Below are 46,229 nucleotides of genomic sequence, written 5' to 3' on the forward strand. Positions count from 1 at the left end.
CCCAGTAATCATATTCGCGTTGCGCGAACAGATAGCGCGCGTTCGGGAAGGTCGGCACCCAGCGGTCATTGTCGCGCCGCGTGTTCCAGCCGACGTGATCGGTGTGCAGATGCGTGCACATCACGATGTCGATGTCGTCGACCGACATGCCGGCGGCGTCGAGCGCCCGCACGGCCATCACCCGGACGCTGCACGGCTCCGACTGGGTGGCGAGCCGCAGCGGCTCGCCGTCGCGATGCACGAAGTCCGGCGCGCCCATCCAGCCGAACGCGTCGGTGAGCAGCACCTCGCCGCCGCGCCGGCCGTCGTCGTGCTGCAGCACCACGGCGGCGTCGAGCGCGCCGCGGTCGAGCTCGATCAGCGCGTCGGCCGAGGAGGCGATCCGCAGCTCCAGCACGACGTTCGGCGCCGCCGTGCCCATGCGGCGGAGCAGGGCGGGCAGCCCGGGGCCGATGACGTGATGGCTGACGCCGACGACGAGCCGCCGGCGCGCCGGCGCGAACGCCTCGACGGCACTCGCATGGGCGGCGACCAGGCTGCGGGCCGGCTCCAGGAAGGCCTGGCCGTCGGCCGACAGCCGCACCAGCCGCGGCGTGCGCTCCAGGAGACGACGGCCGAGTCGCTCCTCCAGCCGGCGGATCTTCAGGCTGACGGCGGACTGGGTGGTGTCCAGCGCCTCGGCCGCGCGGGTGAAGCTCTTCAGCTCCGCCGCCAGCACGAAGGCCCGGACCGCGTCGACATCGAGGGTCATGGCATCGTCTCGGAAAGGCGTCATTTCAAATCGAAATCATAGATACAACGTACCATGGCATTCTGAAATGGAAAGCGCGGCGCTAGGTTCGGGCGTGTTCGGCACCAACCCGAGGGAGATCACCGATGCCACTGACCCGCGTGTCCCTGCGCCGGGGCAAGACCGCCGCCTATCGACGCGCCATCCTGGAAGGGCTCTACGAGGCGATGCGCGAGACCTTCGACGTGCCCGAGGATGACCGCTTCATGGTGATCAGCGAGCACGACGACGACGACTTCGTCTATGGCGCCCACTACCTGGGCGTCCCCCGCAGCGACGATCTGGTGCTGATCCAGCTCACCGTCAGCAACACGCGCACGCTTGCCCAGAAGCGCGCCCTGTTCCGCCGGATCGTCGAGCGCCTCGGCGACAAGCCCGGGCTGCGGCCCGAGGACGTGTTCATCAACCTCGTGGAGGTCCTGCCGGAGAACTGGTCGATGGGGCACGGTCGCGCCCAGTACGCCGACCTCCGGGAGGCGGCACCCGACCGGGTCGGCGTCTAGGTCTGGACGGTCTCGCTCAGCGGCACGGGGCGCTTCTGCGGGTCCGCCTCGAGCGCGGCCGAGAGGTTCGCCTTGATGGCGGCGAGACCGTCGCTCAGCCGGTGCTGCTGGTCGGCCGTGAGCCCGTCGAGCATCTCGGTCCGGGTCGCCAGGATCACCTCGGTCACCTGCGCGATCAGCGGCCGCGCCCGCTCGGTCAGGTGCACGCGCCAGAGTCGCCGGTCGCTCGCCATCGGTCGGCGCTCGACGAGGCCGCTCGCCTCGACGTGGTCGATCAGCCGGCCGACCGTCGACTTCTCGATCTCCAGCGCGTCGGCGAGCTCCGACTGCGACAGGCCGTCCCGCCGGACCAGCATCGCCAGCACGGCCCATTGGGCGCGCGTCAGGCCGAACGGCTGCAGGCGGCGATCGATCACCTTACGGAGCAACCGTGCGGCGTCGCCGAGCAGGAACCCCAGGCCTTTGTCGTCTTCTTGAATGATCATCGGACCGCTCCTGAGTACAGCCGGGCGGCGCCGACCGGCAAGCCCCGACCGGTCAGTCGCCGCAGCGTCGCCGGAGGGCGGGGCAAGCATAAAGTAAGCAAGCCAACCGTTGCGACGCCGACCAATTCATGCCCGCCGAGCCGGCTAGTCTGCGGCGGCGCGGCAAATGTACTGTTTCGATCTTGGATAAGGGCAGCGTATACTGAATGTAACGGATCGGAACGAGCAGTCTATCTCGGCCGGATCCGATGTATAGTAATAATCGAAATCGTTCTGTCCTAGACAAAAGTCAATGATACGGGCGCCCTGTGCCGGCACAATGCCGTCGGTTGCTCGACCGGCGGGACGATCTGCCGGGAGCCCGCAGGGAGATTTCGATGGATGCCGTCGTGACCGGCTCGACAGTCAATGCCAAGCTGCGTACCTGGGTCGACGAGATGGCGGCCTTGTGCAAGCCCGATCAGGTGGTCTGGGTCGACGGCTCGCAGGAGGAGTACGACCGCCTGTGCGACATGATGGTCGCGGCCGGCACCTTCATCCGCCTCGATCCCGCCAAGCGTCCGAACTCGTTCCTGGCCCGCTCCCACCCGTCCGACGTCGGCCGGGTCGAGGACCGCACCTTCATCTGCTCGATCAATCGCGACGACGCCGGTCCGACCAACAACTGGAAGCCGCCGGCGGAGATGCGGGCGACCCTGCGCGGCCTGTTCGACGGCTGCATGGCCGGCCGGACCATGTACGTCATCCCGTTCAGCATGGGCCCGATCGGCTCGCCGATCGCCAAGATCGGCGTGCAGATCACCGACAGCCCCTATGTCGTGGTCAACATGCGGATCATGACCCGCATGGGCACGGCCGTGCTCGACGCACTCGGCCCCGACGGCTCCTTCATCCCGTGCATGCACTCGGTCGGCGCGCCGCTGTCGCCCGGCCAACAGGACGTGCCGTGGCCCTGCGACGGCGACATCAATCGCAAGTACATCGTGCACTTCCCGGAGACCTACGAGATCTGGTCCTACGGCTCGGGTTACGGCGGCAACGCGCTGCTCGGGAAGAAGTGCCTGGCGCTGCGCATCGCCTCGGTGATGGCGCGCGACGAGGGCTGGCTCGCCGAGCACATGCTGATCATGGGCATCCAGGCGCCGAGCGGCGAGAAGACCTATTTGGGCGCCGCGTTCCCGAGCGCCTGCGGCAAGACCAACCTCGCCATGCTGGTGCCGCCGGCGGCCTTCGACGGCTGGAAGGTGCTCACCGTGGGCGACGACATCGCCTGGATCAAGAAGGGCCCGGACGGCACGCTGCGGGCCATCAATCCGGAATCGGGATTCTTCGGCGTCGCGCCGGGCACCAACACCAAGTCGAACCCGAACGCGATGAAGACGATCGAGAAGAACACGATCTTCACCAACTGCGCGCTGACCGACGACGGCGACGTCTGGTGGGAGGGCATGACCGACCAGCCGCCGGCCCATCTGATCGACTGGAAGGGTGAGGACTGGACGCCGGGCTGCGGCCGCCCCGCCGCGCATCCGAACGCGCGCTTCACGGCGCCGGCCGGCCAGTGCCCGTCGATCGATCCGGCCTGGGAGGATCCGGCCGGCGTGCCGATCAGCGGCTTCGTCTTCGGTGGCCGGATGAGCAAGGAGATGCCGCTGGTGTTCCAGGCGTTCAACTGGAGCCACGGCGTTTATCTCGCTGCCACCATGGGCTCGGAGGGCACCGCGGCGGCGATCGGCCAGGCGGCGATGCGGCGCGATCCGATGGCGATGCTGCCGTTCTGCGGATACAACATGGCCGACTATTTCGGCCACTGGCTCAATGTCGGGCGCAAGGTGCCGAACCCGCCGCGCATCTTCCGGGTCAACTGGTTCCGCAAGGACGAGAACGGCAAGTTCCTGTGGCCCGGCTTCGGCGAGAACATGCGGGTGCTGAAGTGGATCGTCGACCGCCTGCACGGCCGCGGCTACGCGGTCGAGAGCCCGATCGGCTGGATGCCGCGCCACGAGGACCTCGAGTGGACGGGCCTCGACTATCCGGCCGACACCTTCTACGCGCTGATGGCGGTCGGCCGCGAGGAGGGCGCCAAGGAGGCGCATGCCCACGAGGAGCAGTTCGACAAGTTCTTCGACCGGCTGCCCAAGGAGTTCATCTTCGAGCGTGAGCTTCTGCGCTCGCGCCTGTGGCGCTCGCCCGATCGCTGGGAGCTGGCGCACGAGGACGTGGTGCGGCCGGCCGTCTGAGGATCGGACGGGCGGCCGGAGCGAAGCGTGACAGACCGAAGGGTCGCGGGCGGGCAGGCGTCAGGGTCGGGCGTCGCTCGCCCGCCCGGCGTCGGCCTGAACCGACGCCGCGGTCAGGCCCGGCTCACCACCACTTCAGCGCCTTGAGGGCGTAGCTCAGATAGTTGAGCTCCTGGCCGGCGGTCGGGGTGGTGCGGCTGACGAAGTCGAACACGCGGCCGTCCTTGATGCCGTAGTTGGCGAGGCGCTCGACCTTGCGGTTCTTGTCGAAATAGACGGCGACGACGCGGCGGTCGACCTCGTTCTGCGGCAGGAAGGAGGTCTGCTCGGCGCGCTGCGAGATGTAGTAGAAGACCTCGCCCGAGACGGTGGCGACGGTCGATGGGGTGCCGAGCACGATCAGCACCTGTTCTTGGGAGGCGCCGAGCGGGATCTGCTCGAGCGCGCCCTCGGGAACGATGTAGCCGCGCTGGTAGGTCTGGGTGATGCAGCCGCCGAGCAGCAGCCCGAGCGCGAGCACGGCGGCGGCCGCGCCGCGGGCGGTCCGGCGCCCCTGGCGTCGCCCAGGATTCGCCGCTGCGGTCGTCGGACCTTCGCTCGTCGCTTGACGCACGTCTTACCCCCAATCGGCGGCGGCCGTCCGGCCCGGCCACGACCCGTCTGGTCGCGACCCGTCCGCCGGCACCGGCCGGGACCGCCCCGAGGTCCCTGGCCACCCTGTCCCCAGTGTTCGGCCGCACCATTGTCGCCCTCTATGGCGCGATCGTGGCACATCGGGCGTTTGCCGCCCATATCTGGCCCGATGCGGCCGCGGGGGCGGGGCGGCGCGGCGTGACGGAGCGGCCCGGGCGGCGTAAGAGGAGCGCCGCCGGGCGGGCGAGCCGGTCCGGAAGCCGGCCGAAAGGGCCTGCCCGCAACATCGTTCGGATCGGTCGAACCGATTCTCGTCGCGTGAAGGAGTGTCGCCATGCCGAATCCCGATCGTCCCTGGAGCGTGCCGGTGCGCCTCGACGACGTGCCGGAGGACGGTCTCGTCGTGTCGCTGTCGGCCGACTCGCCGGTGCGCGAGGCGATCGCCCGGCGCGGCGGGCTCACCGGCCTGCCGCGGCTCGACGCACGGTTCGAGGTGACCCGGCGCGGCTCCGGCCTGCATGTCGGCGGCACCGTCTCGGCGACCGCCGGACAGACTTGCGTCGTCACGCTCGAGCCGATGGAGAGCGCGATCGAGGAGGAGGTCGACCTCCTCTTCACCCCCGACGCGCCCGAGGAGGAGCCGGGGCCGCCGCGCGACCCGGAGGCCGAGGATCCGCCCGAGCGCCTCGTCGGCGGCACCGTCGATCTCGGAGCGATCGCCACCGAGTTCGTCCTGCTCGGCATCGATCCGTATCCGCGCAAGCCCGGCGCGACCTTCGGGACCGTCGAGACCGGGCCGCGCGATCCCGGGCCGTTCGCGGCGCTCGCCGCCCTCAAGGAGAAGGGTGGCGCGGGCGGCGGCAGCGATGGCGGTGGATGAGCCGAGGGGCAACTCCGTATCGGTGATTTCAGCCATTGTCAGGCGAAGCGAACGCGGTATTGTCGCCGCCTCTTCAACCCAGCGACTGGTCCGCGTCGGCCGGTCACCGGTGCGGTTGCGCACCGCCGGCAACGTCGGTTCATGTCTGAGAAGGTTCGCATCGCGCTGGACGCCATGGGAGGGGACCACGGGGCCGCGGTGCCGATCGCCGGCGCCGACATCGCCCTGACCCGGCATCCGGACACCAGGTTCATCCTCTACGGCGACGAGGCCGTGGTCGGTCCGCTGCTCGATGCGCGGCCGGCCTTGAAGGCGGCGTCGCGGCTGATCCACACCGACGTCGCGATCAAGATGGACGAGAAGCCGAGCCAGGCGCTGCGCCATGGCCGCTGGCGCTCGTCCATGTGGCTCGCCATCGACGCCGTGAAGAAGGGCGACGCCGACGTCGTGGTGTCGGCCGGCAACACCGGCGCCCTGATGGCGATGTCGAAGTTCCACCTGCGCATGATGCCGGGCGTGTCGCGGCCGGCGCTGGCCTGCCTGTGGCCGACACTGCGCGGCGAATCGGTCGTGCTCGACGTCGGCGCCTCGATCGGGGCGGACGCGCCGCATCTCGCCCAGCTCGCCGTGATGGGCAGCGCGATGGCGAGCGTGGTGTTCGATCTCGACCGGCCGAGCGTCGGCCTCCTCAATGTCGGCGTCGAAGAGGTCAAGGGGCTGGAGGCGATCCGCGAGGCCGCCCAGCTGCTGCGCAACGGCGCCTACGGCCAGATCGACTTCAAGGGCTTCGTCGAGGGCGACGACATCGGCGCCGGCACGGTCGACGTGGTGGTGACCGAGGGCTTCACCGGCAACATCGCCTTGAAGACCGCCGAAGGGACGGCTAAACAGCTCGCCTCGTATCTGCGAAGCGCGATGAGCCGCACGCTGGCCGCCAAGATCGGCTACCTGTTCGCGCGGCAGGCCTTCAAGACCCTCAAGGACAAGATGGACCCGCGCAAGGTCAACGGCGGTGTCTTCCTCGGACTCAACGGCGTGGTGATCAAGAGCCACGGCGGCACCGACGCGGAAGGGTTCGCGGCGGCCGTCGATCTCGGCTACGACATGGCCCGCTACGAGCTCCTCGCGAAGATCGGCCGGACCCTCGGGCAGTCGGCGCCCGCCGCGGTCGCCGGAGAGGTAGCGTCGTGACAGTCATCCGTTCGGTCGTCCGCGGCTGCGGCAGTTATCTTCCGGCCCGGATGCTCACCAACCACGATCTCGCCGCCATGGTCGACACCAGCGACGACTGGATCGTCCAGCGCACCGGCATCCGCCAGCGCCACATCGCCGCCGCCGGCGAGCACACGTCCGACCTCGCCGTGAAGGCGGCCGAGCGGGCGCTCGCGGCCGCCGGCATGGCGCCGCAGGACATCGACCTGATCGTTCTGGCCACCGCGACGCCCGACAACACCTTCCCGGCCAGCGCCGTCGCCGTGCAGGCGCGGCTCGGCATCACGGGCGGCGCCGCCTTCGACATGCAGGCGGTCTGCTCGGGATTCGTGTTCGCCGTCGCCACGGCCGATTCGATGCTGCGCGCCGGCGACTTCAAGCGCGCCCTGGTGATCGGCTCGGAGACCTTCTCGCGCATCCTCGACTGGAAGGACCGCACCACCTGCGTGATCTTCGGCGACGGCGCCGGCGCCATCGTGCTGGAGGCGCAGGAGCAGGCCGGCACCACGGCCGATCGCGGCGTGCTGGGCGCCAAGCTGCGCTCCGACGGCCGCCACAAGGAGAAGCTCTACGTCGACGGCGGCCCCTCCACGACCGGCACGGCAGGCTTCCTGCGGATGGAAGGCAAGGAGGTGTTCCGGCATGCCGTCGGCATGATGACCGGGGCCATCACCGACGTGCTCGCCGCCACCGGGACGACCGCCCAGGAGGTCGACTGGTTCGTGCCGCACCAGGCCAACCAGCGCATCATCGACGGCTGTGCCCACAAGCTCGGCGTCCCGAGCGAGAAGGTGATCTCGACCGTCGCGCAGCACGGCAACACCTCGGCCGCGTCGATCCCGCTGGCGCTGGACACTGCGATCCACGACGGCCGCATCAAGCCGGGCGACCTGGTGATGATCGAGGCGATGGGCGGCGGCTTCACCTGGGGCGCCGTGCTGATCCGCTGGTAGCGCGACGCCTCCGGCCGCGTCCGGGCGTGGGCCGTCTCCGGCCCCGGCCACGCCCGAAAGAAATCCCATTCAAATCTTCTGCCGCGTCGCACGGGCGGTGTTGACCCCGGCGGGCGAAGCTCATATCGTTGTAAATTCAGTAACATATAAAAGTCTATGGGTAGGCGCTGGGGCCACGATGAGCGCGAAGACTGTAACTCGGGCGGACCTCTGCGAGGCCGTTTATCAAAGGTTGGGACTTTCTCGCACCGAATCGGCCGCTCTGGTCGAGCTGGTCCTCAAAGAGATCACCGACTGCCTGGAGCGGGGAGAGACCGTGAAGCTCTCCTCCTTCGGCTCCTTCGTGGTACGCAAGAAGGGGCAGCGGATCGGGCGCAATCCGAAGACCGGCAAGGAAGTGCCGATCTCGCCGCGACGCGTGATGGTGTTCAAGCCGTCCGCGATCCTCAAGCAGCGCATCAATACCGACGGCGCGGCGGAGCCGTGACCGCGGACAGGGTGGGGGGACTGGCGTGAACAAGGCGCCGGAAGCATTCCGCACCATCAGCGAGGTCGCCGAGGAGCTCGCGCTGCCGCAGCACGTGCTGCGGTTCTGGGAGAGCCGTTTCCCGCAGGTCCGCCCGATGAAGCGGGGCGGCGGGCGACGCTATTATCGTCCCGACGACGTCGATCTTCTGCGCGGCATTCGCCATCTGCTCTACGGCGAGGGCTACACGATCCGCGGCGTCCAGCGCATCCTGCGCGAGCAGGGCGGGCGCTTCGTCCAGACCGTCTGGCAGGAGGGCGCGCCGCAGCCCGAGCGCGTGCCGGAGCTGGACGGGACCGAGATCGAAGGCGCCGACCACGACGGCGAGGACGCCGAGGTCGCGGCGCTCGATCCGGGCGAGCGGGCCGAATCGGCGGCGTCGCCCGACGACACGGAGGCGCCGGAGCCGGATCTCGACACCGACCCCTACGGCCGCCGCGAGCCGTCCTTCGGTCCGCCGGCCGCCCCGGCGAGCCGGCTGCTGCAGCGAACGAATCACGTGCCGCTGGCGCGCGGCGAGGCGCCGCCTGCGCCGCTGCCATCGGCGCCCCCGCCCGCCACGCCTTTCGCGCCACCGTTCTCCCAGCCCGCCGTCCCGCCGGTCGTTGCGCCGCCTGTCGCGGCGGCGAGCCTGCGCGAGACGCTCCGCCCGGTCACGCAGGAGCCGCCGAACGACGAGCCGGACGACGCGCCGGACGCGCCGGCCGTGGTCGTGCGCGCCGCGGCCGTGCCGTTGCCGCCGGCCGGGCTCTCGGCCGCCGAGCGTGAAAAGCTCGGCGTCGTGCTGGGCGAGCTCGAGGCGTGCCGACGGCTGCTCGCCGAAACGTTGGCGGAGTCGGGGCGGGCGCCTTAGAAGAGACGGCGTCCCATTACCCGAGCCGCATGACCGACCTGACCTACGCGTACCGCGCGCATCCCCTCACGTCCGAGAAGACGTTTCGCCTGGAGCCCGATGCGCTGGCCTGGGACGATCGCGGCCGGCCGGGCCGGCTCGCCTTCGCCGACGTGGCCGCAGCCAAGATCTATCAGGAGCGCATTCCCGGCTCGGCCAAGTCCTACTGGGCCTGCGTGCTCTACCGGCGCGGCGGCACCGTGAAGCTCTCGGCCGCGCACCGCACCGGCCTCCTGTCCGTCGAGGACCGCTCGGCCGACTATCTGCCCTTCGTCGCCGCGCTCACCGAGCGGCTCGCCGCGGCCCGGCCCGGCCTGCCGATGCGCGAGCACCGGAGCCTGCTCGCCCGGGTCGATACCGGCGTCGGCCGGCTCGGGGTCGGGCTCCTGCGCCTCCTCGGCCGCTTCGATCTTCGCCGCACGGCGGCCGCGGCCGGCTGGCTGATGCGCAAGATCGGCCCGCGCCTGAAGGGGCACCGGGTCGCCGGCGAGCAGCTCGCCATGGTGTTTCCGCAGATGAGCGACGCCGAGCGTGAAAGCACGCTCGCCGGCATGTGGGACAATTTCGGCCGGCTGTTCGTCGAGTACGCGCATCTTCATCGGATGTGGGACTACGACTGGCGCGAGCCCCGGCGCATCGGCCGGATCGAGGTCGACGCCGCCTCGCACGCCGCGCTGATGCGGCTGCGCGAGACCGACGGGCCGGTGCTGTTCTTCACCGGGCACCTCGCCAACTGGGAGATCGTCCCGCTCGGTGCGCGGATGATCGACCGGGCGATCTCGGTGGTGTTCCGGGCACCGCGCATCGGCCCGTTCGTCAGCGAGATGATCCGGGCCCGCGAGGCCGGCGGCATGACCGTGATCGCGGCCGGCCCCGACACGCCGCTGCGTATCCGCGAGTCGCTGCGCCAGGGGCGCTTCACCGGCATGCTGGTCGACCAGCACTATGCGCGCGGCATCGACGTGACGTTCTTCGACCGCACCTGCAAGGTGAACCCGATGCTGGCGCGCTTCGCCCGGCTGTTCGACTGCCCGGTCTACGGCGCGCGCGCCGTGCGGCTGCCGGACGAGCGCTTCCGCTTCGAGCTCGTCGGCCCGCTCGACCTGCCGCGCGACGGCGAGGGCAGGATCGAGGTGCAGGGCGCGATGCAGCAGGTCACCGGCCTGATCGAGGCCTGGGTGCGCGAGCATCCCGAGCAGTGGCTGTGGCTGCACCGCCGCTGGCGCTGACGCGGCCCGAGGCTCCACAGTGAGCCGTCATTCCGGGGCGCTCGGGAGCGCGAAACCGGAATCCAGCCCGCAATGCCGAGGTCGCCGTTGGTTTCCGGGTTCGCGGCGGAGCCTGCGCCCGGACGGCGCGAAGCGCCGATCCGGGTGCCGCGCCCCGGAATGACAGTGAGCCGGCCGCGCTCAGTGTGCGGTCAGCACCGGGATCTCGGCATAGGTGAGGATGTGCCGGGTGGTGCCGCCGAAGATCATCTGGCGCAGGCGGCTCTGGGTGTAGGCGCCCTTGACGATCAGGTCGCAGCCGGCCCGCTGGGCGTGGTCCAGGATGATCGGACCGGCGGTGCGGTTGTCGCCGCCCTTGATCGAGGCGAGCGACGTCTTGATGCCGTGCAGGGCGAGATTGGCGGCGAGCTGCTCGGCCGACGGCCCCGGCACCACGGCGCCCTCGACGGTGAGGATCGTCACCTGGTCGGCGCGGCCGAGGAACGGCATCGCGAAGGCGGTGGCGCGGGCCTGCTCGGTCGAGCAGTTCCAGGCGATCAGCACGTGGCGCCCGACCGTCGCCGACGGCTTCGGCGGGGCGAGCAGGATCGGCCGGCCGCTCTCGAACAGCCCCGCCTCGAACGTGCTCATGTGCGGGCCCTGCGGGTCGGTGCTCGGCCGGCCCATCACGATCAGGTCGAAGATGCGGCCGTAATGGCCGACGAAATTGTCGCCTTCCGGCGCGTCGTCGAGCCAGGCCCAGCTCGGTGCGGTCTGCGGCCCGCGCGGCTGGCCGGCCGGCGGCGCCGCCGGCACCGCATGGTCGGCCATGAACTTGGCGAACAGGTCGCGCGACTGGCGGGCAGCCTCGGCGTTCTCCTCCTCGAAGAAGGCGAGCGAGGCGGAGGGAGCGACGTCCATGGCGACGACGGTCGGCACCGAGACCCGCACCGCGAAGCCTTCGAGCCGGCTGCCGAAGGTCTTGGCGGCCGTGAGCGCGGTCGACAGGGTCGACCACATGGCATCGTTGGGCTCGGTGGGGACGAGAATCGATTTCATGGCGGCTCGGACCCTCTGTGGCCGGTTGCGCCTGCGGGCAGGCCGGATCGCATTTCGTGATGAACGAGGCGCGTCCGCGGCGTGATCGATGCACGACACGAATAGGATGGAACCCGCCCTCCTGTCGAGCACGGCGGCGACTGTCGGACGATCGTGTCGCAGCACGGCGCGCGTCAGGGACGCGCCAAACTGGCGGTCTTTCCGCGGTCACAAACCAGCGCGCGCGGCGGCGTTCGGCGGGCGCCAATCCCGGGCGCAGCGCGCCGCGAACCAGGCCCCCGGGGACGATCGGACGTGGTCGCGTCCTCGCCGCCCGTCATGCGGACACCCGTGATGCGGCCCCTGGGTCCCCGCTCTCGCACTTAAGCGCTTGGTTGGGAGCTAAAGCAGTTTCCGCTGTAGTCGACCCACACTCCGCTCATCCCCCCGCAGGCGGGGATCCGGAGTCACACGTCGTGGCGCCCCTGGGTCCCCGCCTTTGCGCTACGGGATGAACACATCGCGTTCCACGCATGAGAGCGTCGTGCGCGGGCCCGACCCGCGCATCCATCACCTTCACCAAGATTCATTTGGTCACAGAGAGATGGATCGCCGGGTCAAGCCCGGCGACGACGTCGGAGTGAGCGGCCGGCGTGTTTGCCTCTCACTGAAACTTCGGAGCTTCAGAGTTGTGTGCATCCCGTAGCGCCTTCACGGGGACGAGCCGAAGTCGGTTCCGATTCATCACCGCCGAAAGCTGCTCCCAGGCAAAGCCTCTCGGAGGTCGTCGTCCGCGCATGCGAGCATCAGGAGCGCGTTCGGTGGCCTGATCACGGTGCCCGTCGATCTGATCACGTCGGACCATCGAGGTGAGCGGAGAAGAGGCGTCCAGGACGACGCCCGAAGGTCGCGAGCGATCTGACAACAACAAAAAACGCTCGCTGCGGGGCAGGAGCGTTCGGTCGGTGTCCGGAAATTCTGAAGAGGAAGGCGATGATCGGAAGCGGTCTATGTGGGCTTTGCCTCACTGATGCAGCCCGAGGGGACCGCTTCCGACCTGATCCGTTGTGGGGGTAGCCGCTTCACCGAGATCCCAACGAAGACCATCAGTGTTTAACGCGGCTTTGCGAGCCCGGTGGCATTTCACCTCCCGCTCTCTGCGCCGGTGCTCACGAGCTGGGTAACAGCGCGTCAGCCGCCTGGCTCATCATCGGCTTCGACCAGTTCTTCGGATCAGTGGATCGACCGGAACCATCTCGAAGCTGACGATGAGATCGTCGCGCCGATGCCGGGTTTTGTCAAGACGATCGCGACTCGATGGGTGAATTTCTTGTTGCGATCGTCGGATGCCCGACCACTGCGCCGCAGCATCGCGACCCGACGCCCGCGGCGAGCAGAGGGCCGACGCAGCGAGCGCGGCCGGAGGTGCAGACACCACGCCACCGACCATCTCCGCCGCGCTCGTCGCGGCGCGGCCGCGCCGCGAGCACGCCGACGGCGTCGTGATATCTCACGTCATCTGATCACGTGATCAGCGTCCGATCAGGCGAGCATCGTCGCGACCGCGGTGACGATCCGCGTGTCGGTCGGCTCGACCGGCGTGCCGAACGCCGCGGCGATGCGGCCGTCGCGATCGATCAGGTACTTGTGGAAGTTCCAGCGCGGCGTGTCGAGCGGCCGCTCGAGCGCGGCCCAGCGGTAGAACGGATGCGCGTCGGCGCCGCGCACGCGCGTCTTCGCCGCGATCGGGAAGGTCACGCCGTAACGATGCGTCGTGTGATCGATGCTCGCCGGATCACCGGGCTCCTGGCCGCCGAAGTCGTCCGAGGGGACGCCGACGACGAGCAGGCCGGCGGCGCCGAAGCGCTTCCACAGCGCCTCGAGCCCGGCATATTGCGGCGTGTATCCGCACAGCGACGCCGTATTGACGACGAGGATCGGCTTGCCGGCCTGTGCCGCGAGCCGGATCGGCTCGCCCTCGGGCCGGGCGAAGCTGTGGGTCCACGCATTGGCGCGGCTGCGGTCGGTCGCGCGGGCGGCCGGCATTGCGCCGGCCGTGGCGGCGGCCGCCACGACGGATCCGAGAAGGGCTCGACGGTCGATGGTCACGACACGCCCCTTGTTGAACGAGAATCGCGCGATCTGATCACGTCGGCTCGTGATCACAAAGCGGCGTGATCACCAAGCCGCCGCGATCGACCGTCAGTCGGTCGCGCTGAGCTGACCCATGGCGTCGCGGTGCAGTTCGCCGATCTTGCTCGCGACGGCGTCGCGCGAGATCGGCACGCCGGCGCGGTTGAGATCGTACCAGAGCTTCTGCACGATCGCCTCGCTGCCGTTCATCGTGCCGGAGGCGTGCACCTCGGCCGCATAGATCGCCAGCGTGTCGTCGCGCATCCGCATCAGGCGCCCGGCCCACAGGCCGGCCAGCGCGTTGCGGCGCGCCGGGATGCTGTCGCGGGTGTCGGCCTCGGGGCACCAGTCGCGCGTCGTGGCGCGGCGGGCGATCGTCTCGACTTCCATGGTCATGCGGGGTCTCCTCCGGTCCCTCGATACGACGGCTCCTGGTCGATACGCCGGAGCACCGGCCTTGGAGCAGTCTGCGATCGGCCCGGTTCGATGCGGCCCATGCGACACGGCGTGTCGGGCCCCGGCCTCGTCCGGTCCTGATCGGGAGGAGTACTTATAGACGAACGTCGCATCTGTCCAGCGACGGGAGGCCGCGCCTGGCCGCACGGGACGGGAGTAGCCGCATCGGTTTAGCCGGGCGGCCGGCACACGCGCCCTCGAACCCGGATGCGCATCGCGGGCACCAATCGCGATCGGACCGCCGGCCCCCCGGCGGTCGCACCCTCGCGACGGGAGGAGGCCGATGGGACCAAGGCCGATGGCACGACGACTGCGCGTTCTGACGGTGGGGCTGCTGCTGGGCGGGCTCGGCGCCGCGACGGCGAACGCCCAGGGCGAGTATCGCGGCACGCCGGCCCAGCAGCGGGCCTGCCGGCCGGACGTGTTCCGGCTGTGTGCCGGCGAGATCCCGAACGTCAAGGCGATCACGGCCTGCCTGGCCGCCCGGGTCAGCCGGCTGAGCCCGGATTGCCGGGCCGTGTTCGAGGCGGCCGGGTACCGATAGTCGAGGGCGACACCGTCGCGGCCGGAGGTCGACCTTCGGCCCGCTTGTTTGTGGGCGCCGCGTTCCGCACAATCCCGTCCGGGCGAGGGCGGGCATGGACGCGGGACGGATCGCGGCACGCGACGAGCAGATGATGCGCCGGGCGATCGCGCTCGGCCGCGACGGCGGCCGGCGCGAGCTGCCGTTCGCCTGCGTGGTCTGCCGCGACGACGAGGTGATCGCCGAAGCGACCAACGCTGTGCGGCAGGACCGGGACGTCACCCGCCACGCCGAGATCGTCGCGATGGCGCAGGCGCGTCGCGTGCTCGGCCGCCGCAGCCTCGCCGGCTGCACGCTCTACACGACGGTCGAGCCGTGCGCGATGTGCTCTTTCGCGCTCCGCGAATCGCGCGTCGGCCGGGTCGTCTTCGGGCTGCGCTCGCCGCTGATGGGCGGCCATTCCAAGTGGAGCATCCTGTCCGACCCCGAGCTGTCGCGCGCCATGCCGGAGGTGTTCGGGCCGCCCCCCGAGGTGCGCTCCGACCTGCTCGCCGGCGAGGTGGAGCGGAGCTGGTTCGGCTGGAACCCGCTGATCTGGACCATCATCCGGATGCGCGGCTGCTTCACGGTGCATCACGGCGGGGCGTCGCCGGCCGTGGCGCGGCCGCGCCGGCGCATGCTGCGGGCGCTGTTTCCCGGATTCTGATCCCGCGTCACCGTTGCGCCGTGGCATCCGCCGGCGTGCCGGCCGGGTCGGCGCCGCCATGGGCGCCGCGCATCGGCAGCATCAGGCCGAGCATCAGGCAGGCGAGGAACACCAGCGCCAGGGCGATCGCCAAGGTCCGGCCGGGGCCGGCCGGCAGCGGGGGGAGCGAACGGACGGTCATGCGAGCCTCCTCGAAGCAGACGACCGCGACGCAGAACACTTCGAACAGGGACGGCCTCGAACGGAGATGTCCTCGAACGCGCCGGTCGGGCGGCTCATCGGCCCGGCACCAAAAGCCTGCGCCGGTGCCGCGGCGGCGCCATGCGCCACGTCAACAATCGGCGTTCGTCGCGGGTTCGGAACGGCGCCGTCACGCTTCGGGCCGACCCGCCGACCGGCAAGACGGCGGTAACCACCGCAGGCGTCGCGGGCGATCGCGATGCCGAGGGCTCGAACGCGACGACGGCCCGGCGCGACAACACCACACCTCCGCAACGGACCGCGCCGATGTCGCCGCTCGAACGCCTCGCCTACGCCGCCGCCGGCCTCGCCCTGGTGCTCGGCGGGCTCGTCTCGACCGAGCTCGGCGCGTCCCGTCGGCTCGCTGCGGCAACGCCGGTCGTCGCGGCCGGTGCGCCGTGCATGATCGTTCCGGACTGCCTGCGCCCGTCGCGTCCGGCGGGGGGCTGAGGCGGCCCATGCCCGAGCCTCGTTCGGTCGCGCGCGTGGCCGCGTGCTCAGCCCCGGCGCAGGCGTGCGACGAGGCCCTGGTGGCCCTGGCGCATCACCACGTCGTGGTTCCAGGTGAAGGCTCTTCGCGCGAGCGGGGCGACGAGACGCAGGCCCGGCGCCGCGACCGTGACGGTCCAGTCGTAGGTGACGCGGGTGCCGCCGCGCGTCGCGGCGAGCCGCCAGCGGCCGGTGCCGTCGAGCGTGCCGGAGGCACGCCCCTCGATCAGCGCCAGCGGCTCGACCCGGGTGGTGAGGATGTCGAAGGCCATGCGGAAGGGCAGGGCCGTCTTCCACTCGAAGCGGAGGCGCGAGCCGACGCCGGAGGCTTCGCCCGGATCGATCACGTCGGCCCGGATGACGGCGGGCCACCACGCCGGCCAGTCCTGCGGCCGCATCAGCTCGGCCCAGACCCGCTCCGGCGCCGCCGGAACGTCCCAGGTCGTCAGCAGATGAAAATCGGCGCGCGACATGCGCGATCCTGCGCCGGCGAATGCGGCCCGGCGAGGGCGCCGCCGGTCGTGCCGCTCGATTGCTCCGTCGTGCTTCACCCGCCGCAAACGCTTTCCGCGTAGGCTGTTCCTCCTTCCGATACCGCTGCCCTGTTGCAGACGCAGAGAGGCCGACATGGAAGTGCTCGCGCTCTTGGCCGCCGTCGCGGCGATCATCCTGGCCTGGAGCGAGACGCGCCGCGTCGCCGAGCTGAAGGCGCGGCTCGCCGGGCTCGAGCAGCAGATGATCGCCTTGCGCGAGGAGGTGCGGAGCGAGCCGCCGGTCAGGCCGGTGCGCCGCGAGGACTGGCGGCCGGACGCGGGCGCGCCTGCCGCGGAGCCCGTGGCCGAGCCGTCGCCACCGTCGCCGCCCGAAGCGACCGGGACGAAGGCCCCCGACGAGACCGCGGCCGCCGCCGCGCCGCCCCAAACGCCCGTGCCGCCGGTGCCCCCGCGTCCTGTTCCGCCGTCCTCCGTGCCGCCCGTGCGGACCGCCGCCGCGACCGGCGCCGTCGCGCCGCCTCCGGCATCGGCGCCCGCTCCGGTGTCCGCGCCGGAGCCCGAGCGCGGCTTCGAGGAACGCTTCGGCACCCAGTGGGTCGTGTGGATCGGCGGCGTCGCGCTGGCGCTCGGCGGCATCTTCATGGTCCGCTACTCGATCGAGCAGGGCCTGCTCGGTCCCGGCGTGCGGGTGACGCTCGGCGCGCTGCTCGCCGCCGCGCTGGTCGCCGCCGGCGAGTGGACGCGACGCAACGAGGTGCGCCTCGGCGCCGTCGCGGTGCCCAGCGCGCATGTGCCGAGCATCCTGACGGCGGCCGGCACCACTGTCGCCTATGCGACCGTCTACGCCGCCTATGCGCTCTACGGCTTCCTGGCGCCGCCCATCGCCTTCCTGCTGCTCGGCGTCGTCGCGCTGGCGACGCTCGCGGCGGCGCTGCTGCACGGCCCGGCGCTCGCCGGGCTCGGGCTGGTCGGCGCCTATGTGACGCCGCTCCTCGTCTCCACCGAGGAGCCGAGCTTCTGGGCCCTGTACCTCTATCTGATCGTCGTCACGGCGGCCGCCTATGCGCTGGCGCGGGCGCGCCTGTGGCGCTGGCTGGCGCTGACCGCGGTCTGCTTCGCGAGCGCCTGGACGCTGCCCGGCATCGCCGAGGCGGCGGTCGCGACGGCCGTGCCGCACGCCGTCTACATGGTCGTCGGTTTCGCGCTCGCCGCCACCCTGATCGTCGCCGGCCTGCTGTTCGGGCCGACCGCCGAGCCCGACACGGTCGACGAGATCTCCTCGCTTTCGCTCGCCGCCTGGCTGGTGCCGGCCGGGCTTTTGACGATGGTCAGCGGCCACGACTCCGTCGCGCTAACCGGCTTCGTGCTGCTCGTCGTCGCCACGGTCGGGATCGCCTGGCGGAGCACGGCGGCGCTCGGCGCCGTGCCGGTCGCGGCCGTGCTCGCCGTGCTGGTGATGGTCGAATGGGCGACCGAGGCACGGCTCGACAGCCTGATCGCGCCGGCCGGACCCGTGGCGGGCGCCGTGCCGGAGCCGGTGCGCGCCTCATTCACGCTGCATCTCCTCGCCGGCTTCGGCTTCGCGGCGCTGTTCGGCGTCTCCGGCTTCTTCGCTCAAGGCCGCAGCGAGCGGCCCGTGATCCCGCAGATATGGGCCTGGTGCGCGATCGCGACGCCGCTGACGATCCTGATCGCGCTCTACTGGCGGATCGCCGGCTTCGACCAGTCGATCCCGTTCGCCGGGCTCGCGCTGCTGCTCGCCGCGCTCTTCGCGGTGGCGACCGAGACGCTGGTGCGGCGTCCGGACCGGCCCGGCCTCGCGGCGGGGCAGGCGATCTTCGCGGTCGGCACCATCGCGGCGCTGGCGCTGGCGCTGACCATGGCGCTGGAGAAGGGCTTCCTCACCATCGCGCTCGCCCTGACGGTGCCGGGCATCGCGCTCGTCGAGCGCCACCGGCCGCTGCCGGCGCTGCGCTGGCTCGCTGCCGCGATGTCGCTCGTGGTGCTCGCCCGCATCGGCTGGGAGCCGCGCATCGTCGGCGATGCGGTCGGCGACACGCCGATCCTCAACTGGCTCCTGTGGGGCTACGGCGTGCCGGCGCTCGCCTTCTGGACCGCCGGGCATCTCCTGCGCCGGCGCGCCGACGACGCCGCGGCCCGCACCGTCGACGTGCTGGCGATCCTGTTCACGGTGCTGCTGGTCACGCTGGAGATCCGCCATTTCGTCCAGGGCGGCGACGTCTACGCCGTGCCGCGGCGCCCGCTCGCCGAGGTCGGCCTCCAGGTGGCGGCGTGGCTGGCGCTGGCCATCGGGCTCGAACGGCTGCGGCTGCGCACCCGATCGATCGTGCACGATCTCGGCGCGCTGGTGATGGCCGTGCTGGCGCTCGTTGGCATCGTCGGTGGGCTGGTCGTCGTCGCGAACCCGCTGATCACCGGCGACGCGGTCGGCGGGCCGGTCGTCAACCTGATCCTGCTCGGCTACGGCGTGCCGGCCGTGCTGGCCGCGACGCTGGCGCTCGTCGCCCGCCATACCCGGCCGATGGCCTACCGGGCGGTCGCCGCGACGGCCGCGGTCGGCCTCGCGCTGATGTGGCTCAGCCTGGAAATCCGCCGCGTCTATCACGGCGCGGTTCTGACCAGCGGGCCGACAGGCGATCTCGAGCAGTACACCTATTCGGCCGCCTGGCTCGGCTTCGGCGTCGTGCTCTTGCTCGCCGGCATCCTGCTGCGCTCGCAGCCGGCCCGGCTCGCCTCCGCGGCCGTGGTGACCCTGACGGTCGGAAAAGTGTTCCTCTACGACATGGCGGGACTGACCGGCATGTTCCGCGCCTTGTCCTTCATCGGCCTCGGCCTAGTCCTGGTCGGCATCGGCCTCCTGTATCAGCGCCTGCTGTTCCCGCGACGGCCCGCACCGTCGCCGTCGCCGGCGACGACAGACACGCCGCCGGAGGGCGGGGGAGGGATCCCGTAGCAGTCGCCGAGACACGACCGGTCGGTGGTCGTCGTTCGCGGAGGCGAGGGATTTGACTCGGTCATTCCGGGGCAGCGCACCGCGCCGAACCCGGAATCCAGCCGAAAAGGTGGAGCTTCTCGCTGGATTCCGGGTTCGCGGCTTCGCCGCGCCCCGGAATGACGCGACGTCACGATGCGATCAAACGAAAAAGGCGGAGCCGCGGCTCCGCCTTCGTGCTTCTGCGTCGGCTTTCTTCGCCATGATGGCGAGGGCCTCAGCTGCGTCCGCCGCGGTCCAGTCCGGCCAGCACCGCGCCGGCGCTCGCCTTGACGCGGCCGATCTGTGCCTCGACGGCGTCGATGCGGGACGCGACGGCGGCGAGCTCGCCGCGGCACGCCGCGACGCTGCCCCGCCAAGCGCCGAGCAGCGCCTCGACCTCGGCTAGATGCGAGCGGCGGATGCGCAACGCCGCCGCGGTTTTCGCGGCCGCATCGTCCGGGCCGCTGGGCGGAGCCGACGCGCGCATCGTCGTGCCCGCGTCCATCGTCGCGCTCAAGCCGCCCGCACCGTCGCCATGAAGCGATCGACCTCGGCGCGCAGCCGGTTGCTCTCCATCGAGAGGGCCTGGGCCGAGGACAGCACCTGGGCCGAGGCGGAGCCGGCCTCGCCGGCGCCGCGGTTGACCTCGTCGATGTTGCTGCTCACCTGGGCGGCGCCCTGCGCGGCCTGCTGGATGTTGCGCGCGATCTCGTGGGTCGCCGCGCCCTGCTCCTCGACGGCCGCCGCGATGGTCGCCGAGATCTCGGCGATGCGGCCGATGGTGCCGCCGATCTCCTTGATGGCGGCGACCGACTCCTGAGTCGCCGTCTGCATGCCGGCGATCTGGGCGGCGATGTCGCCCGTGGCCTTGCCGGTCTGCGCCGCGAGCGCCTTCACCTCCTGGGCGACGACCGCGAAGCCCTTGCCGGCCTCGCCGGCCCGCGCTGCCTCGATGGTGGCGTTCAACGCCAGCAGATTGGTCTGCTCGGCGATCGCCGTGATCAGCTTGACGACGTCGCCGATGCGGCCGGCGGCCTGCGACAGCTCGCCGATGCGGCCGTCGGTCTTCTCGGCCTGCTTGACGGCCTCGCCGGCGATCCGGGTCGCCTCCTGCACCTGGCGGCCGATCTCCGCGACCGACGACGACATCTGGTTGGTGGCGGAGGCGACCGACTGGACGTTGGCGGTCGCCTGGCCGGAGGCGGCTGCGGCCGAGGTGGAGAGCTGCTGGGTCGTCTCGGCCGTGCGGGTCAGGCTGCCGGCGGCGGCTTCGAGCTCGGTCGAGGCGGACGACACGGTCTTCACGATGTCGCCCACCGCGCTCTCGAACCGGTCCGCGAGGCCGGCCATCTCGGTGCGCCGCTGCGCGGCGGCGCGCGCGTCCTTCTCGAGCTTCTCCGCCGCCTCTACGCGTGCCTTCTCGGTCAACTTGACCTTGAACTCTTCCACGGCGTCGGCGATCTGGCCGACCTCGTCCTTGCGGCCGACGCCGGCCAGCACGACGTCGAAGTTGCCGGCCGCGAGCTGGCGCATCCCGTTCGCGAGCTGGACGATCGGCGCGGCGATGCCGAACCGGGCGATCAGGAAGGCGAGCACCACGCCGATGGTGCAGCCCACCCCGGTGATCATGTAGAGCGACGAGATCGCCGCGTTGCTGGTGGCGGTCAGGGCTTCGGAGCCCGACTTGATCTCGCCGTTGAGCTGCTCTCCGATCTCGCCGTTGAGCTTCAGCAGCTCGCGGATCTTCGGATCGACGGTGGTCCGCATGAGCGCGGTCGCCTGGGCGTTGTCGTTCTTCAAGGCCAGCGCGATTGCCGGCTTGGCGACCGTGTCGGTCTCGCGGAACAGACGCTCGATGGCCTCGTAGGCGCGCGTGTGTCGGGGCGTCTTCTGCTTGGCGATAGCGATCAACGCGAGGCCCTGGTTCAGGCTCTTCTCCACCTCGGGCAGGACGGTGCGCATGTGCGCCTCGTCGGTCTCGGCGATCAGCCGATAGAGGCGCATCTCGTAGCTGTAGATGGCGCGATGCGCCCGCGCGATCGAGACCCAGGCCAGGGCGTCGTCGTCGAGGAACCGCGAATAGGCGTCGTCGACCTGGTGGATCTTGGCGGCGCCGTACCACGACGTGACACCGGCGACGAGGGCGACCAGTGCGATCACGCTCAGGATCTTGGGCAGGATGCGGATGCTGGACAGCATGGCGAGAATCACTTGGGAGTTGAAACGCCGCCGCACGTCCGTTGGACACGTCTGGAGCGCGAGCAGGCCGAGGCGGGTGACACCGAGCGGCGTCCGTCCAGCGGCGAATGGGTCGCGTGATGGTGCCGATCGCGCCCGCGACCATGCGAGGGTAGTATTAATATACGGTGTAATTTGAATCAGCTAGTCGTGCCTCGGACGAGGACTGCCGCTGGTAACGCCTTGAGATCTAAGCCTGTAATTGCGGGTTAGTCGTTTCGTGCGATGGGATTACGGCATCCCGCGTAGGTGGGAGGAGATGCCGTCGCGCAACCTGTCTCACTGCTTGGTCAGCAGGCCGATGCGCACGTAGGGCCCGTTGCGGTCGTCCGAGTCGGTCACCCAGCCGAAGCCGAGGCTCCAGTCCCACGGGCCGCGGCGGAGCCCCGTCATGTGGGCGCCGATCCGGATCTGGCGATAGTTGGTGTCGCCGTAGAGCTGCAGCTCGGGCCCCGCGTAGAACCCTGCATACCAAGTCTCCAGCACGCGCCAGCCGAGCGCCGCGCCGAACCCGAAGCCGTGACCGATCGACGACCACGTCGCGTTGGCGCGCACCATGGTGTCGGGGAGCGGCTCCCACCATGTGTCGAGCCCCAGCCGCATGCCCACATGCGTCCCGCGCAGCGGATTGCCGGGATCGGACGGCGTCGTCCAGTGATGCTGGACGTCGACGCCGCCGAACACCGTCGCGATGAATCGGTCGCGGCGCACGATCCAGCCGGGCATCACGGTCCCGAGCGCCTGCACGGCGAGCACCTGGTTCGCCCCCGACCGGTACTGATAGGTGCCGGTTCCGGCGAACGCCTTGAACGCGGGGCCATCGCGCGCCAATCCCTCGGGCGCCCACACGGCGCCACCGTGCAGGAAGCCACCGGCGCGCCACAGGTCGGTTCCGCCGAACAGCAGCAGGCGCTCGGCCTCGAGCGCCGCGAGTGTTTCGGGCGAGACGGCGACGTTTCCGGCCGGCTGCGCGACCGCTGCGACCGGTGGCGCGGCGGCCAGCGACGCGACAACCAGCAACGCGACGAGCGCGAGACGCGTGGCACCGAGCAACGCGGTCGCTCGCACGACCGCGCCGGCATCCGATCGGCACATGGCACGATCCCATGGAAACCGGACTGCTCAGGTTCGCCGCACCTGTGATGCAAGCCTAGCGAGCAGCCGGACCCAGATCCACGCGAACAAATCCTGAAACCCGTTCGGCGCGTGCGCGCCGACAACGGAGCGTTGCCCGAGTGCCACAAGTTCGGTGCGCCTTGCGACACCTCGTCTAGCCCGTGTTAGGATGGCGCGTCGTCTCCAGGAAAAAACCTCCATGCCCCCGACCGACCGGTCCGACGGCGTCCCCCCGTCGGCGCAGCAGACGCGGCGCTCGATCGCGTTCCTCAACGCCGCGCACGGCATCGACCATTACGTCCTCGGCATCTATCCGACCGTGGTGATCGGCCTGGAGGCCGTCTATCAGCGGCCTTATTCGGAGCTGATCGTCCTCTCCACCGCGATGTTCGTCGCCTTCGGCCTGTTCTCGCTGCCGGCCGGCTGGCTGGCCGACCGCATCAGCCGGCGCGCCATGATGGCGGCGTTCTTCATCGGCTGCGGCGTGTCGTTGATCGGCTGCGCCGTCGCGCCGACGCTGACCATGCTCGCGGTCGCGCTGTTCCTGCTCGGCATGTTCGCGGCGATCTATCACCCGGTCGGCATGGCGATGCTGATCCAGGTTTCGAACGCGCGCGGTCGCACGCTCGCCTTCAACGGCGTCTGCGGCAATCTCGGCGTGTCGCTCGCCTCCGGTGTCACGGCCGTGCTGGCCGCCTCGGCGTTCGGCTGGCGCGCCGCCTTCGTGGTGCCGGCGCTGGTCTGCCTGGCGGTCGGCATCGCCTATCTGGCGTTGGTCGACGACGACCGCCACGAGACGGCGAAGCGTGCCCGCGTCGCCGACATCGTGCTGCCCCGCAACGCCGCGATCGTGTTCTTCGGCCTCTACACGATCATCTCGTTCTGCGGCGGGCTCACCTTCAACACCATCGTGGTGGCGCTGCCCAAGATCGTCGACGAGCGCCTCGTCGGCGACGCGCTCGGCGGCGCCGGGCTCGCCGCGGTCGGCGGCCTGTCGAGCCTCGTGTTCCTGGGCGGCGCGCTCGCCCAGCTCGCGGTCGGGCGGATCGCCGAGCGGGTCGCGCCGCACCTCCTGTTCGTCGGCGTGGTCGGGCTCCTGCTGGTCGGCGCGATCTGGTCGGTGCGGGCCGAGGGCATGACGCTGATCGCCGCGCTGGCCGTCGTGATGGCGGCGCTCTACGGGCAGGTGACGGTCGGCGACATGGTGATCGCCCGCTACACGGCCGACGCCTGGCGCGGCCGCGTCTACGCGGTGCGCTACTTTCTCTCCTTCGCGTCGGCCGGCGTCGCCGTGCCGCTGATCGCGTTTTTCCACGCGCGCGGTGGCTTCGACCTCGTGCTGATCGGGCTCGCTGCCGTCTCGGGCCTGTTCTTCGCTGCGGTCGCCGGTCTGGTCGCCGTCGTGATGGTCGCCACGCCGCGCGTCGTTTCCGCCGTCGACGCGGCGCCGGCCGAGTAGGCCGTCGCTGCACCGGCGTCGCGACGTTGGCATCATGGCGCCGTGCGGCGCGACCCCGGGTCGATCCGGATCCCGCCGCGGAATATTTTCGCGCCGTTAACCTGCCGTTAACCGCTTCGGCGCATCCTCATCGAGACAAGGGCGCTCCAGCGCCGACGACCACGGCGACAGGTGACGCCGGATGTACGCGCATCGGACGGCGTGGTCGTGACTGAATTCCCGCGGGGGCGGGTAGGGGGACCAGCGCTTCGAAGCGCTGACGGGAAAAGGCCCGGGCGACACGCCCGGGCCTTTTTCGTTTTCGGCGAACGGTGGCGAACGCCGGATGCGGCCCAGGCGCGATCGGGACGCCATCGTGGCGCGCGCCATCTGATCACGTCAGAAGATCGTGACTTGCCGGATCGCCTCATCGGTATTATGAGCACGCACCCTGCTTCGGCCTCGTGTCCGGGTTCGCGAATCCCGGCTGGCGCGTGCCGCTCTGCGGCCCCGTGTTCCGCCGATGCAGGTTCGGTCGTCGCTCTAGAAAAGCGCGATCTCACAGCGAGGATAGCTCAGTGGTAGAGCAGGTGGCTTTTAACCATCGTGATGCGGGTTCGAATCCCGCTCCAGCGCGACCTGTCGGCCTGATAGGCTGATCCCGTAAGGGCACCGGGCGCGCGCGTCAGTCGCGGTCCGGCCGATCTGCCGCAAGGCGTTTCGTTCGAACCACAACACCGAGAGACCGGCCTGCGCCTTGGCGGATACCGCCTGCGCGCGACGCCGGCCGCATCGTCGCGGCTCCGCGTTCCGGCGCGGCGCGCGACGGTGCGCCCGTCGTCGCCGCAGGCTCAAGCCGCGGCCCGCCGGCACTGTCGGGATGCGCGCGTCCGGGACCTGTCCTCGAACCGAAAACTACGCCGGCGACACTCATCGCCGGCCATCCGAGGAGACCGTGCCATGAGCCGGAATCTGATCATGCTGCGCGTCACCGTGAAGGACGGCGAGCGCGCCCTCCTGACGCGCGACGGCCGTTTCGAGCGGGTGCTCGAGCCGGGCCGTCACCGGATCGTCGATCCGCTGCGCCGCCGCGCCTGCGAGGTGCACGCCGTCGTGCGCGCCGAGTTCCCGGCCGAGCGCTGGGCGGTGCTCAAGGCGGCGCGCCCGGACGTCGCCGCGGCGCTGTTCGAGGCGGTCGAGACGCGGGCGAACGAGATCGCCATCGTCAGCCTCGACGGCCGCCCGAGCCAGCTCCTCGCACCGTGGCAGACGCGGGTGTTCTGGACGGTCGAGACCCGCGTCGCGGTCGAGCGCATCGACGTGGCGAGCGATCCGAAGGTGCGGCCGGAGCATCTCGCCATGGTGGCGCGCGAGCGCAACCCGAGCATCGTCGAGCACGTGGTCGAGAACCACGAGGCCGGCCTCCTGTTCGTCGAGGGCCGCCTCGTCGAGCGGCTGGCGCCGGGCCGGCACGCTTTCTGGTCGGTCGGCCGCAAGATCGAGGTGAAGCGCCTCGATCTGCGTCCGCAGGCGGCCGAGATCACGGCGCAGGAGATGCTGACCAAGGACCGCATCGCGCTGCGCGTGACGCTGACCGCGTTCCGCCGGATCGTCGATCCGGAGCGTCTCGTCGCCGCGGTGCCGGACGTGGATGCGTGGCTGTACCGGCTGGTGCAGTTCGCGATCCGCGATGCCGTCGCCTCGCGCACCCTCGACGAGGTGCTGTCCGGCAAGGCGGTGCTCGACGACGAGCTGCGCGCCTATGTGCGCGCGCGCGTCGCCGACGCGGGCGTGGAGGTGACGGAGCTCGGCGTGAAGGACGTGATCCTTCCCGGCGAGATCCGCGAGCTCGTCAACAAGGTGGTGGAGGCGGAGCGGACCGCGAAGGCGAACCTGATCCGCCGCCAGGAGGAGACCGCGGCGACGCGCTCGCTCCTCAACACCGCCAAGCTGATGGAGGAGAACCCGCTCCTCCTGCGGCTGAAGGAGCTCGAGTCGATCGAGCGGCTTGTCGAGAAGGTCGGCCGCATCGATCTGCACGCCGGCGACGGCGCCGGCCTCGACGCACTGCTCACAAGGCTCGTGCGCATCAAGAGCGATGCGGCGGCCTGAGAGCGAACCGCGGCGGGGCAGGGTACTGCGTCCGACGACCCAGACGGAGGCCCGGGCGGCGACGCCCGGGCCTTTTTCGTCAGGCGGAGCGGTGGCGCGGCTCAGTCGAACCGGACGCGCCGATAGATGTCGGCGAGCGGCAGTGCGACACCGAGCGCCGGGATGTCGATCACGTCGTCGATGTCGTCGCGCAAGGCCGGGCCTGCCGGAAAACCGGCGGCCGTTCGGGTCTAGACCCAGACCTTCACCTCGTCGTGAGCGACGACCAGATAGGTGCCGAGGCTCGGCAGAGTCAGGTCTTCGGCCGCCTTGTCGCCGAGGTCGATCCGCTCGGAGGAGGGGGACATCACCTCGGCCAGGAACACCGGCGCCGTGGCGGTGCGGTCCGTGGTCGGGCCGTCGGCCGGGTCCACCACGATATCGGGGAACCGAATGGTGGAAGGTCCCACGTCGATGCCGAATTTCGGCAGCACGGTCCAGATGTCGTGATCGACCCGACCGTCCAATGCTCTGAAGAGGTCGAAGGCGATCAGGGCATGGCCGCGGGTTCTGGGTGCTAAACGCACGACATTCCCATGGACGAACTCGTGGTTCTCCTCCTGGCGTTCGGCCCAGGCCAGGAAAGCCGCCCTGTCCATCTGCACGGAACATCGAGTTGTCATTCGGAGCCCTCGATCCGCGACCAACCTAGTCCTCTGGAGACACGCACGCAAAAGGCCCGGGCGTCGCCGCCCGGGCCTTCGTCGTTGCAACGCGGGACGCGTCGATCAGAAGTCCATGCCGCCCATGCCGCCGCCGGGGGGCATCGCCGGACCGGCGTTCTTCTTCGGCAGCTCGGCGACCATGGCCTCGGTGGTGATCAGGAGGCCGGCGATCGAGGCGGCGTTCTGCAGCGCGGCGCGCACCACCTTGGTCGGATCGATGATGCCGGTCTGGACCATGTTGACGTACTGGCCGGACTGGGCGTCGAACCCGAAGGCGTACTCGCCGTTCTCCAGGATCTTGCCGACGATGACCGAGCCGTCCTCGCCCGCGTTCAGCGAGATCTGGCGGGCCGGGTAGGACAGCGCCTTGCGGACGATGTCGACGCCGTGCTTCTGGTCCTCGTTGGTGGTCTTCACCGCGTCGATCGCCTTGCTGGCGCGCAGCAGCGCGACGCCGCCGCCCGGCAGGATGCCTTCCTCGACCGCGGCGCGGGTCGCGTGCATCGCATCGTCCACGCGGTCCTTGCGCTCCTTCACCTCGACCTCGGTGGCGCCGCCGACGCGGATCACCGCGACGCCGCCGGCCAGCTTGGCGAGGCGCTCCTGGAGCTTCTCGCGGTCGTAGTCGGAGGTGGTCTCCTCGATCTGCGCCTTGATCTGGGCGATGCGGGCGTCGATGTCGGCCTTGGCGCCGGCGCCGTCGACCACCGTGGTGTTCTCCTTCTCGATCGTCACCTTCTTGGCGCGACCGAGCATCTGCAGCGTGACGCTGTCGAGCTTGATGCCCAGATCCTCGGAGATCGCCTGGCCGCCGGTCAGGATCGCGATGTCCTGCAGCATGGCCTTGCGGCGGTCACCGAAGCCCGGCGCCTTGACGGCCGCGACCTTGAGGCCACCGCGCAGCTTGTTGACCACCAGGGTGGCCAACGCCTCGCCCTCGACGTCCTCGGCGACTATGAGCAGCGGCTTGCCGGTCTGCACCACGGCCTCGAGCAGCGGCAGCATCTCCTGCAGGCCGGAGAGCTTCTTCTCGTAGATGAGGATGTAGGGATCCTCGAGCTCGACCCGCATCTTGTCGGCGTTGGTGATGAAGTAGGGCGAGATGTAGCCGCGGTCGAACTGCATGCCCTCGACGACGTCGAGCTCGGTCTCCAGGCTCTTCGCCTCCTCGACCGTGATGACGCCCTCGTTGCCGACCTTCTTCATCGCCTCGGCGAGATAGCGGCCGATCTCGGCGTCGCCGTTGGCCGAGATGGTGCCGACCTGGGCGATCTCGTCGTTCGACGTGATCTTCTTGGAGTTCTTCTCGAGGTCCTTCACGACGGCCTCGACGGCGAGGTCGATGCCGCGCTTGAGGTCCATCGGGTTCATGCCGGCCGCCACCGCCTTGGCGCCCTCGCGGACGATCGCCTGGGCGAGGACCGTGGCCGTGGTGGTGCCGTCGCCGGCGATGTCGGACGACTTTGAGGCCACCTCGCGCACCATCTGGGCGCCCATGTTCTCGAACTTGTCCTCGAGCTCGATCTCCTTGGCGACGGTGACGCCGTCCTTGGTGATCCGCGGCGCGCCGAAGCTCTTCTCCAGCACGACGTTGCGGCCCTTCGGCCCGAGCGTCACCTTCACGGCGTTGGCGAGCACGTCGACGCCGCGCAGCATCTTGTCGCGCGCGTCAGACGAGAATTTCACGTCCTTGGCAGCCATTGTTCGTCAGCTCCTGAATGAATCCGTTGCGTTCCCCCGACCCGGCGAGACCACGGTGCCGATCCCTAAAGAATCCGGCAGGGTCCGTTCAGGTTGGATCAGTCCGAAAGTCGTCTCGGGTCAGGCGGCCTTCTTCTTGGCCTCGGTGTCGGTGAGAACGCCCATGATGTCGCTCTCCTTCATGATCAGCACCTCGACGCCGTCGAGCTTGACCTCGGTGCCCGACCACTTGCCGAACAGCACCCGGTCGCCGACCTTCAGGTCGAGCGGGATCAGCTTGCCGGCCTCGTCGCGGCCGCCCGGGCCGACGGCGATGATCTCGCCCTGCTGGGGCTTCTCCTTGGCGGTGTCGGGGATGATGATCCCGCCGGCCGTCTTCTGCTCGGCCTCGATACGCTTGACGACGACGCGGTCGTGAAGCGGACGGAACTTCATGCTGTCCTCCTAAGTTTCTGACATCGAGAGATGATTTGAGTTCGGGCGACCCGCGCGGGCGCGTGCCCCGGGCTGCCCGGTTGCGACATGGGGGAGGCGACGAAGCCGTTCAAGAGGGCGGCCGAAAAAATTTGGCACTCGCAATGCGAGATTGCCAATGGCGGCCCGAGCGGGGCGTAGCGCCGGGCGCTTCTCGGCAGGCCGGGCGCGGCTTCGGGTCAACACCGATCATGCAACGCGGAAGTGGAGGCCAAGCTATTCGGCGTCGCACAAGGTAGAGCGCTGGTAGCACTGTCGGGCCGAGGCTGCTACGCCTGCGCCGTGAACACTTTGTTTACCAAATGAGCTTGCAATGATCGGAGGTGGCGTTGGAAGATTTCCCGGTCGAGACGGATGGGGGACACCATGGCCTCTAAGGACTTCTTGCAGCAACTTCACGGCTACGGCCTGACGACCGCGCACATCCTTTACCGGCGGCCGGATCATCCCTGGCTCCTGCAGACCTATCTCTGGCAGGACTACGACCTCCACCCGCACTTCCCGGAGCTGAACAAGTTTCTGGGCTTCTGGCGGGACAAGCTGGAGGGCCCGCTCCACTCGGTCACGGTCGCCCATTCGCGCCTGATCAAGCCGGCCGAGATCAAGGCCGTCGACGGGGTCTTCACGCTCAACTGAGCGGGCGGGGACCCGCGCGGTTGCCTCCGTAGCCCGGGCTGAGCGCAGCGAAGCCCGGGGTGCGGCGGTCGCCGGAGCAAGAAAGCCCCGGATGTCGCTTCGCTCCATCCGGGCTACGCTTGCTGACGTGTGGCGGACGGGCTGGCGGTCGGTCGGATGGTCTCACTCCGCCGCGCTGGCCGGGGGCAGGGCGATGGTCTCGATCTTGGAGAGGTCGAGCTTCTTCGATGCGTGGTCGATGTCGAATCCGACCACCTCGCCGTCGGCGTCGAGGTCGACGACGAGCCCTGCGACGATCTCCCGCGTCTCCGCACCCGGAGCATCCTTCAGCTCGATGTAGAGACTGTCGGTCTCGGGATAGTAGTGCAGCTTCATCGAGGCTCCTCCCGAAAATCGCGATCGAACAGTGTCGCCGTTTCGCAGCCTCGTAGCCCGGGTTGAGCGCAGCGAAACCCGGGGTGCGGCGGTCGCCGGCGCAAGAAAATCCCGGATTTCGCTTCGCTCAGTCCAGGCTACGAAGACCCCGGGGCTAGGCTCACTGAAAGATCAATCCGCGGGCTGGGGAAGACCGGCCGGTTGGCCATTTGCTGGTTCGCCGAGCACTCGTTTGGTGAAAACCTGCAAGAGAGGTGTGTCGAGAATCGAGCCGGTTAAATTGTCTGTCGCGATTTCGTCTGGCAGGTCGGCGAACGCGAAGCGATATTTCGGTCCGCGGGCCCCACCTTCGTAGAAATCAAACATTCGACCCCGTCGCTCGCGATCGTAATAGACGACGAATTTCCCTTTGTAGTCGTTGAATGCGATCTTCTGAATGGCGGTAAAAAGCCGTTCGTCATTAACCAAGAATGCCAAGCGTTGCTTGCAAAGACCTCGGTTCAGTCTGAGAAGGGGATGGTTCCGGAGTGGGGTCTGTCGGCAAAAGGTCCGGCGCGGGCGCCGGAGGCGGAGGGACTTTGGTGAGATCGAGTCGTTGCAAGATCTTGACGTTGACGAACTCGCGAAATGCCGACCCGACCAATTCCTGAAAGTCAGGCAGCGCCTTGTCTCGAACGTGTTGGATCCCGACGGTCCTGAGGAGCATTCTCGTGAAATCGGCGCTCGGCTTCTCGGCCAGCAGCGAAATTTCCTGAAGGAATTTTTGGAAAACGAGCTTCCGCTTCGCCTCGGCTCCGATGTTTTCCGGGTCGAACTGGCCCTTTTGCAGAGATTTCAGGCCGTCGGCGACGCTCTCGTCCAGCCGTCCTTTCGCGATGTCGCGAAGATTGACGGTGAGAAACGCCTTCTCGTCCATCATGTTCGGTTCGTCGGAATCCGCATAGAACTCGAACACCAGACCATCAGTAAGCAGGCCCATTTTCACTGTCGGCGCCGCATTGAAATAGCTTCTGAGCTGACCGCGTTCATCCTTCAGTGCGGCGCCACAGCATTTTGCATTCAATCGCGATGATCGGCAGGTCGTTCTGCAGAATCGCATAGTCGACCCGGTTCTTGTATTTGTCGGAAAAATCGGCGGCGTGTTCGGGGCATACCTCGAGGGGGTTGCGGTCGTCGAAGCCGAGGAAATTCACAAACGGCAGGACAAGAAACATCTTCGTCGATTCTTCGTTGCCGCAGCGGTCTGCGAGACCGACATTCCGCTTGGCGAAGGCAATCAACTTGTCACCGAATTCGTCAGCCATGTTCGCCCTCCATAACGGGACCATCACCGCTTCCCGGCGACACCCACGTCAGGGGCTCAAGCTACCTTACAAGAACTCCCTTTGGTAGTAATGTCGATAAAATTCTCGCGTGAGTACGCCGGGCGCGTCGTCCCGGATGTCGCTGCGCTCCCTCCGGGCTACGACGTCCTCACACCATCGTCCCCACCGTCGCCCCGATCATGCAGGTCGAGAGGGTGCCCGACACGATCGACTTCGGCCCGAGCGACACGATCTCGTCGCGGCGCTCGGGGGCCATCGCGGCGAGGCCGCCGATCATGATGCCGAGGCTGCCGAAATTGGCGAAGCCGCACATCGCGTAGGTGAGGATCAGGCGCGAGCGCGGATCGAGCGCGTCGGCCGGCAGCTTCGAGAGCTCCACATAGGCGATCAGCTCGTTGAGCACGGTCTTGATGCCCATCAGCCCGCCGGCCGTCACCGCCTGGTCCCAAGGGATGCCGATGAGCCAGCACACCGGCGCCATCACGAGACCGAGGCCGCGCTGCAGCGTCGGCGGCGCGCCCATCACGTCGGGGAGCAGGCCGAGGATCGCGTTGGCGAGATGCACCAGCGCCACCAGCACGATGATCATGGCGACGATGTTCAGCAGAAGCTCGAGCCCGACCGTAGTGCCGCGCACGATCGCGTCCATGGTGCTGTTCGCGATCTTCGCGGGGGCCACCGCCGGCGCCGCCGTCGCGCCGTCGGCGCGGTCCGGCACCATCAGGTGCGACACCAGGATGGCGGCGGGCGCGCCGAGGATCGAGGCGACGGCGAGGTGGCCGGCGACGTCCGACACCACGTCGCGCAACAGCGTCGCGTAGAGCACGAACACGGTGCCGGCGATGCCGGCCATGCCGCCGGTCATCACCATGAACAGTTCGCCGCGCGTCAACCCGGCGAGGTAGGGTCGGATGAACAGCGGCGCCTCGACCATGCCGACGAAGATGTTGGCGGCGGTCGAGAGCCCGACCGCGCCGCCGATGCCGAGCGTCCGCTCCAGCACCAGCGAGAAGCCGCGCACGATCGGTTGCAGGACGCCCCAGTGGAACAGCAGCGTGGTCAGCGCGCTGACCACCAGCACGATCGGCAGCGCCTGGAAGGCGAGCACGAAGTCGGCGCCGGGCGTCTTCGGATCGAAGGGCAGGGGGCCGCCGCCCAGATAGCCGAACACGAAGCCGGTGCCGGCCCGGGTCGCCGCCGCGACGGCGTCGACCCCGGCCGCGATTCCCGAGAAGGCGGCCGTCACGCCCGGCACTTTCAGGAGCAGCAGTGCCAGGGCGACCGTCAGGGCGAGCGCCAGCGCCACGGTGCGCGGCCGCACCGCGCGGCGGTCCTCGCTGATCGCGAAGGCGAGGCCGATCAGGGCGAGGAGCCCGAAGGCCGATTGAAGCTGCGGCAGGAAGGGCACGGGCGGGCTCCGACGGGCGGTCTTCGGCGAGGGCGCGGTCCAGGCAGAACGGGTCATGCAGGAATCGTGCGCGCCAGCGTCACCTCGATACCGCGTGGGGCGAGGGGCCGATAGAGCTCGGCATCCGCTTTCGGGGCCGCGGGCGGGCGGGCCCGAAAGGCGTCCGCGGCACCCGGCTCCGGCCGACGGCGGCGCGCCGGCGTGTTATGGTTGCGGAATTGCCGCCAGCGGAGACCCGCCATGGCTCGGATTCGCTTCGACTTTGGATTGCTGACCCTCGACGCCACGCTCCTCGACGACAGCCCGACCGCCGCGGCCGTGCTGGAGGCGCTGCCGTTCACGGCCTCGGTGCTCACCTGGGGCGACGAGGTCTATTTCGAGGTGCCGGTGCGCTCGCCCCGCGAGGCGGAAGCGCGCGCCGTCGTCACCCCGGGCGAGATCGCCTACTGGCCGGACGGGCCGGCCGTCGTCATCGGCTTCGGCCGCACCCCGATCAGCCAGGACGGCGAGACCCGGCTCGCCGCGCCCTGCAACCTGTTCGCCCGTGCCGACGACGACGTGAAGACCCTCGCCGCCGTCGAGGCGGGGGCGCGCGTGACGGTGATCCGGCTCGACTGAAGGGCGCGCCCCGGAGCCGCGGCCGCCGCTGCGCGGCGGTGGTGCTCGGCCCGCCGGCTGCCGGTCGTCGTGGCCGGTCGTCGCCCGGACGGGCGAGGCGTCCGGCTTCGTCTCGTCCGTTCAGGCGATACTTCGTTCGATTGCGGCAACGGCTCGTCAATCTTCGGAAAATAAAGCCCTTGCTGCTGCCGCGGCGTTAACGGTTCCGTGCCGGCCGCCGCGGCATCGTCGGGCCGACGACGCCTCCGAAGAAGCTCCGAGGCGATCCGCCGGACGGCGGAGGAAATGGACCCGGCAGAATCCGAGATGTCCGCCTACACGAAGCGACTGTCCGAGGGCCTGACCCGGCTCGACGCGGCTCTCGGCCGGGGATGGCCGGGCCGGTTGCGGCTCGGCCTGCTCGGTCGGCACGGGCTGGTGCTGCTCGGTCTCGTCGTGATCGCCGTGATCTGGGCCGGCGCGTTCTACGGCATCCACGAGGAGCGCCGGGCCGCCGAACAGGAGGCGCGGCAGACCACCGCCAATCTGGCCCGCGCCTTCGAGGAGCACATCGTCCGCTCGATCCGCGCCGCCGACCAGACGCTCCTGTTCGTGCGCGAACTCTATGCCCGTGATCCGGCCGGGTTCGACGTCCGGCCGTGGGCGAGCGTCAGCGAGGCGGCGAACGGCTTCACGTTCCAGGTCTCGATCGTCGACCGCACCGGCCGCTTCCTGATGAGCAACCTCGATCCGGAGGGCCGTTCCCGGGTCGATCTCTCCGACCGCGCCCATGTCCGGGTCCATCTGGCCGGCCGCGAGGACGTGCTGTTCATCAGTGAGCCGGTGTTCGGCCGCGTGAGCAACAAGTGGACCATCAATCTGTCGCGGCGCATTTCGGCGCCGGACGGCAGCCTGCGCGGCGTCGCCGTGGTGTCGATGGATCCGGCCTATCTGTCGCGCTTCTACGATTCGATCGACCTCGGCCGCAAAGGCGTCATCTCGCTGGTCGGCACCGACGGCGTGATCCGCATCCGGGTCGGCAGCGGCGAGCCGGTGATCGGCCTCAAGCTCTCCGGCAGCCCGCTCTTTTCAACCATATTGCGGATCCCGGTCGGCCATTATCAATCGCGCAGCCCGGTCGACGCCGTCTCCCGCACCTATGGCTATCGCGCCATCAAGGATCTTCCGCTCGTCGTCCTGGTCGGCCTCGCCGACGACGAGATCTTCGCCGCCGCCGAGCGCAATCGCATCGGCTACCTGGTCGCCGCCGGCGTGCTCACGCTGGTCATCGTCGGCGTCGTCGTCCTGTTGCAGCGCTATCAGCGCGGCCTGCAGCGGGCGACCGCGGCGGCCGAGGCGGCGGCCCGCACCCGCTCCGACTTCATCGCCGTGATGAGTCACGAGATCCGCACGCCGCTCAACGGCGTCATCGGCATGTCGGGCCTTCTGATCGACAGCGGCCTCGAGGGCGAGCAGGCCCGCTTCGCCGTCACGCTGCGCGATTCCGCCGAGCACCTTCTGCACATCGTCGACGACGTCCTCGATTTCTCCAAGCTCGACGCCGGCTGCCTGGAGTTCGAGGCGGTGCCGTTCGACGTCGCCCGCCTGGTCGAGGGCATGGTGCGCGGCGTCGCGGCGCGCGCCGCAGAGAAGGGCCTCGCCCTCGCCGTCGTGCTGACGCCCGACCTGCCGCGCACCGTGGTCGGCGATCCCGCGCGCATCCGCCAGGTGCTGCTCAACCTGATCACCAACGGCCTCAAGTTCACCGAGATGGGTGGCGTCACGGTCGACGTCTCGGTGGTGGCGTCGCAGACGCCGCGCCGCGTCGGCATCGCCTTCGACGTCGTCGATTCCGGCATCGGCATCCCGCCCGAGGCGATGGACCGATTGTTCACCGCCTTCCATCAGGCCGACAGCTCGGTGTCGCGCCGCTTCGGCGGCACCGGCCTCGGGCTGGCCATCTGCCGGCGGCTGGTCGAGCACATGGGCGGCACCATCACGGTCGACAGCGCCGCCGGTTACGGCTCGACCTTCCGGGTCTGCCTCGATCTCGACCTGGAGGATCCCGAGACGCCGCTCCTCGGCGGCATGGCGGCCGATGCGCCGCGCATTCTCGTCATCGATCGCAATCCGGTGTCGCGCACCGCGCTGGTGCGCCAGCTCGCGCTGCTCGGCGCCGAGGCCAGCGCCGCCAACACCCGCGAGCTCGGCGTCTCGATGGCCTGGAACTCGGCCGTCACGGCCAACCCGTTCACCTGCATCGTCATCGACGACTCCGTCGCCTCGACCGAGATCGTCAGCTCGCTGCGGGCCGAGCCGTGCATGGCCGCGACCCGGCTGGTGCTTCTCGCGGCCGCCGCGACGACCCAGCCGCCGTGCGGCGGCTTCGACGCGATGCTCCACAAGCCGCTCGCCTTCGAGGCGGTGCGCGACACCATCCTGGCCGGAACCGGCGTGCCGGAGCCGAGCGCCCTCCTGGCGGAAGGCGCCCCGCCGGCCCTCGGCGTCGCCGCCCCGCTGCGCATCCTGGTGGCGGAGGACAATCCGACCAACCAGCTCGTCGCCCAGAAGCTGCTCGAGGGGCTCGGCTTCGCCATCGACCTCGTCGCCGACGGTGCGGCCGCGGTCGCGGCCGTGCAGACGGGGGTTTACGATCTCGTCTTCATGGACGTGATGATGCCGGGCATGGACGGCCTGCAGGCGACGCGGGCGATCCGCGCCCTGCCGCCGCCGGCCGGCAGCGTCCACGTGATCGCCCTGACCGCCAACGCCTTCAAGCACGACGCCGAGACCTGCCGAACGGCCGGCATGGACGACTTCGTCGGCAAGCCGATCACCCGCGACCGGCTGGAGGCGTCGATCCGCCGCTTCCTCGCCAAGCGCGATCGCGCCGCGGGTGGCGTGGCGTCCGGTCCGACCGCCGGTGCTTCTGCTGCGGGTGCGGCCCTCGACGGCGGTCCGCGAGAGAGGCCGCCGCACCCCGTGCCCGAGCCGCCGACCTTCGACCGCGACGCCTATGCGCGGCTCGGCGAGGAGATCAAGCCGGACGGCGCCCGCCAGGTGCTCGACACCTTCCTGACCGACTCGCGCGAAAGACTCGCGCGGCTGCATTCGCACGTCGTCGCCGGCGCCGCCGGCATCGAGCAGGAGGCGCATACCCTCAAGGGGGCCGCCGGGTCGCTCGGCTTCGCCCGTCTGGCCGCGCTCGCCGGCCGGCTGGAGGAGGACGCCCGCGCCGGCCGCAGCCGCGACCTCGACGGCCAGATCGCGGCGCTGACGGCGGCCTTCGCGGAGCTCGGCGGCGTGGTCAGGGAGATCGACGGCAATGCCAAAGAGGCGGCGGCGCCGTCCGGCGTCGCGGCCTAAGGCCGGGCCGCTAGCCAGAAGCGCGCTGCTGCGCTGCCTCGCCGAAGACATCGTGTCCCGGGCGCGGCGCGACGCGCCGCGAAACGGGACCCAGGGGCGATCGGGCGAGGCGTTCGGCGAACTCTTGGCGTACCACCCGTCGTGGCGTCCGTCGTGGCGCCCCTGGGCCCCGGCTCTGCGGCACATCAGGCCTGCGGCCTGATGCGCCTTGTCCGGGGCACGCGGCCGGGCACCCGGATCGTCGTTTCATCTCTCAGGGTGCGCTGCGGCTCATGGCCACTCACCCCCGTCCGACGAAGGGCATCTGGTTCGCCATCACGGTGAGGAACAGCACGTTGACGTCGAGCGGCAGGCTCGCCATGTAGGCGACCGCCTGGCCGGCATGGGCGACGTCCATGCGGGCCTCCACCATCGAATCGCCGTCCGGCTGCAGCACGCCCTGGCCCTGCGCCATCCGCTCGGTCAGCGGCGTCGCCGCGTTGCCGATGTCGATCTGGCCGCAGCAGATGTCGAACGGCCGCCCGTCCAGCGACACCTGCTTGGTGAGCCCCGTGATGGCGTGCTTGGTCGACGTGTAGGCGACGGCGCGCGGCCGCGGCGTGTGGGCCGAGATCGAGCCGTTGTTGATGATGCGGCCGCCGCGCGGGGTTTGCGCCTTCATGATCCGCACCGCCTCCTGGATGCACAGGAACGGTCCGGTGAGGTTGGTGTCGACCACCTTCCGCCAGGTCTCGTAGGGCAGGTCCTCGATCGGCACGGCCGGCGCCCCGATGCCGGCATTGTTGAACAGCAGGTCGAGCCGGCCGTAGGTCTCGCGCACGGTCGCGAACAGCGCCGCGATGTGGGCCGGCTCGGAGACGTCGGTCGGCACGCAGAGGCTCTTGCCGCCGCTCTCCGCGCCGAGCCGCGCGGTCTCGTCGAGCATCTCGGGCCGGCGGCCGGCCAGCACGACGGTGAAGCCCGCCGCCATCAGGGCGAGGGCGGCGGCGCGGCCGATGCCCGTTCCGGCCCCCGTCACCACCGCGATCTTGTCGTGCGTCGCCCCCGTGCTCATGGCTCTCCTCCGTCGTCTTGGTTGTCGTGAACGGTTTTTCGGATCGTCCGCACCCGGGACCGGGCCGGCGGCCGTGATCTTAAACGTGATCGGCCGTTTTTCCGACACAGTCTTCAAAGGGTGGCGACCGTGACGTATGCTCCTGTCGCGTGCAGTCGCGTCCCCGTCACGGAGCGTCGTCCCGCGATCGCGATCCCGAGCGGTTCCTGTGCGTTTTCACCCGCGATCCGCGTCACGGTGGAGCGCGGGATCCAAGGCGGATCACCAAGCAGACCACCAGGCGGAGTGCCGGCCCCATGCGCCACCTCACCTCGACATCCCTGCGTCTCGTCGCGTGCGCGTTCGCGGCCATCCTGCTCGCCACCGTGGCGGCGAGCGACGCGCGGGCCGAACGGCGGGTCGCCTTCGTGGTCGGCAACGGCGCCTACAAGTCGGTCGACCCGCTGCCGAACCCGGCGATCGACGCCAAGGCGATCGCCGGCCTGTTGCGCAACGCCGGCTTCGAGGTGGTCGAGGGCACGGATCTCGGTCGCGACGCCATGACGGCGAAGCTGCGCGACTTCGCGCTGTCGACCCAAGGGGCCGACGTCGCGCTGTTCTTCTACGCGGGCCACGGCATCGCCGTGAACGGCAAGAACTACCTGATCCCGGTCGACGCCGACCTGAAGTCCGAGATGGACGTGAAGTTCGGTGCGGCGATCGACGTCGACGTCACGCTCGACCAGACGATGAGCGACGCCAAGGTGAAGCTCGTCCTGCTCGATGCCTGCCGCGACAATCCGTTCGCGGCCAAGATCCGCTCGGCGACCCGCACCCGCAACGTCGTGGTGTCGTCGGGCCTCGCCGAGATGAAGTCGGGCGAGGGGACCCTGATCGCCTTCGCGACCGGCCCGGGCCAGACCGCGCTCGACGGCGAGACCGGCGGCAACAGCCCGTTCACCCGCGCGCTGCTCGCCCACATCGCGACGCCCGGCGTCGAGATCCAGCAGGCGATGACCCGGGTGCGCGCCCAGGTGTCGGAGGAGACCAAGAAGCAGCAGCTGCCGTGGGGCCACACCAACCTCACCGGCTCCGTCTACCTGAACCCAACCGGCGCGCCGGCGCTCGCCGCGATCGCCCCGTCGCCGGCCGGCGATGCCGCGGTGCCGTCGGGCCCGACCCGCTCGGCCGTGTCCGAGGCGGAGCTCGAGTTCTGGCGGACCATCAAGGACTCCAACAAGCCCGAGGAGCTCAACGCCTATCTCTTGAACTTCCCGAACGGCCAGTTCCGGCCGATCGCGCTCGCCCGCATCGCCTCGCTGCAGGCGCAGCCGGCGAAGCCGAAGGCCGCCGCCGCGGCGACCGATCCGGCGCTGTTCACGGCGGAGGCGAGCCTCGCCACCGAGGACAAGCTCGGGCTCACCAAGACCAAGCGGCGCGACGTCCAGAAGCGGCTCACCGCGCTCGGCTTCGACACCAAGGCGGACGGCAAGTTCACGGACGACACCCGCGCCGTGATCACCCGCTGGCAGGCGGCCCGCGGCTATCCGTCGACCGGCTTCCTCAACGGCCCGCAGCACAAGGCGCTCCTGAAGGAGGACATCTCCGAGGCCGAGGTCGACGACCCCGCGGCCGCCGCCAAGCCGAGCCGGCGGGCCGAGCGCAAGGTGGTGGTGCGCGAGCGCCGCAGCAGCAGCAGCGGCGGCGGTGGGGGCGGCCGCTACAACGGGCCACCGCCGATCTTCAACATGATGCTCGGCGGCCCGTTCCGGCGGTGATCCGCGGGGTTAGAGGCGGTTTGTATAATCCGTCATCCCGGGACGCGGACCTTAAGGGTCGCGAGCCCGGGATTCCTACGCCCGGCGGTCGTGGCTCACGACGGGCAGGAGTTATGGATCCCGGGTTCGGCGCCCCTTGGTCGGCTTCAGCCGACTTCGGGGCTCGATAGGACAGATCCCGGGCAGGCCCGGGATCCGTCGCGCCGCCCCGGAACGACGGAGCACCTCGCCGACCGTGGCGGCCTCTGCCGCCGGATGTGTCTCGATATTGCTGAATTGTGTCCGCCGACGTAGGGCTGTGTCGCAGACCAGGGGAGCGACGCGGCGATGCACGATTCGGCGATGGACAAGTTCCAGGTGTTTCTCGACGCCTACCTGAAGGACTGCGCGGGTGGCCCGCTGGCCGTGCTGGACGTCGGAAGCTGCGCGATCGGCGGACCCGAGACCGGCACGCACCGCGCCGCCATCGAGGCGCGCGGCTGGACCTATCGGGGCGCCGACATCACGGCGGGACCGAACGTCGATGTCGTGCTCGCCGACGGCTACAACTGGCGCGAGATCGACAGCGACAGCTGCGACGTCGTGCTGTGCAGCCAGGTGCTCGAGCACACCCGCTATCCCTGGCGGGTCGTGCAGGAGATCGCCCGGGTGTTGCGGCCGCGCGGGCTCGCCTTCCTGGCGGCGCCGAGCGCCGGGCATGTGCATCGCTATCCGGAGGACTGTTTCCGCTATTACCCCGACGGCCTGCCGGCGCTCGCCCATGCGAGCGGTCTGACCGTGGTCGACGCCAACGTGCAGCGGCGCCCGGTCTATCGCAGCAACATCTGGTACGACGCCGTCGCGGTGCTGCAGAAGCCCGAGCTGCCGGCCGCAGAGGCGGGCCGCTGGACGGCGCGCCGGCAGCTCTCGGGCTTGGCCTTGCGCGAGAATGTCGGGCCGGCGGATCTCGCCGCGGTGAGCTTTGCGCCGCACGAAGCGGCGCCGAGCCGGATCGCGACGATCGCGCCGCGGACCGGCCCCGGCGCCTTCGAGAACCGCGACGCCGAGCTCGCGCGGGCGGCCGATCCGCTGCGTCGCGTGCTGAATGTTCGCCGCCACGTGTCGGCAGCCCTCAAGGCGCTGACCCGGCCGGTGTGACAGTGGCCGGCGTGACGCCGGCGCCGGCCGCGGTTCGAGCGGGCGCTACATCCGGTCCAGATAAGGCGGGCGGGGGATGTCGAGATGGGCGGCGCGCAGCGCTGCCGACCAGCGCCGGCGCAGATCCTGGAAGTAGGGCTCCTCCGGCTCGATCCGGTAGGAGAGCTCGGCCGTGCAGGCGTCGCGCCGCACGACCAGCGTGTCGAGCGGCATGCCGACCGACAGGTTCGAGCGCATGGTCGAGTCGAACGAGATCAGCCCGACCTTGAGCGCGTCGTAGAGGTCGCTGTCGTGCGTGATGGCGCGATCGAGCACCGGCTTGCCGTACTTGTGCTCGCCGATCTGCAGATAGGGCGTGTCGCGCGTGCACTCGATGAAGTTGCCGGCCGAGTACATCATGAACAGGCGCAGCCGCTCGCCCTTGATCTGGCCGCCGAACAGGAAGGACAGGTCGAACTTCACGTCGGCCGCCTCGAGCGCCGGGCCCTCGGTGTGGGCGAGCGCGCGGATGGCGCGGCCGATGCGCTGCGCCGCCTGGAACATGGTCGGCGCGTTCATCAGCGTCTCGCGCTCGCCGGTCTCCGGATTCTCCAGGCCCTCGTTGAGCAGGCTCAGCACCGACTGGGTGAGCGACAGGTTGCCGGCCGAGGCGACCGCCATGATGCGCTCGCCCGGATTGGAGAACACGTGCAGCTTGCGGAAGGTCGAGATGTTGTCGAGGCCGGCATTGGTGCGCGTGTCGGCGATCATCACGATGCCGTCGCGGACCAGGATACCACAGCAGTACGTCATCCCGTCGAGCCCCCTCGCGTCCCATCCTCCGGAGGCGCGCCCCCGGGCATCGCGGCCGTGGTGCATCACCCGGCGCTGTTCGGCCCGCAGCATCCCGCCCTCCTGGTCCGGCGCGCATCTAGGCACGATCGCGCGCCGCCGTCACGGGGCGAGCCGCCGTTGTCCTCAGCTCTGGACCTGCTGGAACGCCTGGTCGACATGGACCGCGACCGCGAGCGTCTCGCCGCGGCCGCCGAAGCGGGTGCCGCGCACCGGCGCGGCGCCGAGATAGTCGAGCCCCACCGCGACCCGCACATAGGCGTCGGTGGCGCACATCGCATGCGCCGGATCGAACGCCACCCAGCCGAGATCGGCGACATGGGCCTCGACCCAGGCGTGGCCGGCCTCCTGGGCCGTGATGCCGTCGCTGCGCCAGTAGTAGCCGCCGACGTAGCGGCACGGGACGCCGAGGCTGCGCGCCGCCGCGATGAACACGTGCGAGAGATCCTGGCAGACGCCGCGGCGCAGGCTGAACGCCTCCGAGGCCGTGGTCGCCGAATGGGTCGGGTCGGTGTCGAACGTCACCTCGGCGTGGACGGCGCGGACCAGCGCGTGCAGCGTGGCGATGGTGCCGCCGGCCTCGCCCGCCGTCGCGTCGCGCGCGAAGGCGACGATCGCCGGATCCGCATGGGTGAGGTCGGTCTCGCGCAGATAGAGGCTCGGCGGAAACCGCTCGATGATGCCGCGCACGACGCCGTCGGTGTCCTGGGTCTCCACCTCGCCCTCGACCAGCACCTCGAGCTGGTCGGTCGGCACGTCGGCCGAGAAGGCGTGGGTGATGTTGCCGAAGGCGTCCTCCTGCGTGGTCAGACGACAGTCGGCCGAGACGTCGATGCGCCAGCGCACGATGTGCTGGCCGTCGTGCGGCCGCGGCGTCATGCGCAGCGTCTGGATCACCCGGCTCGCGGGCTGGTCGTAGCTGTAGGTCGTCAGGTGAGAGACGCGGATGCGCATGGATCAGCCGGTGGCGACGCGGGCGGCGACGATTGAGCGACCAAGAATGGTGCGACCAAGAATGGGCGACCCAGAATGGGGCGACCCACGATGGGCCGACCCAGTGTGTCACGTCGAGCCTCGCGGATCGAGCGTGATGGGTCGTGTGTCACGGGTCGGGTGTCACATCAGGTATTGTCGCGAAATCGTGCCGCCGAGCTCGTTGTTGTCGGAGATGAAGACGGTGATGAATTCGTGCAGTCCGCTCTGGAAGATCTCGTCCATCTTGAGGTTGGACAGGCGGGTGCGGATGCCGCGCGCCTTGCGCTGCGCCGCGCCCTGCCGGCCGTAGGCCTCGGCGATGGCGTCGCAGTAGCGTACCAGATTGTCGTAACAGCTGGCGAGCGACCGCGGCATCTTCTGGTTCAGGATCAGCAGGTCGGCGATCAGCCAGGGCTTCAGGCTCTCGCGGTAGACCCAGTGATACGAGGTCAGCGCCGAGACCGAGCGCAGGATCGCGGCCCACTGGTAGTAGTCGAGCGGCCCGCCGACATGCGTGTCCTCGGGCAGCAGCAGGTGATACTTGGTGTCGAGGATGCGGGCCGTGTTGTCGGCGCGCTCGATGTTGCAGCCGAGCCGGAAGAACCAGTAGGCGTCGGTGCGCAGCATGGTGCGGTAGGCCGACCCGTCGAAGCGCAGCGACGTCTCCTGGACGACCCGCAGGAAGCGCAGGAACTCCTCGCGCGACGCGGGGCCGTGGTTGAAGCGCTTCAGCTCGAGCCAGGCGCCGTTGATGGTGTCCCACATCTCGCTGGTCAGCGCGGTGCGCACCGCCCGCGCATTGGTGCGGGCGAGCTCGATGCAGTTGCGGATCGAGCTCGAGTTGGCCGCCGAGAAGGCGAGGAACTCCTTGACGCTCTCCTCGGTCGCCTCCGGGTAGATGGCGTGGAAGGCGCGGCTGCAGCCGGCGGTGGCGACCGCCGACTCCCATTCGTTGGTCGATCCCACATAGGCGACCGGCAGCGCGGTGAGGCGCAGCGTCACCTCGAGGATGCGGGCGAGGTAGTCGGCACGCTCGATGTAGCGCGCGACCCAGTAGAGGTTGTCGGCGGTTCGCGACAGCATGCGGTTTACGTGTCCAGCACCCAGGTGTCCTTGGTGCCGCCCCCCTGGCTCGAATTGACGACCAGCGAGCCGCGCTGCAGCGCGACGCGCGTCAGCCCGCCCGGCACGATGCGGACCGTGTCCTTGCCGGTCAGCACGAACGGGCGCAGATCGATGTGGCGCGGCGCCACCCCCCGCTCGACCCAGGTCGGGCAGGTGGAGAGCGCCAGCGTCGGCTGGGCGATGTAGTTCTTCGGGTCGGCCTCGATCCGGGTCCGGAACGCGGCGATCTTGCCCTTGTCGGCGGTCGGGCCGATCAGCATCCCGTAGCCGCCCGAGCCGTGCACCTCCTTGACCACCAGCTCCTCGAGATTGGCGAGGACGTGGGAGAGGTGCTTCGGGTCGCGGCAGCGCCAGGTCGGGACGTTCTGCAGGATCGGCTCTTCCGACAGGTAGAACTTCACGATGTCCGGCATGTAGCTGTAGATCGCCTTGTCGTCGGCGATGCCGGTGCCGACCGCGTTGGCGAGCGTCACCTGGCCGGCCTGGTAGGCCGACATCAGCCCCGGGACACCGAGCGTCGAATCGGGCCGGAAGGTGAGGGGATCGATGAAGTCGTCGTCGACACGGCGATAGATCACGTCGACGCGCTTCGGCCCCTCGGTCGTGCGCATGTAGACGACGCCGCCCTTGACGAACAGGTCGCGCCCCTCGACCAGCTCGATGCCGAGCTTGTCGGCCAGGAACGAGTGCTCGAAATAGGCCGAGTTGTAGATGCCGGGCGTGAGCAGCACGACGTTGGGCTCGACCGCCGCGGTGTCGGGGGCGACCGACTTCAGCGTCGCCAGGAGCTCGTCCGGATAGTTCTCGACCGGCGCCACCCGGTAGCGCGAGAACAGATCCGGGAACAGCCGCATCATGATCTCGCGGTTCTCCAGCATGTAGGAGACGCCGGAGGGCGTGCGGGCGTTGTCTTCCAGGACGTAGAACGTGTCCGGCCCGACCCGCACGATGTCGATGCCGGCGATGTGGACATAGACGTCGTGCGGCACCTTCTGGGCGTTCATCTCCGGACGGAAGACCTGGTTTTGGAACACCAGATCTTCCGGGATGATGCCGGCCTTCAGGATTTCGCGGCGGCCGTAGATGTCCTTCAGGTACATGTTGATGGCCTTGACCCGCTGGGTCAGGCCGCGCTGCAGGAGCGCCCATTCCGACGACGACAGGATGCGCGGGATGACGTCGAACGGGATCAGCCGCTCGGTCGAATCCTGCTCGCCATAGACCGCGAAGGTGATGCCGATGCGGCGGAACAGGAGCTCCGCCTCCTGGGCCCGCTGGTCGAGCACGTCCGGCGACAGGTCTTTCAGCCAGGCGTCGAGCCCGGCATAGGACGGACGCACCGCCCCGTCCGCCCCTCTCATCTCGTCGAAACAATCCGTCATGTTTGGACCCCGACGGCATCCGACCGGAGGCGGACGCCCCTCGATCGGACTCGATGCAAGCATCGAGCCACAGTTCCCCTTTTGCGTCCCGACAACCGTGCGGACACGCTCCCCCGACAGGCATAGCAGGAGCCCGGCCGAACAGGTGCCTATTAATTGGGCGCACGGTGGCTTCGTACCGGGCGGATGGCAGTGGACGCGGTCGAGATCCGCGTTTGCCACGCTTGAGCGGCCGGTCCGGCCGCGATACAGGACGGCGACGCCGGAGTTGCAGAAATGAACGAAAAGACGCTCGATTCCGCCGCCGCCGGGGGCCCCGCCGCCGATCTCGTCACGGCCGGCATCCTAGTGATCGGCGACGAGATCCTGTCTGGTCGGACCAAGGACAAGAACATCGGCTGGATCGCCGAGTATCTCACCGCGATGGGCATCGATCTCGAGGAGGTCCGCATCGTTCCCGATGTCGAGGCCGAGATCGTCGCCGCCCTGAATGCGCTGCGCAGCCGCTACACTTACGTCTTCACCACGGGCGGCATCGGCCCGACGCACGACGACATCACGGCCGATGCGGTGGCGAAGGCCTTCGGCGTGCCGCTCGACGTCGACCAGCGCGCCGTCGACCTGATCGCCGAGCGGGTCGGCCGCGACGGGCTGAACGCGGCGCGGCTGCGCATGGCCCGCATTCCGCGCGGCGCCGACCTGGTCGACAACCCGGTGTCGAAGGCGCCCGGCTTCTGGATCGGCAACGTCATCGTCATGGCCGGCATCCCGAGCGTCATGCAGGCGATGCTCGACGGCGTCGCGCCGAAGCTCGCGACCGGCGTGAAGCTCCTGTCGGAGACGGTGCGGGCGAACCTGCGCGAGGGCGACATCGGCACCGAGCTCGGGCAGGTCGCCAAGCAGCATCCGGACGTGATGATCGGCAGCTACCCGTTCGCCGACGAGGACGGCCGCCCCAACACCAACCTCGTCGTGCGCGGCCGCGATCCGCAAAAGCTCGCCGCCGCCAAGGCGGCCGTCGAGGCCATGCTGATCGCGGTGCGAGCGGCGCTCGCGGCGCCGCGGGCGTGAGTCACCGGGCG

44 protein-coding genes and 1 tRNA gene are annotated in these 46,229 nt (G+C 69.8%); 21 read left to right on the top strand and 24 right to left on the bottom strand.

Annotation, left to right across the window (positions count from 1 at the left end; all coding sequences use genetic code 11):
- Positions 1-751: LysR family transcriptional regulator (locus CCR97_RS15665; protein ID WP_244670479.1), on the bottom strand; the 751-nt coding region annotated here is incomplete at its 3' end.
- Positions 752-876: 125 nt separating this feature from the next.
- On the opposite strand from CCR97_RS15665, the gene CCR97_RS15670 reads away from it, so the two are divergent.
- Positions 877-1,293: a tautomerase family protein gene (locus CCR97_RS15670; protein ID WP_111356972.1), complete on the top strand. Its 417-nt coding sequence runs from the start codon at positions 877-879 to the stop codon at positions 1,291-1,293.
- Here the strand turns inward: CCR97_RS15670 and CCR97_RS15675 are convergent.
- Positions 1,290-1,778 (bottom strand): MarR family winged helix-turn-helix transcriptional regulator, encoded by a 489-nt coding sequence (locus CCR97_RS15675; protein WP_111356973.1) that lies wholly within the window; start codon positions 1,776-1,778, stop codon positions 1,290-1,292. The genes CCR97_RS15670 and CCR97_RS15675 overlap by 4 nt on opposite strands.
- Positions 1,779-2,155: 377 nt before the next feature.
- Here CCR97_RS15675 and CCR97_RS15680 point away from each other — a divergent pair, with 377 nt between their 5' ends.
- The gene (locus tag CCR97_RS15680) at positions 2,156-4,018 is read left to right on the top strand and encodes a phosphoenolpyruvate carboxykinase (GTP) (RefSeq protein WP_111356974.1); all 1,863 of its coding nucleotides are present in this window, start codon (positions 2,156-2,158) and stop codon (positions 4,016-4,018) included.
- 124 nt (positions 4,019-4,142) lie between these two features.
- On the opposite strand, the gene CCR97_RS15685 is transcribed toward CCR97_RS15680, so the two are convergent.
- A complete protein-coding gene (locus CCR97_RS15685; protein WP_111356975.1) occupies positions 4,143-4,631 on the bottom strand; it encodes an outer membrane protein assembly factor BamE in 489 nt (162 codons plus the stop codon).
- Positions 4,632-4,985: 354 nt separating this feature from the next.
- Here CCR97_RS15685 and CCR97_RS15690 point away from each other — a divergent pair, with 354 nt between their 5' ends.
- From CCR97_RS15690 to CCR97_RS15715, 6 genes are all read left to right on the top strand, one after another.
- Entirely contained in the window at positions 4,986-5,531 is a 546-nt protein-coding gene (locus tag CCR97_RS15690) for a YceD family protein (protein ID WP_111356976.1), read from the top strand.
- A gap of 141 nt (positions 5,532-5,672) precedes the next feature.
- Complete coding sequence (plsX, locus tag CCR97_RS15695) at positions 5,673-6,722, top strand: phosphate acyltransferase PlsX (RefSeq protein WP_111356977.1); 1,050 nt, start codon at positions 5,673-5,675, stop codon at positions 6,720-6,722.
- Positions 6,719-7,696 carry a beta-ketoacyl-ACP synthase III gene (locus tag CCR97_RS15700; protein ID WP_111356978.1) on the top strand — a complete coding sequence of 326 codons (978 nt, stop codon included), beginning with the start codon at positions 6,719-6,721 and terminating at the stop codon, positions 7,694-7,696. Before plsX ends, CCR97_RS15700 begins: the two co-directional genes overlap by 4 nt.
- A gap of 178 nt (positions 7,697-7,874) precedes the next feature.
- A complete protein-coding gene (locus CCR97_RS15705; RefSeq protein WP_111356979.1) occupies positions 7,875-8,183 on the top strand; it encodes an integration host factor subunit alpha in 309 nt (102 codons plus the stop codon).
- A 25-nt stretch (positions 8,184-8,208) separates the two neighbouring features.
- Positions 8,209-9,075 (top strand): MerR family transcriptional regulator, encoded by an 867-nt coding sequence (locus CCR97_RS32315; protein WP_338049088.1) that lies wholly within the window; start codon positions 8,209-8,211, stop codon positions 9,073-9,075.
- Between the two features lie 29 nt (positions 9,076-9,104).
- Positions 9,105-10,343 carry a lipid A biosynthesis lauroyl acyltransferase gene (locus CCR97_RS15715; protein WP_111356980.1) on the top strand — a complete coding sequence of 413 codons (1,239 nt, stop codon included), beginning with the start codon at positions 9,105-9,107 and terminating at the stop codon, positions 10,341-10,343.
- A 180-nt stretch (positions 10,344-10,523) separates the two neighbouring features.
- On the opposite strand, the gene CCR97_RS15720 is transcribed toward CCR97_RS15715, so the two are convergent.
- The 3 genes from CCR97_RS15720 to CCR97_RS15730 all read right to left on the bottom strand — a co-directional run bounded on the left by CCR97_RS15720 (position 10,524) and on the right by CCR97_RS15730 (position 13,889).
- Positions 10,524-11,381, bottom strand: a complete 858-nt coding sequence (locus tag CCR97_RS15720; RefSeq protein ID WP_111356981.1) for a universal stress protein — start codon at positions 11,379-11,381, stop codon at positions 10,524-10,526.
- A 1,521-nt stretch (positions 11,382-12,902) separates the two neighbouring features.
- Positions 12,903-13,406, bottom strand: coding sequence for a glutathione peroxidase (locus CCR97_RS15725; protein WP_111356987.1), 504 nt, complete (start codon positions 13,404-13,406; stop codon positions 12,903-12,905).
- A 156-nt stretch (positions 13,407-13,562) separates the two neighbouring features.
- Positions 13,563-13,889 (bottom strand): ATPase inhibitor subunit zeta, encoded by a 327-nt coding sequence (locus CCR97_RS15730; RefSeq protein WP_111356982.1) that lies wholly within the window; start codon positions 13,887-13,889, stop codon positions 13,563-13,565.
- 358 nt (positions 13,890-14,247) lie between these two features.
- Here CCR97_RS15730 and CCR97_RS15735 point away from each other — a divergent pair, with 358 nt between their 5' ends.
- Together CCR97_RS15735 and CCR97_RS15740 are read left to right on the top strand one after the other, a co-directional pair.
- A complete protein-coding gene (locus CCR97_RS15735; RefSeq protein ID WP_111356983.1) occupies positions 14,248-14,493 on the top strand; it encodes a hypothetical protein in 246 nt (81 codons plus the stop codon).
- Positions 14,494-14,587: 94 nt separating this feature from the next.
- Positions 14,588-15,178, top strand: a complete 591-nt coding sequence (locus tag CCR97_RS15740; RefSeq protein WP_111356984.1) for a nucleoside deaminase — start codon at positions 14,588-14,590, stop codon at positions 15,176-15,178.
- A 7-nt stretch (positions 15,179-15,185) separates the two neighbouring features.
- Here CCR97_RS15740 and CCR97_RS15745 read toward each other — a convergent pair whose 3' ends face one another.
- On the bottom strand, positions 15,186-15,359 hold the full coding sequence (locus tag CCR97_RS15745; protein ID WP_170145802.1) for a hypothetical protein: 174 nt from the start codon (positions 15,357-15,359) through the stop codon (positions 15,186-15,188).
- Positions 15,360-15,685: 326 nt separating this feature from the next.
- Between CCR97_RS15745 and CCR97_RS15750 the strand changes: the two genes are divergently transcribed.
- A complete protein-coding gene (locus tag CCR97_RS15750; RefSeq protein WP_146618729.1) occupies positions 15,686-15,868 on the top strand; it encodes a hypothetical protein in 183 nt (60 codons plus the stop codon).
- A 47-nt stretch (positions 15,869-15,915) separates the two neighbouring features.
- Here the strand turns inward: CCR97_RS15750 and CCR97_RS15755 are convergent, their stop codons facing one another.
- Positions 15,916-16,380, bottom strand: a complete 465-nt coding sequence (locus CCR97_RS15755) for an SRPBCC family protein (protein WP_201159632.1) — start codon at positions 16,378-16,380, stop codon at positions 15,916-15,918.
- A gap of 154 nt (positions 16,381-16,534) precedes the next feature.
- Between CCR97_RS15755 and CCR97_RS15760 the strand changes: the two genes are divergently transcribed.
- Positions 16,535-19,375 carry a DUF2339 domain-containing protein gene (locus CCR97_RS15760; protein ID WP_201159633.1) on the top strand — a complete coding sequence of 947 codons (2,841 nt, stop codon included), beginning with the start codon at positions 16,535-16,537 and terminating at the stop codon, positions 19,373-19,375.
- A 256-nt stretch (positions 19,376-19,631) separates the two neighbouring features.
- On the opposite strand, the gene CCR97_RS15765 is transcribed toward CCR97_RS15760, so the two are convergent.
- From CCR97_RS15765 to bcsS, 3 genes are all read right to left on the bottom strand, one after another.
- Positions 19,632-19,901 carry a hypothetical protein gene (locus CCR97_RS15765; RefSeq protein ID WP_111357583.1) on the bottom strand — a complete coding sequence of 90 codons (270 nt, stop codon included), beginning with the start codon at positions 19,899-19,901 and terminating at the stop codon, positions 19,632-19,634.
- Positions 19,902-19,909: 8 nt separating this feature from the next.
- Entirely contained in the window at positions 19,910-21,595 is a 1,686-nt protein-coding gene (locus CCR97_RS15770; protein ID WP_111357584.1) for a methyl-accepting chemotaxis protein, read from the bottom strand.
- A gap of 318 nt (positions 21,596-21,913) precedes the next feature.
- Complete coding sequence (gene bcsS / locus CCR97_RS15775) at positions 21,914-22,729, bottom strand: cellulose biosynthesis protein BcsS (RefSeq protein ID WP_111357582.1); 816 nt, start codon at positions 22,727-22,729, stop codon at positions 21,914-21,916.
- Positions 22,730-22,949: 220 nt separating this feature from the next.
- Between bcsS and CCR97_RS15780 the strand changes: the two genes are divergently transcribed.
- The 3 genes from CCR97_RS15780 to CCR97_RS15790 all read left to right on the top strand — a co-directional run bounded on the left by CCR97_RS15780 (position 22,950) and on the right by CCR97_RS15790 (position 26,300).
- On the top strand, positions 22,950-24,209 hold the full coding sequence (locus tag CCR97_RS15780; RefSeq protein ID WP_170145858.1) for an MFS transporter: 1,260 nt from the start codon (positions 22,950-22,952) through the stop codon (positions 24,207-24,209).
- 543 nt (positions 24,210-24,752) lie between these two features.
- Positions 24,753-24,825: transfer RNA gene (locus tag CCR97_RS15785), tRNA-Lys, on the top strand.
- A gap of 323 nt (positions 24,826-25,148) precedes the next feature.
- A complete protein-coding gene (locus CCR97_RS15790; protein ID WP_111357580.1) occupies positions 25,149-26,300 on the top strand; it encodes a slipin family protein in 1,152 nt (383 codons plus the stop codon).
- Between the two features lie 230 nt (positions 26,301-26,530).
- Here CCR97_RS15790 and CCR97_RS15795 read toward each other — a convergent pair whose 3' ends face one another.
- The 3 genes from CCR97_RS15795 to CCR97_RS15805 form a co-directional block, all read right to left on the bottom strand.
- Positions 26,531-26,938: a Uma2 family endonuclease gene (locus tag CCR97_RS15795; protein WP_170145857.1), complete on the bottom strand. Its 408-nt coding sequence runs from the start codon at positions 26,936-26,938 to the stop codon at positions 26,531-26,533.
- Between the two features lie 129 nt (positions 26,939-27,067).
- Positions 27,068-28,705, bottom strand: a complete 1,638-nt coding sequence (groL, locus tag CCR97_RS15800) for a chaperonin GroEL (protein ID WP_111357578.1) — start codon at positions 28,703-28,705, stop codon at positions 27,068-27,070.
- Positions 28,706-28,825: 120 nt separating this feature from the next.
- Positions 28,826-29,140, bottom strand: a complete 315-nt coding sequence (locus tag CCR97_RS15805; protein ID WP_111357577.1) for a co-chaperone GroES — start codon at positions 29,138-29,140, stop codon at positions 28,826-28,828.
- 405 nt (positions 29,141-29,545) lie between these two features.
- Between CCR97_RS15805 and CCR97_RS15810 the strand changes: the two genes are divergently transcribed.
- On the top strand, positions 29,546-29,815 hold the full coding sequence (locus tag CCR97_RS15810) for an usg protein (protein ID WP_201159635.1): 270 nt from the start codon (positions 29,546-29,548) through the stop codon (positions 29,813-29,815).
- 162 nt (positions 29,816-29,977) lie between these two features.
- Here CCR97_RS15810 and CCR97_RS15815 read toward each other — a convergent pair whose 3' ends face one another.
- The 5 genes from CCR97_RS15815 to CCR97_RS15835 all read right to left on the bottom strand — a co-directional run bounded on the left by CCR97_RS15815 (position 29,978) and on the right by CCR97_RS15835 (position 32,914).
- Entirely contained in the window at positions 29,978-30,190 is a 213-nt protein-coding gene (locus CCR97_RS15815; RefSeq protein ID WP_111357575.1) for a DUF2283 domain-containing protein, read from the bottom strand.
- Positions 30,191-30,361: 171 nt separating this feature from the next.
- Positions 30,362-30,667, bottom strand: coding sequence for a hypothetical protein (locus CCR97_RS15820; protein ID WP_146618757.1), 306 nt, complete (start codon positions 30,665-30,667; stop codon positions 30,362-30,364).
- Positions 30,651-31,169 carry a hypothetical protein gene (locus CCR97_RS15825; protein ID WP_111357574.1) on the bottom strand — a complete coding sequence of 173 codons (519 nt, stop codon included), beginning with the start codon at positions 31,167-31,169 and terminating at the stop codon, positions 30,651-30,653. Before CCR97_RS15825 ends, CCR97_RS15820 begins: the two co-directional genes overlap by 17 nt.
- A 46-nt stretch (positions 31,170-31,215) precedes the next feature.
- Entirely contained in the window at positions 31,216-31,494 is a 279-nt protein-coding gene (locus CCR97_RS15830) for a type I restriction endonuclease (protein WP_111357573.1), read from the bottom strand.
- Positions 31,495-31,663: 169 nt separating this feature from the next.
- On the bottom strand, positions 31,664-32,914 hold the full coding sequence (locus CCR97_RS15835) for a NupC/NupG family nucleoside CNT transporter (RefSeq protein WP_201159637.1): 1,251 nt from the start codon (positions 32,912-32,914) through the stop codon (positions 31,664-31,666).
- 249 nt (positions 32,915-33,163) lie between these two features.
- On the opposite strand from CCR97_RS15835, the gene CCR97_RS15840 reads away from it, so the two are divergent.
- Positions 33,164-33,541: a cyclophilin-like fold protein gene (locus CCR97_RS15840; protein WP_111359854.1), complete on the top strand. Its 378-nt coding sequence runs from the start codon at positions 33,164-33,166 to the stop codon at positions 33,539-33,541.
- A 306-nt stretch (positions 33,542-33,847) separates the two neighbouring features.
- Positions 33,848-36,886, top strand: a complete 3,039-nt coding sequence (locus CCR97_RS15845) for an ATP-binding protein (protein ID WP_170146048.1) — start codon at positions 33,848-33,850, stop codon at positions 36,884-36,886.
- A gap of 280 nt (positions 36,887-37,166) precedes the next feature.
- On the opposite strand, the gene CCR97_RS15850 is transcribed toward CCR97_RS15845, so the two are convergent.
- Positions 37,167-37,940: an SDR family oxidoreductase gene (locus CCR97_RS15850; protein WP_111359994.1), complete on the bottom strand. Its 774-nt coding sequence runs from the start codon at positions 37,938-37,940 to the stop codon at positions 37,167-37,169.
- 296 nt (positions 37,941-38,236) lie between these two features.
- Between CCR97_RS15850 and CCR97_RS15855 the strand changes: the two genes are divergently transcribed.
- On the top strand, positions 38,237-39,697 hold the full coding sequence (locus tag CCR97_RS15855; protein WP_111359995.1) for a caspase family protein: 1,461 nt from the start codon (positions 38,237-38,239) through the stop codon (positions 39,695-39,697).
- 327 nt (positions 39,698-40,024) lie between these two features.
- On the top strand, positions 40,025-40,834 hold the full coding sequence (locus tag CCR97_RS15860; protein ID WP_201159636.1) for a class I SAM-dependent methyltransferase: 810 nt from the start codon (positions 40,025-40,027) through the stop codon (positions 40,832-40,834).
- Between the two features lie 45 nt (positions 40,835-40,879).
- On the opposite strand, the gene CCR97_RS15865 is transcribed toward CCR97_RS15860, so the two are convergent.
- The 4 genes from CCR97_RS15865 to CCR97_RS15880 form a co-directional block, all read right to left on the bottom strand.
- Positions 40,880-41,626, bottom strand: coding sequence for a proteasome-type protease (locus tag CCR97_RS15865; protein WP_111358393.1), 747 nt, complete (start codon positions 41,624-41,626; stop codon positions 40,880-40,882).
- Between the two features lie 165 nt (positions 41,627-41,791).
- Positions 41,792-42,619, bottom strand: coding sequence for a transglutaminase family protein (locus CCR97_RS15870; protein WP_111358392.1), 828 nt, complete (start codon positions 42,617-42,619; stop codon positions 41,792-41,794).
- 162 nt (positions 42,620-42,781) lie between these two features.
- Complete coding sequence (locus tag CCR97_RS15875) at positions 42,782-43,723, bottom strand: alpha-E domain-containing protein (protein ID WP_111358391.1); 942 nt, start codon at positions 43,721-43,723, stop codon at positions 42,782-42,784.
- A 5-nt stretch (positions 43,724-43,728) separates the two neighbouring features.
- Positions 43,729-45,147: a circularly permuted type 2 ATP-grasp protein gene (locus tag CCR97_RS15880; RefSeq protein WP_111358390.1), complete on the bottom strand. Its 1,419-nt coding sequence runs from the start codon at positions 45,145-45,147 to the stop codon at positions 43,729-43,731.
- A 276-nt stretch (positions 45,148-45,423) separates the two neighbouring features.
- Between CCR97_RS15880 and CCR97_RS15885 the strand changes: the two genes are divergently transcribed.
- Entirely contained in the window at positions 45,424-46,218 is a 795-nt protein-coding gene (locus CCR97_RS15885; protein ID WP_111358389.1) for a competence/damage-inducible protein A, read from the top strand.
- Positions 46,219-46,229 lie beyond the last annotated feature (11 nt).

The organism is Rhodoplanes elegans (assembly GCF_016653355.1).
GTDB lineage: Bacteria > Pseudomonadota > Alphaproteobacteria > Rhizobiales > Xanthobacteraceae > Rhodoplanes > Rhodoplanes elegans.

Bases quoted from the DNA above. Each gene is read 5' to 3' on its own strand.
- CCR97_RS15670 (WP_111356972.1), top strand. From the start codon at position 877: ATGCCACTGACCCGCGTGTCCCTGCGCCGGGGCAAGACCGCCGCCTAT.
- CCR97_RS15675 (WP_111356973.1), bottom strand. From the start codon at position 1,778: ATGATCATTCAAGAAGACGACAAAGGCCTGGGGTTCCTGCTCGGCGAC.
- CCR97_RS15680 (WP_111356974.1), top strand. From the start codon at position 2,156: ATGGATGCCGTCGTGACCGGCTCGACAGTCAATGCCAAGCTGCGTACC.
- CCR97_RS15690 (WP_111356976.1), top strand. From the start codon at position 4,986: ATGCCGAATCCCGATCGTCCCTGGAGCGTGCCGGTGCGCCTCGACGAC.
- plsX (WP_111356977.1), top strand. From the start codon at position 5,673: ATGTCTGAGAAGGTTCGCATCGCGCTGGACGCCATGGGAGGGGACCAC.
- CCR97_RS15705 (WP_111356979.1), top strand. From the start codon at position 7,875: ATGAGCGCGAAGACTGTAACTCGGGCGGACCTCTGCGAGGCCGTTTAT.
- CCR97_RS15715 (WP_111356980.1), top strand. From the start codon at position 9,105: ATGACCGACCTGACCTACGCGTACCGCGCGCATCCCCTCACGTCCGAG.
- CCR97_RS15720 (WP_111356981.1), bottom strand. From the start codon at position 11,381: ATGAAATCGATTCTCGTCCCCACCGAGCCCAACGATGCCATGTGGTCG.
- CCR97_RS15725 (WP_111356987.1), bottom strand. From the start codon at position 13,406: ATGCCGGCCGCCCGCGCGACCGACCGCAGCCGCGCCAATGCGTGGACC.
- CCR97_RS15730 (WP_111356982.1), bottom strand. From the start codon at position 13,889: ATGACCATGGAAGTCGAGACGATCGCCCGCCGCGCCACGACGCGCGAC.
- CCR97_RS15735 (WP_111356983.1), top strand. From the start codon at position 14,248: ATGGCACGACGACTGCGCGTTCTGACGGTGGGGCTGCTGCTGGGCGGG.
- CCR97_RS15740 (WP_111356984.1), top strand. From the start codon at position 14,588: ATGGACGCGGGACGGATCGCGGCACGCGACGAGCAGATGATGCGCCGG.
- CCR97_RS15745 (WP_170145802.1), bottom strand. From the start codon at position 15,359: ATGACCGTCCGTTCGCTCCCCCCGCTGCCGGCCGGCCCCGGCCGGACC.
- CCR97_RS15750 (WP_146618729.1), top strand. From the start codon at position 15,686: ATGTCGCCGCTCGAACGCCTCGCCTACGCCGCCGCCGGCCTCGCCCTG.
- CCR97_RS15755 (WP_201159632.1), bottom strand. From the start codon at position 16,380: ATGTCGCGCGCCGATTTTCATCTGCTGACGACCTGGGACGTTCCGGCG.
- CCR97_RS15760 (WP_201159633.1), top strand. From the start codon at position 16,535: ATGGAAGTGCTCGCGCTCTTGGCCGCCGTCGCGGCGATCATCCTGGCC.
- CCR97_RS15765 (WP_111357583.1), bottom strand. From the start codon at position 19,901: ATGGACGCGGGCACGACGATGCGCGCGTCGGCTCCGCCCAGCGGCCCG.
- CCR97_RS15770 (WP_111357584.1), bottom strand. From the start codon at position 21,595: ATGCTGTCCAGCATCCGCATCCTGCCCAAGATCCTGAGCGTGATCGCA.
- bcsS (WP_111357582.1), bottom strand. From the start codon at position 22,729: ATGTGCCGATCGGATGCCGGCGCGGTCGTGCGAGCGACCGCGTTGCTC.
- CCR97_RS15780 (WP_170145858.1), top strand. From the start codon at position 22,950: ATGCCCCCGACCGACCGGTCCGACGGCGTCCCCCCGTCGGCGCAGCAG.
- CCR97_RS15790 (WP_111357580.1), top strand. From the start codon at position 25,149: ATGAGCCGGAATCTGATCATGCTGCGCGTCACCGTGAAGGACGGCGAG.
- CCR97_RS15795 (WP_170145857.1), bottom strand. From the start codon at position 26,938: ATGGACAGGGCGGCTTTCCTGGCCTGGGCCGAACGCCAGGAGGAGAAC.
- groL (WP_111357578.1), bottom strand. From the start codon at position 28,705: ATGGCTGCCAAGGACGTGAAATTCTCGTCTGACGCGCGCGACAAGATG.
- CCR97_RS15805 (WP_111357577.1), bottom strand. From the start codon at position 29,140: ATGAAGTTCCGTCCGCTTCACGACCGCGTCGTCGTCAAGCGTATCGAG.
- CCR97_RS15810 (WP_201159635.1), top strand. From the start codon at position 29,546: ATGGCCTCTAAGGACTTCTTGCAGCAACTTCACGGCTACGGCCTGACG.
- CCR97_RS15815 (WP_111357575.1), bottom strand. From the start codon at position 30,190: ATGAAGCTGCACTACTATCCCGAGACCGACAGTCTCTACATCGAGCTG.
- CCR97_RS15825 (WP_111357574.1), bottom strand. From the start codon at position 31,169: ATGGGCCTGCTTACTGATGGTCTGGTGTTCGAGTTCTATGCGGATTCC.
- CCR97_RS15830 (WP_111357573.1), bottom strand. From the start codon at position 31,494: ATGGCTGACGAATTCGGTGACAAGTTGATTGCCTTCGCCAAGCGGAAT.
- CCR97_RS15840 (WP_111359854.1), top strand. From the start codon at position 33,164: ATGGCTCGGATTCGCTTCGACTTTGGATTGCTGACCCTCGACGCCACG.
- CCR97_RS15845 (WP_170146048.1), top strand. From the start codon at position 33,848: ATGTCCGCCTACACGAAGCGACTGTCCGAGGGCCTGACCCGGCTCGAC.
- CCR97_RS15850 (WP_111359994.1), bottom strand. From the start codon at position 37,940: ATGAGCACGGGGGCGACGCACGACAAGATCGCGGTGGTGACGGGGGCC.
- CCR97_RS15855 (WP_111359995.1), top strand. From the start codon at position 38,237: ATGCGCCACCTCACCTCGACATCCCTGCGTCTCGTCGCGTGCGCGTTC.
- CCR97_RS15860 (WP_201159636.1), top strand. From the start codon at position 40,025: ATGCACGATTCGGCGATGGACAAGTTCCAGGTGTTTCTCGACGCCTAC.
- CCR97_RS15865 (WP_111358393.1), bottom strand. From the start codon at position 41,626: ATGACGTACTGCTGTGGTATCCTGGTCCGCGACGGCATCGTGATGATC.
- CCR97_RS15870 (WP_111358392.1), bottom strand. From the start codon at position 42,619: ATGCGCATCCGCGTCTCTCACCTGACGACCTACAGCTACGACCAGCCC.
- CCR97_RS15875 (WP_111358391.1), bottom strand. From the start codon at position 43,723: ATGCTGTCGCGAACCGCCGACAACCTCTACTGGGTCGCGCGCTACATC.
- CCR97_RS15880 (WP_111358390.1), bottom strand. From the start codon at position 45,147: ATGACGGATTGTTTCGACGAGATGAGAGGGGCGGACGGGGCGGTGCGT.
- CCR97_RS15885 (WP_111358389.1), top strand. From the start codon at position 45,424: ATGAACGAAAAGACGCTCGATTCCGCCGCCGCCGGGGGCCCCGCCGCC.